This is a genomic window from Nocardioides cremeus, assembly GCF_030518195.1.
Taxonomy (GTDB): Bacteria; Actinomycetota; Actinomycetes; order Propionibacteriales; family Nocardioidaceae; genus Nocardioides; species Nocardioides cremeus.
Genome location: NZ_JAULSC010000005.1, coordinates 56,513 through 114,183, shown reverse-complemented (window position 1 = coordinate 114,183; position 57,671 = coordinate 56,513). Strand labels below are relative to the sequence as shown.

Below are 57,671 nucleotides of genomic sequence, written 5' to 3'. Positions count from 1 at the left end.
GCCTGGCCACCGCCGTCGGCGTGCTGCTGGTGGGGCTGCTGCCGGTCGTCGGCGCGGTCGTCGGCGGTGTCGTCGGCCTGGCCGTCTCGGGGTGGCTGCTGGCCGGCGAGCTGCTGGCCCGCCCGCTCGAGGCGCGCGGGCTCGACCGGGTCGCCCGGCGCGCGGTCCTGCGGGGCCAGCGCGCTCGCGTGCTGGGCTTCGGGGTCGCGACGCAGGCCTGCTTCCTGGTGCCGCTGGGTGCGGTGGCGGTGATGCCCGCCGCCGTCGTCGGGTCGACGATGCTGGCCCGCGACCTGCTGGGCGAAGCTGACGTCATGCGTCCCGCAGGGACGGACCTCCCGCCCGCATGACGTCCTGTGGAGCCGCGGCCGCGCTGTTCTGACAGGATTCGCGGGTGCCTCCCTCCTCCAGCCAGGCCACGGTGACCGGCCAGGCGCTTCGCCGCGCCCTGATCGTGCACAGCGGCGGGGTGCACGTGCTGGCCGCCGCGCGCTCGCTGCACGCCGCCGGCTGGGAGGTCGGGGTGGCCTCCGCGCACGGCGAGATCGCACACTCGCGCGCGGTGCGCCGCGACTTCTCGCTGCCCGCGCCCGAGCGCGACCCCGACGGCTTCGTCGCCGCCGTCGCGGCGCTGGTGGCCGAGCACGGCTACGACGTGGTCTTCGGCGCCGACGACATCGAGGTGCTGCTGCTGTCGGCCCGCCGCGACGAGATCGGCTGCGTCGTGCCGTACGCCGCGCACGCCGACGTCGTTCGTGCCATCGACAAGCTCGCCCTGGTCGAGGCGGCCGGCCGCGTCGGGCTGGCCGTGCCGCAGACCGAGGTCGCGACGGCCGCGGCGCTGGCGGCGGTCGACGGCCCGGTGGTGGTCAAGGCCCGGCTGCACTGGGACCCCGCCGCCGGCGGCAGCGCCCGGCACCTGATGGCGCGCGTCTGCGCGGGGCGTGACGAGGCCCAGCAGGTCGCCGACCAGATGGCCTCGGCCGGCGGGGGACCGCTGCTGCAGGAGGTCGTCGACGGACGGCTCTCCGCGCTGAGCGTCGTGGTCGACCGGCAGGGCCGGCTGCTCGGCGCCGTGCAGCAGTGGAGCCCGCGGCTCTCCGGTCGCCTCACCAGTTGTCGCGCCGTCACCGTGCCCGTCGACCCCGAGCTGCTCGACGGGGTGCGCAGGCTGCTCGACGAGATGGGCTGGTGGGGCCTGGCCAACCTGCAGTTCATGTCGGCGCCCGACGGGCCGCCCCGGCTGATCGACCTCAACGGCCGCTTCTACGGCAGCCTCGCGCTGGCCGTCGGCAGCGGCGTACCCCTGCCGGACCTGTGGGCGCGGGCCGCGCTCGGCGACGACGTGACCCCGAGCGGGCCAGGTCGGACGGGAGTGCGGTTCCAGTCGTTCTTCGCGGACGTGGCGCGAGCCCGGCGCGAGCGGCGGGGCGGACTGGTGCGCGACCTGGCCTCCACCCTGGCCCACGCGCTCGGGGCCGTGCACCCGCACGCCGACCTGCGCGACCCCGGCCCGCTGCTGGCGGTGCTGCGCGATCGGGTGCGCGAGCGGAGGCCGAGCCGGGGGAGCGATGGCTGAGCCGGCGCCCCGCCGCGCCCGCCTGGTGCCGCTGCGCGAGGTCGACCAGCGGCTGCGCGAGGCGTGGGCCGACCTCGCCGGCCGGGCCGTCGAGCCCAACCCCTACCTCGAGCCCGGCCCGGTGCTGGCCGCCGCGCGGCACCTGCCCGACGGCGCCACCGCCGAGCTGCTGGTCGTCGAGCGCGCCGGCCGCCTCGAGCTGGCGCTGCCGGTGCGGCGCGCGCGTGGCTACCGCCGCGTGCCGGTGCCCACCTACCGGGCCTGGGGCCACGACGACTGCTTCCTCGAGACCCCGCTGCTCGACAGCCCCGACCCCGGGGCGACCTGGGGGAGCGCCCTGGCCGGGCTGGCCTCGGGCACGACCGGCTGGCTCTCCTTCGAGCAGCTGCCGGGCGACGGAGCGGTGCGCTCGGCGCTCGAGGCGGCGGGCCGCCGGGGTGCGGCCCCGGTGGTGCTGGGCTCGACCGAGCGTCCGGTGGTGCACCGCCGCGCGGAGGCGACGTACCTCGACGGGCGGCTGAGCTCGTCGCGGCGCCGCAAGCTCGGGCGCACGCGCCGTCGGCTCGAGCGCGAGCTCGACGCCGCGGTGTCGCTCGTCGACCGCAGCGCCGTGGACCCCCAGGCGGCGCTGGCCCGCTTCCTCGAGCTCGAGGCCGGCGGCTGGAAGGGCGAGGCAGGCACCGCCCTGGCGACCTCGTCCGCCCGTGCGGCCGCCTTCACCGAGACCTTCGTGGACGCCTGCGCCGCCGGCCGCGCCCAGCTTTGGGAGCTGCGCGCCGGCGAGAGGGTCGTGGCCGCGCTGTGCGTGCTCGTCGGCGGCAGCGGGGCCTTCCACGTCAAGACGGCCTTCGACGAGGCCTTCTCGTCGAGCTCGCCGGGGCTGCAGCTGGAGGTGGCGGTGCTGGAGGCCTTCCACGACGACCCGGCGCTCGGCTGGATCGACTCGGGCTCGGTCGAGGACGCCTCCAGCCCCTCGACGCTGCTCTACCCCGACCGGCGACGCCTCGACGCGGTGGTCGTCCCGCTGCGCGGCCGGGCGTCCCGGCTGCCGGCCTTGACACTGCGTGGTTCCATGCTGTGGCGGGCGCGGCGCTCGCGAGGTGCCGAGCCCGGCGAGGACTGAGATGGACCCAGCGGCGGTCGAGCAGGTGCTCCTGGCCGTGGCCCGTGACGCCGGGCAGCACGTGCTGCTGTGGCGCGGGGAGGACCTCTCGGGCAACGACGTCGACGTCGTCGTCACGCCTGACGGTGGTGCGCCCGTCGCACGGGCGCTGCGCGAGGCCGGCCTGGTGCCGGCCCCGCAGGAGCCCGGTCGGGTGCTGTGGCGGCGGCTCCCCGACCTCGACGTGGTCGTGGACGTGCTGGCCGCCCATGCCTGGCCGGCCCAGTACCCACCGTTGGGCGACGTACGACGTCGCGCGTCGCGAGGGCGCGCGGGGCTGCTGGTCGCGGCACCGGTCGACCGGGTCCTCGTGCACGCGGCGGAAGCAGTCGCGGGGCGGGCGTGGCCGCGCACCGCCGCGCGGGTCGTGGCAGCCCTCGCGGACGCCGGTCCCGGTGCGAGGGAGGTCCTGGCGCAGGCGGAGCGGCTCGATCCCGCGCTCGGCAGGATCGCCCGCCGGGCGTGGGCCGGATCGGCCGCCTCGCAGGAGCACCTCCCGGCCCGGGAGGTGGCCCGCGCCGTCGTCCGCTCGCCGCGCGCCCGCCGCGCCCTGCGCGCCCGGCTGCTCGGCGAGCCGGTGACCCGGCCGGCGGCGACCCCGGTGGAGCACCCGCGGATGGTCGCCCTCAGCGGCATGGACGGGGCCGGGAAGTCCACGGCGTCGCTGGCGCTGCTCGACCACTTCGAACGGCACGACGAGGCGGCGCTCCTGCACTGGACCAGGGTCGGGGCCGACCTCGGCCTGCTGGTGCACGTGGGACGCCTCGCCCGCCGGCTGCTGCGTCGCGACCGGTCGGTGTCGACCGTCCCCGACGAGTCCGGCGAGACCGCCGGCCCCGGCTCGGGTGCCGCAGCCCAGCTGAGCAGGCGGCGAGGAGGACCCCTGGACGGTGTGTGGGTGCTGGCGGTCGCTCTGTCGAGCGTCCGGGCCGCTCGGCACGCCGGATGGCTGCGGGGCTCGGGCGTGCACGTGGTCTGCGACCGCTGGCTGCTCGACGCGATCGTCGACCTGCGGCTGCGCTACGGCCGGCACCGGGTCGCGGAGTGGCTGCTGCGCCGTGGCTTCCCCCGCCCCGACGTGGCCGTGCTGCTCCGGGTCGAGCCGGCAGCGGCCGCGGCCCGCAAGCCGGGTGACCAGCCGTTGGCGGTGCTCGAGCAGATGGCCCGGCTCTACGACGACCTGGCGTCCGACGCCGGTGTGCTGGTCGTCGACGCGGGCCGCGCCGGCAGCGACGTCGTCGCCGAGGTGCTCCGCACCCAGCCGACCCGGCCCGAATCTCTCGCCGACCCGGCCTGAATCTCTCGCTGACCCGGCGCGAACTTCGCGCTGACCCGGCCCGGATCTCACATCGACCCGGCCCGTCCGTCTGGAGGGAAGTATGGGCCGGGTCGGCGGGAAGTTCAGGCCGGGTGGGCGGGCAGTATGGGCCGGGTCAGCGGGAAGTTGGGGTTTGCTCGGCGGGAAGTATGGGCCGGGTCAGGGGTGGCTGCGCCCGCTCTCGGTGTACGCCGCACCCTCACCGTCGAGGTTGGCGAGGGCGGCTGCGACCCGGCGGGCGGTGAACTCGGCCGCGTGCTCGTGCACCTCGTCCATGGTGCAGAAGCGGGCGCTGCGGATCTCGCGCGCCTGCTCGACGATCCGCTCGGTGATCGAGGCGTCGTGCTCGCCCCCGTCGAAGACCAGGCAGATCGCGTCGTCCCAGCCGCCCCAGGTGGGCAGCCAGTCGGTGAGCAGCAGCCGGCCGGCGGGGATCTCGAGGGCCAGCTCCTCGGTGACCTCGCGGGCCACGGCGACCTGCGGCGACTCGCCGACCTCGACCACGCCGCCGGGCAGGTCCCAGTCCTGCTTGTAGGTCAGCTGGCACATCAGCACCCGCCCGTCGCGGTCGCGCACCAGCATCTGGCTGATGGCGCGCTTGCGGGGCAGGAAGGAGTTGAGCAGCGCCCGGAACGCCCCGGGCTCGCTGAGCGGCGGGTCGGTGGCCAGCCGCGCGAGCACGACGTACCCCTCGGCGGTGCTCTCGCCCGGCACCACCCGCTCGACGCCCTCGCGGCGCAGCCCGGCACGGGTCGCCACCCGCAGGGCGCCCTCGGCGTCGACGGGGATGCGCGACTCGACCCGGGTCACCCCCAGGCCGCCCTCGTGCTCGGCGGTGAGCGACCAGTCGACCAGCACCCGCAGCGCACGGGTGGCGTAGCCGCGACCGCGGTGGGCGTCGTCGAGGCCTCCCTCGAGCCACACCGTGCTCGCGTCCTTGCGCACCACCGCGAGGCTGCCGACGGCCTCGTCGTCGACGAGGACCGAGAACAGCAGCGCGGCCCCGTCGTGCGGCGACATCGGGTGGTCGGCCGGGGCGGTCGGCCGCAGCGTGACCGTGCCGTCGGTGAGGGTGGGGTGCTCGTCGGTCACGCCGCCACCGTAGCCAGCGGCTGCCAGCCCGACCCCGTGCCCGACCCCGTGCCCGACCCCGCGCTCAGGACCGCGCCCGGAACCACACCGTGGCCAGCGGCGGCACCGAGATGTCGGCGTGCGCCGGCTGGCCCGCGTGCTCACCGTCGACCGCGGTCACCGAGCCGTAGTTGCCCACCCCCGAGCCGGTGTAGGTCTCGGCGTCGGTGTTGAGCACCTCGTCCCACTCGCCGGTGGCCGGCAGCGCCAGCCGGTAGCCGTGGTGCGGCACAGCGGAGAAGTTGGAGACGCACACCAGGTCGGGCTCGCCGGGCGCGCGGCGCACGAAGGAGAAGGTGTTGCGCCCCGCGTCGTTGCCGTCGAGCCACATGAACCCCTCGGGCGAGCTGTCGCGCGCCCACAGCGCCGCGGAGTCGGCGTACGTGCGGTTGAGGTCGCGCACCAAGCTGTGCACGCCGCGGTGCTCGGGGTGGTCCAGCAGCCACCAGTCGAGCTCGCGGGCCTCGGCCCACTCCGACTCCTGGCCGATCTCGACGCCCATGAAGAGCAGCTGCTTGCCCGGGTGGGCCCACATGTAGCCCAGGTAGGCGCGCAGGTTGGCCAGCTGCTGCCAGCGGTCACCGGGCATCTTGCGCAGCAGCGAGCCCTTGCCGTGCACGACCTCGTCGTGGCTGATCGGCAGCACGTAGTTCTCGGAGAAGGCGTAGACCAGGGAGAAGGTCATCTCGCCGTGGTGGTAGGAGCGGTGCACGGGGTCGTTGGCCAGGTAGGCCAGCGAGTCGTTCATCCAGCCCATGTTCCACTTGAACCCGAAGCCCAGCCCGTCGTGCTCGGTGGGGCGGGTGACGCCGGGCCACGAGGTCGACTCCTCGGCGATCGTCATCACGCCGGGCACCCGGCGGTAGACGGTGGCGTTCATCTCCTGCAGGAACTGCACGGCCTCGAGGTTCTCGCGCCCGCCGTGGATGTTGGGCGTCCACTCGCCCTCCTCGCGGGAGTAGTCGAGGTAGAGCATCGAGGCGACGCCGTCGACGCGCAGCCCGTCGGCGTGGAACTCCTCGCACCAGTAGATGGCGTTGGCGTAGAGGAAGTTGCGCACCTCGCGACGCCCGAAGTTGAAGATGTGGCTGCCCCACTCCTTGTGCCAGCCGCGCTGGGGGTTGGGGTCCTCGTAGAGCGGCGTGCCGTCGAAGCGGGCCAGGGCCCACTCGTCGGTGGCGAAGTGGCCGGGCACCCAGTCGAGGATGACCCCGACGCCGGCCTGGTGCAGCCGGTCGACCAGCAGCCGGAAGCCGTCGGGGTCGCCGAAGCGGGCGTCGGGGGCGAAGTACGACGTCACGTGGTAGCCCCACGAGCCGCCGAACGGGTGCTGCATCACCGGCATCAGCTCGACGTGGGTGAAGCCGAGGTCGACGACGTAGGCGACCAGGTCCTCGGCCATCTGCTCCCACGACCACATCGACTGGTCGTAGTTCTTCTTCCACGACGCCAGGTGCACCTCGTAGACGCTCATCGGCGCCTGCACCGCGGCCTTCTCGGCGCGCGCGGTCATCCACTCGTCGTCGCCCCAGGTGTAGGAGGACTCGAAGACGCGCGAGGCGGTGCTGGCCGGCTTCTCGGCCCAGGCGGCCATCGGGTCGGCCTTGTCGCGCCACTGGCCGTCGGGGCCCAGCACCGCGAACTTGTACGACGTGCCGTTGCCGGCGTCGGGCACGAACAGCTCCCAGACCCCCGAGGTGCCGAGCTGCCGCATCGGGTGCTCGCGCCCGTCCCAGGAGTTGAAGTCGGCCTTGACCCGCACGCCGCGCGCGGACGGCGCCCACACCGCGAACGAGGTGCCCGACACGGTGCCGCTCGGGGTCTCGTAGTGGTGCACGTGGGCGCCGAGCACGGTCCACAGCTGCTCGTGGCGGCCCTCGTTGATCAGGTGCAGGTCCATCTCGCCCAGCGTGGGCAGGAACCGGTAGGGGTCGTCGGAGTCCCACGGCTCGCCCTCGTAGCTGACCGAGAGCGAGTACGCCGGCACCTCGGCGACCGGCAGCACGCCGACCCACACGCCCTCGTGCTCGTGGTCGAGCGGGGTCTCGCCCCACTCGCCGCACACGGTGACCGAGGAGGCCAGCGGGCGCAGCACGCGCACGGTGACCGCGCCTTCGTGCGGGTGCGGGCCGAGGACGGCGTGCGGGTGGCCGTGCTCGCCGCGCACGAGCTGGTCGAGCTCGGCGCGGTCGACCGGCTTGGGGGTGGCCTGGGCGGGCTGCTGGGGGGTCATGGTGCTCCGATCTCGGCGACGGCCTGGAGCGGGATGTCCACCCAGGTCGGCCGGTTGCGGGTCTCGTAGACGGTCTCGTAGACGGCCTTGTCGGCGACGTAGGCGTCGAGCAGGGTCCGCTGCTCGTCGCCGATGTCGCCGTCGGCGTAGGCGTACAGGAAGTGGTTCTTGCTGCGGTTGGCCCACTCGGCGGCCTTGCGGGCCCGGACGTCGGCCCCCTCGGGGTCGTCCTCGGCCCAGGTGCGTTCGACCACGCGCGGGGCGTAGTCGAAGGAGCGCAGCATCCCGGCGACGTCGCGCCAGGGCGAGTCGGGCAGCAGCCGCTCGGCGAGCGGCTTGGCGGGCTCGCCCTCGAAGTCGACGATCTTCCAGCCCAGCGCGGTGCGCAGGGTCTGGCCCAGGTGCAGGTCGCCGTGGATGCGGGTCACCGGCACCTCGCCGAGCGCGCGGACCCGGGCGAAGAGGGCCTCGAGCGACTCGCGGTGCTCCTCGAGCCCCGGGGCCGCGGACAGCGCGGCCGGCAGCCGACCGGCCATGGTGTCGGCCAGGTCGGCACCGCGCACCGTCGCGGTGGGGAAGTGCTCGGCCATCAGCAGGTGCACCTCGCGCAGGGTGCGCCCGAGCCGGGTCGCCTCGCCGGCGAAGTCGCCGCCGGCCTCCGAGGCGTGCAGCTCGGGCTGGCGGAACAGGTCGCGCACGCTGGAGAGCGCCAGGTCCCAGCCGTCGGAGGCGGTGCGCAGGAACTGCTGCAGCATCGCCAGCTGCATCACCCCGCCACCGGTGTCGTCCGGGTCGTCGGCGTCGTGGTGGTCACCGGTGCGCTGCTCGGGGTCGACCCAGTCGAGCCAGCCGTAGAGCGCGGCCACGTCGGGGGAGCCGACCCGGCTGAGCACCTCGTGGACCTGCACGTCGGGGTTCACCCCCGGGGTCACCTTGCGGAAGACCTTCATCAGGGCGTCCTCGCCGAAGGCGACCGAGGAGTTCGACTGCTCGCCCGAGAACAGCGTCGAGTGCGACTCGAGGTCGAGGTCGTGGCCGGGCAGCCGGTGGAAGGCCAGCGAGCTGGCCTCGTCGACCAGGTTGCCGCCCGGCTCACCGGCCGCGCGGTCGAAGGAGCGCAGCCAGCAGGCCATCGCCTCGCGGTCGTGCAGCGCGTCGTAGCCGTGCACCCGCCCGGCGCCCGGGTCGTCCCAGGTCGCCACCAGCGCGTGCTCGAGGCGCTGCTGCGACTCGGGGTAGAGCGCCAGCGGCACCTGGTAGTGCTCGACCTTGTCGGCGGCCTCGTCGCCCACGTCGTCGTAGGTCACCTCGGCCAGGCACAGCAGCACCACCGGGCCGCCCGGCACCGAGCCGGGCACCAGGCCCACGCGGCGTACGCCGGTGACGGCGAAGGGCCGGCCCTTGCCGCCGAACCAGCGGGTGCGCCCCAGGTAGTCGACGAAGACCTGGGGGTCGGGCGTGCCCGTCGGGGCGTCCATCGGGTCGGTCGTCTGGTCGTTCACAGCAGCTGACCCTCCTCGTGGTGCTCCGGCGTGGTGAGCCGGAACCAGTAGAAGCCGTAGCCGGCGAGCGTGAGCAGGTAGGGCAGCTCGCCGATCTCGGGGAACGGCACGCCGCCGATGATCTCGATCGGGCGCCGGCCCTCGAAGCGGCGCAGGTCGAGCTCGACCGGCTGCGGGAAGCGCGAGAGGTTGTTGACGCAGAGGATGACGTCCTCGTGGCCGTCCTCGTCGGTGTAGGTGCGCACGTAGGAGAGCACCGTGGAGTTCGAGCCGCCGAGGTCGTGGAACTCCCCGAGCCCGAACGCCGGGTGGTGGCGGCGGGCCTGCAGCATCCGGCGCGTCCAGTGCAGCAGCGAGGAGGGGTTCTCCATCTGGGCCTCGACGTTGACCGACTCGTAGCCGTAGATCGCGTCCTGGACCACGGGCAGGTCGAGCCGGCCGGGGTTGGCCGAGGAGAAGCCCGCGTTGCGGTCGGAGGTCCACTGCATCGGGGTGCGCACCCCGTCGCGGTCGCCCAGCCAGATGTTGTCGCCCATCCCGATCTCGTCGCCGTAGTAGAGGACGGGGGAGCCGGGCAGGCTCAGCAGCAGCGCGTTGAACAGCTCGATCTGGTTGGTGTCGTTGTCGAGCAGCGGGGCCAGGCGCCGGCGGATGCCGATGTTGGCCTTCATCCGCGGGTCCTTGGCGTACTCCGACCACATGTAGTCGCGGTCCTCGTCGGTGACCATCTCGAGCGTCAGCTCGTCGTGGTTGCGCAGGAAGATGCCCCACTGGCAGTTGTGCGGGATCGCCGGGGTCTGCTCGAGGATCTCCGAGATCGGGTAGCGCGACTCGCGGCGCACCGCCATGAAGATGCGCGGCATCACCGGGAAGTGGAAGGCCATGTGGCACTCGTCGCCACCGGACTCGAAGTCGCCGAAGTACTCCACGACGTCCTGCGGCCACTGGTTGGCCTCGCAGAGCAGCACCCGCCCGGGGTACTCCTCGTCGACGATGCGGCGCACCTTCCTGAGGAACTCGTGGGTTTCGGGCAGGTTCTCGCCGTCGGTGCCGGGGCGCTCGTAGAGGTAGGGCACCGCGTCGAGCCGGAACCCGTCGAGGCCCATGTCGAGCCAGACCTTCATCGCCTCGATCATCGCCTCGTGCACCGCGGGGTTGTCGAAGTTCAGGTCGGGCTGGTGGTGGAAGAACCGGTGCCAGTAGTACTGCTGGCGCACCGGGTCCCAGGTCCAGTTCGACGGCTCGGTGTCGACGAAGATGATCCGCGCGTCCTGGTAGAGCTCGTCGGTGTCGGACCAGACGTAGAAGTCGCCGTAGGGGCCGTCGGGGTCCGACCGGCTGGCCTGGAACCACGGGTGCTGGTCGCTGGTGTGGTTCATGACGAAGTCGATGATCACGCGGATGCCGCGCTCGTGGGCGGCGTCGAGGAAGTAGTGGAAGTCCTCCATCGTGCCGATGGCCGGGAGCACCCCGGTGTAGTCGGCCACGTCGTACCCGCCGTCGCGCAGCGGGCTGGGGAAGAACGGCGGCACCCACAGGCAGTCGACGCCGAGCCACTCCAGGTAGTCGAGCTTCTCGACCAGGCCCTTGAAGTCGCCGGTGCCGTCGCCGTTGGAGTCGCGGAAGGAGCGGACCAGGACCTCGTAGAAGACCGCCGACTTGAACCAGTCGGGGGTCGCGTGGGCCGCGTGGTCCGCGTCGACGCCGGAGTCGGTGTGGCCGTCGACGACCGGGTCGTCGCCCAGGGGCGGCCCGTCCGCGTGCGTGGCCTGCGCCCCGGAGGAGTGGTCCTTCGCGGTGGGCTGGGCGTCGTTCACGCGGTCCTCCTGACGCTCAGCACGTGAGCGGGTTCGTGGTGGGGGTCGAGGCGCACGTAGTTGTGCTGGCTCCAGCTCCAGGCCTCGCCGGTGATCTCGTCGTGGACGACGTAGGAGTCGCCCCAGTCCATGCCCAGGCTGGGCAGGTCGATGTGCACGGTGGTCTCGCGGGTGGCGTGCGGGTCGAGGTTGACCACGACGATCACGGTGTCGCTGGTGGGGTCGCCGGCGACCGCCTGCTTGCTGAAGACCAGCACGTTCTCGTCGTCGCTGCCGTGGATCACGACCGTGCGCAGCAGCTGGAGGGCACGGTGCTGGCGGCGCAGGTGGTTGAGCCGGGTCAGGTACGGCGCGAGGGTGCGGCCCTCGGCCTCGGCGCCCTCCCAGTCGCGGATCCGGATCTGGTACTTCTCGGAGTCCAGGTACTCCTCGCTGCCCGGCTTGACCGCCACGTGCTCGAACAGCTCGTAGCCGGCGTACACGCCCCAGGTGGGCGAGCCCGTGGCCGCCAGGACCGCGCGGATCTTGAACGCCGCCGGGCCGCCGTACTGCAGGTAGGCGTGCAGGATGTCGGGGGTGTTGACGAAGAAGTTCGGCCGCATCATGTGGTCGGTCTCGGTGGCGAGCTCGGTGAGGTACGCCTCGAGCTCCCACTTGGCGGTGCGCCACGTGAAGTAGGTGTAGCTCTGGTGGTAGCCCACCGCGCCGAGGCCACGCATCATCGCCGGACGGGTGAAGGCCTCGGCCAGGAAGATCACGTCGGGGTCGGTGCGGCGCACCTCCTCGAGCAGCCACTCCCAGAACTCCACCGGCTTGGTGTGCGGGTTGTCGACCCGGAAGATCCGCACGCCGTGCGACATCCACAGCCGCACGATGCGCAGCACCTCGCGGCGGATGCCCTCGGGGTCGTTGTCGAAGTTGATCGGGTAGATGTCCTGGTACTTCTTCGGCGGGTTCTCGGCGTAGGCGATCGAGCCGTCGGCGCGGGTGGTGAAGAAGTCGGGGTGCTCGGTGACCCACGGGTGGTCGGGCGCCGCCTGCAGGGCCAGGTCGAGTGCGACCTCCAGGCCCAGCTCGCCGGCGCGCGCGACGAAGGCGTCGAAGTCGTCGAAGTCGCCCAGGTCGGGGTGGATCGCGTCGTGGCCGCCGTCCTTCGACCCGATCGCCCACGGTGAGCCGGTGTCGTCGGGGCCGGGGGTCAGCGTGTTGTTGGGGCCCTTGCGGTTGACCTCGCCGATCGGGTGGATCGGGGGCAGGTAGATGACGTCGAAGCCCATCTCGGCGACCGCGTCCAGCCGCTTCGCCGCGGTGCGCAGGGTGCCGCTGGTGACCTTGCCGGTCGCCTCGTCGCGGGTCGCGCCCTCCGAGCGCGGGAAGAACTCGTACCAGCTGCCGAAGAGCGCGCGCTCGCGGTCGGCGTACGCCGGGAACGGGCCCTCGACGCTGACCAGCTCACGGATCGGGTGGGCGTGCAGCACCTCGAGCAGGGCAGGGTCCTGCAGCGCCGCCAGGCGGGCCTCGGCGGGCCGCTCGGTGTCCTGCGCGGCGGTGATCGCGGGGCGCAGGACCTCGCGACCGGGGTCGGAGGCCGGCAGGTCGGCCAGGACCCGCTCGAGCAGCAGCCGGCCCTCGGTGAACATCAGCTCCACGTCGACCCCGGCGGGGATCTTCAGCCCCGCGTCGTGCTGCCAGGTGGCCAGCGGGTCCGACCAGGCCTGCACCTCGAACGTCCAGGCGCCCTCGGCGTCGGGGGTCACCCAGGCGCGGTAGCGGTCAGGTGGGTCCGCCAGCTTCTCCATCCGCACCGGGGCGGCACGCCGGCCGTCGGGGCCGGTGAGCACCACCTCGGCCGACAGCTTGTCGTGGCCCTCGCGGAACACGGTGGCGGCGACGGGAAAGGGTTCACCGACGGTCGCCTTCGCCGGCTGGCGACCGAGGTCGACCAGCGGGCTGACGTCCATGACAGGGATGCGTCCGACCATGGGCTCCACCCTTCCGGCCAGCGCCCCCACCTGCAAGCCGCCACCAGGGTGAGAGGCCCGACCCGGTCGTTGGTCGAGCAGTGACGAGCGCCAGCGAGGAGCGTCGCCAAGACCCGGTGAGTGCCGCGCGGGCCGTACGTCGTGTGGTCACTGGGTCTCGGCGACGCTCGAGCCTTCGGCCCTCGCTGCTCGACCAACGGTGGGGACGCTCGTTGGTCGAGCAGTGACGAGCGCCAGCGAGGAGCGTCGCCAAGACCCGGTGAGGACCGCGCTCGCCGTACGCCGTGTGGTTGCGGGGTCTCGGCGTCGCTCGAGCCTTCGGCCCTCGCTGCTCGACCAACGACGGGCCCTCCGCACTCGAAGGTGACCACGTTGACGGCACAGGCCCGTGGTGCCGGCGCTCGTTCCACAGGGGAGGCGACGTACGACAGCCGAGGTCTTGTCCTGGGGAAGCCTCCAGACATGGCCTGGACCTACATCCTCGAGTGCGCTGACGGTTCGTTCTACGTCGGCAGCACGACCGACCTCGAACGCCGTGTCAGCCAGCACGACCGGGGAGAGGGAGCGGACTACACCAAACCCCGTCGACGTCGACCGGTGAGGCTGGTCTGGGCCGTGGAGTTCCGGCGCAGGGACGAGGCCTACGCCTACGAGAAGCGGGTCCAGGGGTGGAGCCGGGCGAAGCGGATCGCCCTGATCGAGGGGCGTTACGGCGACCTGCCCGCACTCGCACGTGGCCGGTGTCGACCGCCTGTGGGTGAGGACGTGCCTTGACCCAAGGGGTCTCGGCGTCGCTCGAGCCTTCGGCCCTCGCTGCTCGACCTACGGTGGTGACGGTCGTTGGTCGAGCAGGGAGGAGCGCCAGCGACGAGCGTCGCCGAGACCCGGTGACGATCGCGCTCGCCGTACGTCGTGTGGTTGCGGGGTCTCGGCAACGCTCGAGCCTTCGGCCCTCGCTGCTCGACCTACGAAAAAATGCGCCGACCCGGCTCGTTCGAACGAGCCGGGTCGGCGGTGGTGCGGGTGGGTCAGCGGGCGTAGACCTGCAGCTCGGAGGCGTGCACGATCGTGCCGCGGTCGGAGGCCGTGGCGCAGTCGGTGTCGTTGAGCGGGTCGTTGTCCTGCTCACCGGCGTAGCCGGGGGTGCCGGTGCACTGGTTCTCCAGGGTCACCAGGCGCACCGCGGCGGCGCGGCTGGCCGGCACCTTGAAGGAGCGCAGCGTCTGGTCGGGCGCCACCGGGCGGGGGCGACCGGCCGGGAACGCGTCGGCCTTCGAGGTGAAGATCCGCTTCCACGACGCCTTGGCCGAGTCGCAGCCGCTGGTGCAGACCTCGATGGCGAAGCGGCGCAGCGCGGTGAAGCGCGAGCCGGAGGCCGGGTCCTCGTCGGTGGCGAGCGGGATCGTCTCGTCGGTCGCCGGGGCGGGGGTCAGCAGCGCGCTGACCTGCACCCGACGGATCGTGTGCGTGCCCTGGGCCAGGTCGACGGAGACGAAGGGCTTCGACTCGTCGACGTTGGTCGCGGTGACCGCGCCCCAGTTGGTGGCCTCCTTGCCGTCGATGAGGTGGGCGGTGTTGAGCGAGCCCTCGGTCGCGTCGATGACCTTCGCGCCGTTGGCGGCCGCGGCCAGGTTCTTCTGCTTGGTCAGGCGCACCGTCTTGCTCTGGCCGGCCTTGACGCGCAGCGTGAACCGCTTGAAGCCGCCCTTGCCGGAGGTGTAAAGCATCCGGTACGTGCCGGGGACCATCTGCACGGTGGCGTCGAGCTTCGTCTTCGGCGAGGTGTCGGCCACGGGGGTCACCCGGGCCTGGTAGTCGCCGACGTAGATCTTGCCGGCGCCGCGCGAGGCCTTGAAGGTGACCTTGCCGTTGCGCTGCTTCGGCGAGGCGAAGCCGCCCTTGACGTGCTCGGAGTCGGCGTCGGGGGTGGAGGCGTCCTTGCCCATGCCGCGCTGCGCGAAGGCCTTCCACATCACCTTGAGGTCCTCGCCGCCGAAGCGCATCCGGTCGGCGGCGAGCATCGCGTCACGGGCGTCGAGCATCGAGGTGGCGCCCTGCTGGAGCAGGAAGGCGTCGAACATCAGCTGCACCCAGCGACGGTTGCCGGGGCAGGCCTGCGGGGCCAGCGGGCTGGCGTCGTCGGTGGCCTGGGCGCAACGCAGCTGCAGGCCCTTGTTCGCGTACGGGAACCGGCGGTCGTGCTTCTTGACCAGCGCCTGGCGCACCGACCACTGGGTGCCGCTCCAGATCTCGCCGTCGGCGTGGACCTGCTGGCCGGTGGTGTCGAAGCCGACGTTGCTGAAGTTCAGCGGGTTGCGGTTGATGGCGTAGTCGCGGATGGCGGTGCGCTTGTTGCCGGTGGCGTAGACGCCGACGGCCCAGATGTTGCCGCCGTTGTCGTAGCCGTGGCTGAACTGGTACTCAGCAGCCACCAGGTCGCCCCACGACTCGCCCATCGCGCCGCCCTGGGCGGAGGTCAGGCCCTCGTCGGGCCCGGCGACCATCCGGTTGCTGATGGCGTGGGTGTACTCGTGGCCCACGATGCCCATGTCGAGCCCGCCGTCGGTGCACGGGGCGTAGAACGCGCCCGCGATCGGCTGGAAGAGGTACTGGTTGGTGATGCCGGGCACGCCGTCCTGCAGCGTGATCTGGTTGGCGTTGTCGCGACCCAGGTACGTCGGCTGGCCACCGCTGAGGGCGCCGGCCTGCACGTTGCCGATCTCCTGGTCGCCCTCGACCCCGCCCCGCCCGAAGTTCTCGAGCTGCAGGTTGTAGTTCGACTCGGTGAAGCCGAGGTAGTAGCTGTAGTCGTGCATCCGGTTGTGGGAGACGAAGAGGTTCTGCGTCGAGAACTCGATGTCGTTGCCGCCGGGGCGCAGCTGCGCCGGGTCGCACCTGGAGTTGTTCCAGGCGTCGGTGAACTCAGCGGTGTACTCCCGGGTGGGGGAGACCGGGGCCTGGAACAGGCCGCCGGGGGTCAGCGGGCTGGCCCACGCCTCGTGGGTGTTGGCGTTGTTGCCGACCGTCGTCGCGGTGGTGGTGCCGGTGGCGTCCAGCGCGTCCCAGGGGTAGGTCGAGGCGACGTTCTTGAACGGCCCGGTGGGCAGCGTGCAGTCGGGTCCCGCGACCCAGCAGCCGATGACCGAGTTCTTGGGCGTCGACTCGTTGTTGACCGAGGTCATCGACGGGTTCGCGGTGAAGTAGCGCCACTGCGGCGAGAACAGCTCGCCGCCGGTCGAGGGCGCCGCCTGGTCGCTGGTCGACAGCAGCAACGAGTACGTGCCGGTCACGGCCGAGGCGGAGTCGAACGGGCAGACCTGGACGCCGTAGATGCCGGCCTTGAGCTTGTCTGAGGAGTACGTCGCCAGCTCGGGGCTGGTGAGCAGGTCCTGGGTGAAGAGCAGCTGCTTGCCGGGCCCGTAGATCTTGACGGTGATGTCGTCGGCCGGGGTGCTCAAGCCCAGCGCGTTGATGGTGCGGGTCTTGTCGTCGGCGAGCTCGAAGTCGTGCACGGGGCCGCACTGGTCGCCCGTGAAGGCGCCGGTGAAGACGTCGTTGACCTGGTCGTGCTCGACCTTGTTCTCGCGGTGCAGCACCTCGCCGCTCACCGCGTCGACCAGCAGCGTGTAGGCGAAGGCGTCGCCGGCGCCGCTGTCGACCACGTTGGCCTCCAGGACCGGGCGCACCGTGCCGTCGGCCTTGGCCAGCGCCCGCAGGCGGACCTGCTGGGGCTGGGCGAAGCCCGGCACCGTGAGCATCGTCCAGTCGTCGGTGACGCTGCTGACGATGTCGTCCACCGTGCCGGCACCCAGCTCGCGGCCCACGTTGCGGGCCGCGGCCAGCCAGCCCTGCAGCGGGCTGAGCTTCGCCGACGAGGCGTCGAGGTCGGCCTCGGCGCGCACCAGCGAGGAGGAGACGTAGGCGATCTCGCCGCGGGCGACGCCCACGGTGACCATGGAGCCCAGGGCGGGGGTCAGGTCGCCGAAGCGCTGGCGCAGCAGCACGGCGTACCCGGGGTGCGGGGCGCCGTCGTAGGCGGCGAGCTCCTGGGCGTTGACCAGCTCGAGGCCGCGCATCTGGGTGGCGCTCAGGCCGAAGACCGCGGCGTTGGCCTCGAGCCAGGCACGGGCGGACTTCTCGGCGTTGGCGGCGCCGGCGCCCGGGAAGGCCGCCTTCGCGAGCACGCCTCCAGCGGGCAGGATCGAGGCAGGGGTGCCGAAGTCGTTCCAGCGCAGGCTGACGGCGCCCAGGTCCTCGGCGACCCGGCGCTGGGCCAGGCTCGGCAGCACGCTGCCGCGCACGTCGAGGTCGGAGAGGCCGGGCACCGAGTCGCCGAGCGTGGTGACGTCGTCGGCGCTGAGCGGCGTGGGGGCGGCGCTGGTGCTGGAGGCGAGGGCGGGGAGCTGCGCGAGGCCGGGGACCAGGGTGGCGGTCACCAGGGCCAGTGCCGCCGTCCTGCGGCGGCGGTTGCGCACGGGGTTCGTGGTCATGGCCCTACAACGCCGGGGAGGGGGGCCGGTTATGCGTGGAACCGCTTCGTCCCAGGGAAAGCCGGCACCGTGATGGTTCCGTGACCTCCCCGAGATCGGTGAAAGGGTTTTGGATCGTTCCACACAGCCGCTAGCGTCAGCGGGTGCGCGCCATCCGACGATTCACCGTCCGTCCTGTCCTCCCCGCCCGCCTGGGCGCCCTGAGCGAGCTCGCGGGCAACCTGCGCTGGTCGTGGCACCCACCGACGCAGGACGTCTTCGCCACCGTCGACGCCGCGCTGTGGGAGTCCACCGGCCACGACCCGGTGCGGCTGCTGGCCTCCGTCGGCGCCGACCGGCTCGAGCAGCTGGCCGCCGACGACGAGTTCGTCGCGCGCCTCGAGGCGGCTCGCGCCGACCTGGCGGCGTACGTCGAGGGGGAGCGGTGGTACCAGCAGCGCACCGCCGCCGGCACCCTCGCCGGCCCGGCCGGCGGCGCCGCCCCGCGCGCCATCGGCTACTTCTCGCCCGAGTTCGGCATCACCGCGGTCCTGCCGCAGTACTCCGGCGGCCTGGGCATCCTGGCCGGCGACCACCTCAAGGCCGCCAGCGACCTGGGCGTGCCGATCGTCGGCGTCGGGCTGCTCTACCGCCACGGCTACTTCCGCCAGTCGCTCTCGCGCGAGGGCTGGCAGCAGGAGACCTACCCCGTCCTGGACCCCGACGAGCTGCCGATCTCGCTGCTGCGCGAGGAGAACGGCGCACCGGCCACGATCGCCATCGCGATGCCGGGCGGGCCCGACCTGGTCGCCCGGATCTGGGTGGCCTCGGTGGGCCGGGTGCCGCTGCTGATGCTCGACACCGAGGTCGAGGGCAACCCCGAGCACTACGTCGACGTCACCGACCGCCTGTACGGCGGCACCTCCGAGCACCGCCTGCGCCAGGAGCTGCTGCTCGGCGTCGGTGGGGTGCGCGCGCTGCGGGTCTTCTCCCGCCTGACCGGCCACCCCGAGCCGGAGGTCTTCCACACCAACGAGGGCCACGCGGGGTTCCTGGGCCTGGAGCGCATCCGCGAGCTGACCGCGGCCGCCGACGGCCCGGGTCTCGACTTCGACACCGCGCTCGAGATCGGACGCGCCTCGACCGTCTTCACCACCCACACCCCGGTGCCCGCGGGCATCGACCGCTTCGACCGCACCCTGGTCGAGCAGTACTTCAGCGAGGGCGGCGCGACCCCGGGCGTCCCGCTGGAGCGGATCCTGGCGCTGGGCGCCGAGGACTACGACGGTGGCGACGGCGGGGTCTTCAACATGGCGGTGATGGGCTTCCGCCTGGCCCAGCGCGCCAACGGCGTCTCCGAGCTTCACGGTCACGTCTCGCGCGGGATGTTCCGCGGCCTGTGGCCGGCCTTCGACGAGGCCGAGGTCCCGATCACCTCCATCACCAACGGCGTGCACGCCCCGACCTGGGTGGCCCGTGAGGTCTTCGGGCTGGCCGAGGGCGCCGACCCCTACTCCGACGACGCCGGCGCGTTCCTGGCCGCCGCCGACGAGGTCGACGCCGGGCGGATCTGGGCGGTCAAGCGCCAGCTGCGCCAGCGCCTGGTCGACGACGCCCGCGCCCGCCTGGCCCGCTCGTGGGTCGAGCGGCGCGCCGCGCCCGCCGAGCTCGGCTGGATCGACTCCGCGCTCGACCCCGACGTGCTGACCATCGGCTTCGCGCGCCGGGTGCCGTCGTACAAGCGGCTCACGCTGATGCTGCGCGACCCTGCGCGTCTCAAGCGGCTGCTGCTCGACCCCGAGCGCCCTGTGCAGCTGGTCATCGCGGGCAAGTCGCACCCCGCCGACGACGGCGGCAAGCGGCTGATCCAGGAGATGGTGCGCTTCGCCGACGACCCCGAGGTGCGGCACCGCATCGTCTTCCTGCCCAACTACGACATCGCGATGGCCCAGCCGCTCTACCCGGGCTGCGACGTGTGGCTCAACAACCCGCTGCGCCCCTACGAGGCGTGCGGCACCTCGGGCATGAAGGCGGCCCTCAACGGCGGGCTGAACCTCTCCATCCTCGACGGCTGGTGGGACGAGTGGTACGACGGCGGCAACGGCTGGGCGATCCCGTCGGCCGACGGGCTCGACGACCCCGACCGTCGCGACGACCTCGAGGCCACCGCGCTCTACGACCTGCTGGAGAACCAGGTCGCGCCGCGCTTCTACGACGTCGACGCCGCCGGCGTGCCGACCGGCTGGGTCGAGATGCTGCGCCACACGCTGCGCTCGCTGGGCCCCAAGGTGCTCGCGACCCGGATGGTGCGCGACTACGTGCGCGAGCTCTACGCCCCGGCGACCGGCCACGCCCGCGAGCTCAACAGCGACTACGCCGGGGCCGTCGAGCTGGCCGCCTGGAAGCGCCGGGTGCTGGCCGCGTGGCCGGCGGTGCGCGTCGAGCACGTCGAGAGCAGCGGGGTCGGCGACTCGCCCGAGGTCGGTGCGGTGCTCTCGACCCGGGCCTTCGTCTCGCTGGGCGAGCTGGACCCCGCCGACGTGACGGTGCAGCTGGTGCACGGCCGCGCCGACGCCGAGGACGCGATCATCGACACCGAGCGGGCCGAGCTGGCGCTGGCCGAGACCTACGGCGGCGGCCGGTTCCGCTTCGACGGCGACGTGGCGCTCAGCCACGCCGGGGCGTTCGGCTACACGGTGCGGGTCCTGCCGCAGCACCCGCTGCTGGCCTCCGACGCCGAGCTCGGGGTCGTCGCGCTGCCGCTCTGACGGTGCTGTGAGGACGCGCGGCGGCTCGCCGGGCCGGCTCAGGTCGTGGTGCTCTGCAGCACCACGACGCTGCGCCGGCCCACGGTGAGCTCGCCGCCGGCCTCGACCACGGTGCCCACCGCGAGCCGGGAGTCGGTGGAGAGCACGACCTCGCCGCGCTGCACCCAGTCGTTCTCGGGCAGCGAGACCCGCTGGGGCAGCCAGCCCGAGCCGAACCAGATCATGAACGACGAGTCGACCTGCTGCTCGCCGCGGGGCCCGGGCGCGCGCAGCGGCTGGCCGGAGACGAACATGCCGACCGTGCGCAGCTCGGGGTCGTGCCAGTCCTCCGGCGACATCTCGCGCCCGCTCGGGTGCAGCCACGCGAGGTCCTTGGGGCCGCCGCGGATGGTGGGCCGGCCCTCGAACCAGTGCCGCTGGCGCAGCGCGGGGTGCTCACGACGCAGGGCGAGGGCCGCCCGGGTCACCTCGTAGACGTCGAGCCACGCGTCGTCGGGGCGCCAGTCGACGTACGAGATCTCGTTGTCCTGGCAGTAGGCGTTGTTGTTGCCGCGCTGGGTGCGCCCGCGCTCGTCGCCGGCGGTGATCATCGGCACCCCGTTGGACAGGCAGAGCGTGGCCATGATGTTGGCGGCCTGGCGCCGGCGCACCGCCAGCGTCGCCGGGTCGTCGGTCTCGCCCTCGACGCCGTGGTTCCACGAGCGGTTGTTGTCGGTGCCGTCGCGGTTGCGCTCGCCGTTGGCCTCGTTGTGCTTGTGCTCGTAGCTGACCAGGTCGCGCAGCGTGAAGCCGTCGTGGGCGGTGACGAAGTTGATCGAGGCGTACGCCGAGCGGCCGTCGTCGGCGTACAGGTCCGAGGAGCCGGCCAGCCGGGTCGCCACCGCGTGCGTGCCGTGGTTGTGGTTGCGCCAGAAGTCGCGGATCTCGTCGCGGTACTGGTCGTTCCACTCCACCCACGGCGGCGGCATGCCGCCGACCAGGTAGCCGTCCATCGAGGCGTCCCACGGCTCGGCGATCAGCTTGACGTGGCGCAGCACCGGATCTTGGCCGATGGCCACCAGCAGGTCGGAGTTCATGTCGACGTCGTAGCCGGTGCGGGTCAGCGCCGACATCAGGTCGAAGCGGAAGCCGTCGACGTGCATCTCGGTGACCCAGTAGCGCAGCGAGTCGAGGATCAGCCGCAGCGCCAGCGGGTTGTTGGAGTCGACGGTGTTGCCGCAGCCGGTGACGTCCCAGTAGGTGTCGTCGAAGGTGCTCTCGCCGGTGAGCGGGTCGACCGTGGGGGCCACGCGCTTGTAGAAGCCGCGGTCGTCGAGGCCGCGGAAGCTCAGCGTCGGGCCGAGCGGGCCCGCCTCGGCGGTGTGGTTGTAGACGACGTCGAGGATCACCTCGAGGCCGGCGCGGTGCAGGGCGCGCACCATCTCCTTGAACTCGCGCACCTGCTGGCCGCGCTCGCCCGAGCTCGAGTACGCCGCGTGCGGGGCGAAGTAGCCGATCGAGTTGTAGCCCCAGTAGTTGGTGGCGCCGCGCTCGGTCAGCGACGGCTCGGAGACGAACTGGTGCACCGGCAGCAGCTCGACGGCCGTCACCCCGAGGTCGCGCAGGTAGTCGGTCACCGCCGGCTGGGCGAGACCGGCGTACGTGCCGCGCAGGTGCTCGGGCACCCGGTCGTGCAGCGCGGTGAGGCCCTTGACGTGCGCCTCGTAGATCACCGTGTCGCGCCAGCGGCGGCGCATCGGGGTGTCGCCCTCCCAGTCGAAGGGGCCCTCGGGGGAGTCGGCGAAGGTCGGGTCGACGACCACGCCGCGCGGCACGTGGCCGGCCGAGTCGTGGTCGTCGCGCACGTCCGTGCGCCCCCACACGTGCGCGAAGGCGGCCTGCCCGGGCACCAGGTCACCGGTGGTGGCCAGCGCGTAGGGGTCCAGCAGCAGCTTGGCGGGGTTGAAGCGCAGCCCCTCGGCGGGATCCCACGGCCCGTCGACGCGATAGCCGTACGCCGTGCCGGGGCGCACCCCGGGCAGCGCGCCGTGCCAGATGCCCAGGGACTGCTCGGTCAGCTGGTGGCGCACCTCGAGCTCGCCGCCGTCGGGGCCCTCCTCGAAGAGGCACAGCCACACCTCGGTGGCGGCGGGGGCGTAGACGGCGAAGTTCGTCGACTCGGCCGACCAGGTCGCCCCGAGGGGCCAGTTGCGCCCCGGCCAGACCTGCGCGGTCTGGCCGAGGTGGGTCCACGTCGAAGGAGTCACACGCACCAGTCTCCCAGGCCGGTGCGCGCCAGTGGCACGATGCCCGGGTGCGCCCAGCGCACGCCGTCGATCTTTACCGACCAGAGAGGTTGTGCCCGTGGCCGATCAAGCCGAGTTCGTGCGTCTCGAGGTGGCCGACGGGGTCGCCACCATCCGCCTGGACCGCCCGAAGATGAACGCCATCTCCATCCAGGTGCAGGAGGAGCTGGTCGCGGTCGTCGCCGAGGTCGTCGAGCGCGACGACGTCAAGGCCGTCGTGCTCACCGGCGGCGAGCGGGTCTTCGCGGCCGGCAACGACGTCAAGGAGATGGCCGAGATGTCGCACACCGACATGGTCAAGCGCTCCGGTCCGCTCCAGGCCGCGGTCACCGCGGTGGCCCGCATCCCCAAGCCGGTCGTCGCCGCGGTCAACGGCTACGCCCTGGGCGGCGGCTGCGAGCTGGCGCTGGCCGCCGACATCCGGGTCGCGGGGGAGCGCACCGTGATGGGCCAGCCCGAGGTGCTGCTGGGCATCATCCCCGGCGCCGGCGGCACCCAGCGGCTCTCGCGCCTGGTGGGCCCGAGCAAGGCCAAGGACATCATCTTCACCGGCCGGTTCGTGAAGGCGGACGAGGCGCTGGCGATCGGGCTCGTCGACAAGGTGGTGCCCGACGAGAGCGTCCTGGAGGAGGCCACCGCCTGGGCGCGCCAGTTCGCCGGGGCGGCGTCGTACGCCGTGCGCGCGGCGAAGGAGAGCATCGACCGGGGCCTCGAGGTCGACCTCGACACGGGCCTGGAGATCGAGCGGATGCAGTTCGCCTCGCTGTTCGCCACGCAGGACCGGACCATCGGTATGTCATCCTTCGTCGAGAACGGACCGGGCAAGGCTCAGTTCATGGGGAGCTGAGCCGGCTCGTCGGTCCCCCCGTCGAAGGAGACGCACGTGGCACTGGGCAAGCTGGGCAAGCGCACCGAGAAGGGCTCCGAGAAGGGCTCCGACGAGAGCACCGAGAAGGGTGCCGAGAAGGGCGCCGGCAAGGAGAGCACCGCCGCTGCGGCGACCGCGAAGCGGGGCCGCTCCTCGATGAGCGTGGCCGCGCTGCGCTCGCGCGTGGGCACCCTGGTCTGGACGGTCTTCGTGCTGCTGGCACTGGTGCTGGCCGTGGGTGCGCTGCTGATCGCGATCGACGCCAACCGCGACAACGGCCTGGTCTCCTTCGTGCTCGACCTCGCCGACGGCGTCGACCTGGGCGTCTTCTCCCGCGAGAACGGCATCCGCGAGTTCGACGGCTCCAACGCCGAGACCAAGAACGCCCTGTTCAACTGGGGCCTGGGCGCGGTCGCCTACCTCGTGGTGGGCCGCCTGCTCGAGCGCGTCATCAAGCCCTGACCGGCTCTGACCAGCCCTGATCGACCTCTGACCGACCCCGTTCGACCGTGACAGCACCGCTGTCATGCATGTGAGATACCCAACCGCGGACGGTGTACCGCCCGACCGCGACTCGCGGGTAACCTCGCCGAGACCACCGAGTGCACAGGAGGGGCCCTGACCGGGCCAGATCCCATGAACATTGTTGTCTGTGTGAAGTACGTGCCCGATGCCACCGCCGACCGACAGTTCGAGTCGGACAACACCGTCGACCGCGTGGGCGTCGACGGCCTGCTGTCCGAGCTCGACGAGTACGCCGTCGAGCAGGCGCTGCAGCTCAAGGAGAAGGCCGGCGACGACACCGAGGTGACCGCGCTGTGCGTCGGCCCCGAGAAGGCTGTCGACGCCGTTCGCAAGGCGCTGCAGATGGGTGCCGACAAGGGCATCCACGTCTCCGACGAGGCCATCGCCGGCTCCGACTACGTCGCCACCTCGCTGGTGCTGGCCAAGGCCATCGAGAAGGCCGGCGCCGAGAAGCCCGTCGACCTCGTCATGTGCGGCATGGCCTCGACCGACGCCTCCGGCTCGGTCATCCCGGCCATGCTCGCCGAGCGCCTCGACCTGCCCCAGGTCACCTTCGCCTCGGTCATCGAGTCGCAGGGCGACCAGGTGCGCATCAAGCGCGACTCCGACACCGCCACCGAGGTGATCGGCGCCAGCATGCCGCTGGTGCTCTCGGTCACCGACCAGACCGGCGAGGCCCGCTACCCCTCCTTCAAGGGGATCATGGCGGCCAAGAAGAAGCCGATGGAGACCTGGTCGCTGTCCGACATCGGCGTCGAGGCCGACCAGGTCGGCCTGTCCGTGGCGTGGTCGCAGGTCGAGGAGACCTCCGCCCGCCCGCCGCGCACCGCCGGCGAGATCGTCACCGACGAGGACGGCTCGGGCGCCGAGGCGCTCACCGGCTTCCTCGCCTCCAAGAAGTTCATCTGAGGAGCGACCGACATGTCTGAAGTCCTGGTTGTCGTCGACCACGTCGACGGCGCGATCCGCAAGCCCACCTTCGAGCTCCTCGCCCTGGCCAAGCGCCTCGGTGAGCCCGCCGCCGTCGTCTTCGGCGGCTCCGACGTGGCCTCGGCCGCGGCCGAGAAGCTCACGTCCTTCGGTGCCGAGAAGATCTACGTGATCGACGACGCCGAGATCAAGGGCTACCTGGTGGCCCCCAAGGCCGAGGCGCTGGCCCAGCTGGTGGAGAAGAGCAGCCCCGCCGCGGTGCTGCTGGTCTCCGGCTACGAGGGCAAGGAGGTAGCGGCCCGCCTGGCGATCAAGACCGGCTCGGGCCTGATCACCGACGCCGTCGACGTCGAGGAGGGTGGCGTGACCACCCAGTCGGTCTTCGCCGGCAACTTCACCGTCAAGGCCAAGGTCACCCACGGCACCCCGATCATCACGGTCAAGCCCAACTCCACCTCCCCGGTGGAGGAGGCCGGCGCCGGCACGGTCGAGGAGTTCGCGGTGACGATCTCCGACTCGGCCAAGAAGGCCCAGATCGTGGCCGCCCAGCCGCGCAAGGCCTCGGGTCGCCCCGAGCTGACCGAGGCCGCGATCGTGGTCTCCGGCGGCCGTGGCACCGGCGGCGACTTCGCCCCGATCGAGGGCCTGGCCGACGCGCTGGGCGCCGCCGTGGGTGCCTCGCGCGCCGCGGTCGACTCGGGCTGGATGCCGCACTCCTTCCAGGTCGGCCAGACCGGCAAGACCGTCTCCCCGCAGCTCTACGTGGCCAACGGCATCTCCGGTGCGATCCAGCACCGCGCCGGCATGCAGACCTCGAAGACGATCGTGGCGGTCAACAAGGACGAGGAGGCCCCGATCTTCGAGCTCGTGGACTTCGGCGTCGTGGGTGACCTCAAGGAGGTCCTGCCCGCCGCCACCGAGAAGATCAACCAGCGCAAGGGCTGAGCCTTCCGCTCACCTCACCGAGGGCCCCGACCACGACGTGGTCGGGGCCCTTCGGCGTCTCCGGCCGCGCGACGTCATACCTCCCGCAGCGACGGACGTCCCGCCTGCATGACGTCCCGCCGGGCGGCGTCAGCGCAGGGCGTCGGCGAGGGCGGGGAGCAGGAGGTCGTAGGCGGCGCCGGTGAGGTGCACGCCGTCGTCGAGGTACGCCGCTGCGCCGAGGGGGGCGAGCAGGGCGAGGGCGTCGACGACGCGGCCACCGGCGGCGGTGGTCAGCCGGGCGCCGATGGCGGCGTACGACGCCACGACGGCGCCGGTGCGGTCGCCGGGCCCGCCGAGCCGCGCCTCGTCGACCCCGGGCGGGGTGAGGTAGACCAGACGACCCCGGCGCGGGGTGCCCAGCTCGACCAGGTGGTCGAGCAGCTCACGCATGTTGACCTCGAAGTCGTAGGGCGGCACCGCCTTCCACGGCGCGGCGTCGTTGGTGCCGACCGAGACGACCACGGCGTCCTCGGGTCGCAGGTGCACCCCGTGCGCCTGGCCCAGCAGCTCGAAGGCGAAGGAGCCGCCGACGGCGGCGTTGACCACCTCGGCGCCGGGCTCGGGAGCCAGCCGGTGCAGGTCGCGGCGGACCCGGTCGAGGTGGCTGTCGCCGAGCAGCACGATGCGCATGTCCGCAGCCTAGGAGGACGCGCAGCGGCCCCTCCCGCCACGTCTACGATCGCGCCATGATCGACGCCCCCACCACCGACCCCGTGCTCGTCCTGGCCGACCGCGCCCGCGCCGCCAGCCACGGTCTCGCGCAGGCCACCCGCGCCACCAAGGACGCCGCGCTGCACGCGATGGCCGACGCGCTGCTCGAGCGGGCCGCGCAGGTGCTCGAGGCCAACGCCGACGACGTACGCCGCGCCGAGCGGGACGGCACGCCGGCCGGGATCGTCGACCGGCTGCGGCTGACCCCCGAGCGGCTCGAGGCGATGGCCCAGGGGCTGCGCGACGTGGCCGGCCTGCCCGACCCGGTGGGGGAGGTGGTGCGCGGCAGCACCCTGGCCAACGGGCTGGAGATGCGCCAGGTGCGGGTGCCGTTCGGGGTGGTGGCGATGGTCTACGAGGCCCGGCCCAACGTCACCGCCGACGCGGCCGGCATCTGCCTGAAGTCGGGCAACGCCGTGCTGCTGCGCGGCTCCTCGAGCGCCGCGGCCAGCAACGCCGCGATCGTCGAGGTGCTGCGCGACTCGGCGGCCGGGGCCGGGCTCGACCCCGACGTGGTGCAGATGGTGCCGGCCGACTCGCGCGAGAGCGTGACCACGCTGATGCGGGCCCGCGGGCGGGTCGACGTGCTGATCCCGCGCGGGGGAGCGGGGTTGATCCGCAGCGTCGTCGAGGGCTCGACCGTGCCGGTCATCGAGACCGGCGTCGGCAACTGCCACGTCTACGTCGACCGCGCCGCCGACCTCGACAAGGCCTTCGCGGTGGTGCTCAACGCCAAGACCCACCGCCCCAGCGTCTGCAACGCCGCCGAGACGCTGCTGGTGCACGCCGACCTCGCCGAGACCTTCCTGCCCCGGGTCGTGGCCGCGCTGCAGGAGGCAGGGGTCACCGTGCACGGCGACCCCACCACCGCCGCGCTGCCGGGCGTGGTGCCGGCCACCGAGGACGACTGGGACACCGAGTACCTGAGCCTCGACATCGCGGTGGGCGTCGTCGACTCGATCGACGCGGCCATCGACCACGTGCGCCGCCACTCCAGCGCGCACAGCGAGGCGATCCTCACCGAGGACCAGTCGGCAGCGCGCCGCTTCGTGGCCGCGGTCGACTCGGCGGCGGTGCTGGTCAATGCCAGCACCCGCTTCACCGACGGGGGAGAGCTCGGCTTCGGCGCCGAGATCGGCATCAGCACCCAGAAGCTGCACGCCCGCGGGCCGATGGGGCTGCCCGAGATGACCTCGACCAAGTACGTCGTCACCGGCGACGGCCACGTGCGCTGAGCCGCTGCGCCCGGTTGCAGCCCGGGTGCGGGCCGGGTGCTGCCCGCCCGGAGACCTGGCAGTAGTCTGTCGCCATGACCGCGGCCCAGATCCTGCAGAGCACCGTCGTCCTGGCCTCCGAGGCCGAGCACGAGGTCGACCACGTGCTGTCCTACGGCATCGGCCTGCTGGTCCTGGTCATCATGCTGGGCCTGCTCGCCGCGCTGCTCGGCTTCGGCAACGGCCGCGAGCACAGCTGAGCCTCGGCTCATGACGCGTCGGCGCCGGGTCGGCGTCATGGGCGGCACCTTCGACCCCATCCACCACGGGCACCTCGTGGCGGCCTCGGAGGTCCAGGCGTGGTTCGACCTCGACGAGGTCGTCTTCGTGCCCACCGGCGACCCCTGGCAGAAGGCCGACCGCGAGGTCACCACGGCCGAGCACCGCTACCTGATGACGGTGATCGCGACCGCGGCCAACCCGCGCTTCAACGTCAGCCGCGTCGACATCGACCGCAGCGGCCGCACGTACACCATCGACACCCTGCGCGACCTGCGCGAGCGGCTGCCGGAGGCCGACCTCTACTTCATCACCGGCGCCGACGCCCTGGCCGAGATCTTCACCTGGCGCGACGCCGACGAGCTCTTCGACCTGGCCCAGTTCGTGGGCTGCACCCGTCCCGGCTACGAGATGGACGAGGAGACGTTGCGGGCGATCCCTGCCGACCGTGTCACGATGGTGGAGATCCCGGCGCTGGCGATCTCCTCCACCGACTGCCGTGCGCGGACCCAGCGCGGGGAGCCGGTGTGGTACCTCGTGCCCGACGGCGTCGTGCAGTACATCGCCAAGCACGAGCTCTACCCCGCCACCGAGACACCATCCACCGACACCGGAGCCTCATGACCGCCACCGACCACGCCATCGAGCTGGTGCACGCCGCCGCGCGCGCCGCCGGCGACAAGCTCGGCCAGGACCTCCTCGCCTACGACGTGAGCGAGCAGCTGGCCATCACCGACGCCTTCCTCCTCGTCTCCGCCTCCAACGACCGCCAGGTCAAGGCGATCGTCGACGAGGTCGAGGACAAGCTGCGCGAGGTCGGCGCCAAGCCGATCCGCCGCGAGGGCGAGCGCGACGGGCGCTGGGTCCTCATCGACTACGGCGAGATCGTCGTGCACGTCCAGCACGAGGAGGAGCGCGAGTTCTACGCCCTCGAGCGGCTCTGGCGCGACTGCCCGGTCATCGAGCTGCCGGCCGACGCCACGGGTCCCAGCACCCCCCGCGACCCGGCGTGAGCCGCACCCTGGTCCTGCTCCGGCACGGCCAGACCGCCTCCAACCGCGAGAAGCGGATCCAGGGCCAGCTCGACGTCGACCTCGACGACACCGGTCGCGACCAGGCTGCGCGCACCGCGCCGGTCGTGGCCGCGCTGCGCCCCGACGTCGTGTGGTGCTCCGACCTGGCCCGCGCCCGCGCCACCGTCGCACCGGTCCTGCGCGAGCTCGGCCGCGAGCCGTCGTGGGCGGCGTACGACGCGCGGCTGCGTGAGTTCCACCTCGGCGAGCGCCAAGGCCTGACCCACGAGGAGTACCGCGCGCTCGACGCCGAGGAGTTCGCGGCGTTCCGCTCCGGCGAGTACGACGTGGTGCCGGGCGCCGAGAAGGCTGCCGAGGTCGGGCTGCGGATGAGCGAGGCCCTCGGCGAGCTGCTGCGCGCGACACCCGAGGGCGGGACCGCGCTGGCCGTCTCCCACGGTGCCGCGATCCGGGTCGCCACCGGCGCCCTGCTGGGCTGGCCGGAGACGCAGTTCGCGACCCTCCAGGGGTTGGCCAACTGCGGCTGGGTGGTCTTCCGGGAGCACGCCGACGACGGCCGTCTGCGCCTCGAGGCCTACAACCGCACCGTCTCCTGACCCCGGATTTCACATCGTCGGGGTCGTCGGCTAATGTTCCGCAGGTCGCTCACCGGCAACGGGGAGGCAGGCAGTTGGGGCTGTGGCGCAGCTGGTAGCGCATCTGCATGGCATGCAGAGGGTCAGGGGTTCGAGTCCCCTCAGCTCCACCGGCACGAGGACCCCCGGGACGACGCGGACGCGTCGGACCGGGGGTCCTCGTCATTTCGTCCCAGGAGGAGCCAGGTGAGCGACCCGCGGCCCGGCCACACCGTGCTGGCCGTGCCGGTGCCCGTGCTCGACGACTGGGTGCGCGAGCGCACCCGTGGCTACGACCCCGCCTGGGTCGCGGCCGACCCCGGCTTCGTGCACGCCCACCTGACCGTGCTGGCGCCGTGGGTGCCGGCACCCGGCCCGCGGGACCTGGCCCGGGTGCGGGCGCTGGTCGGCGCCGTCCCCGCGTTCGAGGCGCGGCTGGGCGACGTGGGGGTGTTCGCCGACGGGCTGGTACACCTGCGCCCCGAGCCGGCTGAACCGTTCGCGACGTTGACCCGCCTCGTGGCGCGGGCCTACCCCGACCACCCGCCGTACGCCGGCAGGTACGGCGTGCCCGAGGAGGTGCAGCCGCACCTGAGCCTCGACGTGGTCGGACCCGGCCCGGCACCCCACGACCGACCGGTCACGCCGGCGTCGGTGGCGCACGACCTGGCGGGGCTGGTGCCGCTGACCTCCCGGGTCGACCGGGTGGACCTGCAGTGGTGGCAGGAGGGTCGCTGCCGCCTGCTGGACTCGTTCACGCTGGGCACGGGGGAGGATGGTGCTCCCGACAGCTCCAGGAGGCCAGCGTGAAGGTCCTCGTCACCGGCGGCGTGCGCTGCGGCAAGTCCACGCACGCGGAGGCGCTGGTCGCCGACCTCGCGGGTGGCGGCCCCGTCCTCTACATCGCCCCCGGGCCGGTGCCCGACCCGCTCGTCGACGAGGACTGGGCGGCGCGGGTCGCCGCCCACCGGGCCCGGCGTCCCGGGTCGTGGACCAGCGTCGAGACCGCGCAGGTGGAGGCCGCCCTGGGCGCCGCCGAGGAGCCGGTGCTCGTCGACTGCCTGGGCACGTGGCTGACCCGGGTCGTCGACGACCACGACGCCTGGGACGCGCCCGCCGACCACGTGCGGGCGCTCGTCGACGACCGGCTGGCCGCGGTGGCCGCGGCCGTGCGTGCGTGCCCCCACGACGTCGTGCTGGTCAGCAACGAGGTCGGTTGGGGGGTGGTGCCCGTGCACCGCTCGGGCCGGCTCTTCCGCGACCTGCTGGGCACCGTCAACCAGCGGGTGGCCGAGGCCTGCAACGAGGTGCACCTGGTCGTGGCCGGGCGCGTGCTGCGGCTCTGACCGGGTGCCGGCGCCCCGGGTGTCGGCGCCGGGGCCTGGGGTCAGCGGGCGGAGGCACCGACCAGGAGGGCGGCCAGGGCGAGCTCGACGGCGGCGCCGAGCACGTCGCCGGTGACACCGCCGAGCCGGCGCACCACCCGGTGCACCAGCGCACCGACCACGAGGAGCGCGAGCCCGGCACCCGCGACGCCGCCCCACCCGGCGACCAGGGCGGCCAGCAGCCCCACGCCGAGCCACACGGCCAGCGCCACCACCGGACGCACCGTGCCGGCGTACGACGCCCCGAGACCGTCGTCGCGGGCTCCGGGCACGCCGCGCACGCAGCACAGCACGAGCGCCGCGCGCGACAGGCAGACCAGCACCGCGGCGGTGACCGCCCCGCGGGCGCTGGTCATCAGCGCGGCGCTCGCTGCGGCCTGCACGCCCAGGGCGAGGACGGTGGTGACGACCCCAGCGGGCCCCGACGTCCCGGTGCGCATCACCGCAAGCGACCGCTCGCGGTCGTAGGAGGCCACCAACCCGTCGGCGACGTCGGAGAGCCCGTCCCAGTGCAGCGCCCGGGTGCCGGCGGCCACCGCCGCCAGGGCGAGCAGTGCAGTGACGAGCGGCGGCAGCCCGAGCCCGACGCCCAGCAGCCCGACCAGCAGGACGGCGCCGCCGAGCGGGAGCACGGCGAGCGGGGCCAGCACCATGGCGGCCCCCGCGACGCGCGGGGTCACCGCGCCCGGGGGCGGGACCCGCACGGCCGTCAGCGTGCCCACGGCCAGCAGCCAGGCGTCGCGCACCGCTCAGCCCTCGTCGGGCAGCAGGTCGTCGAGCTGTGCCACGTCGCGCAGCAGCGCCACGGCGCTGCGCAGGAGCGGGACCGCGGCCACCGCGCCGCTGCCCTCGCCCAGGCGCAGGCCCAGGTCGAGCAGCGGCTCCAGGCCCAGGTGCGCCAGCGCCAGCGACTGGGCGGGCTCGGGGGAGCGGTGCCCGGCGACGCACCAGGCCCCCGTGCCGGGCGCGATCCGCTCGGCGCTCAGTGCGCACGCGACCGCCATCAGTCCGTCGAGCAGCACCGGGACGCCCGCCTCGGCCGCGGCCAGCAGGTAGCCCACGGTGGCGGCCAGGTCGGCGCTGCCGAGCGCGGTCAGGGTCTCGACCGGGTCGTCGGCGCGACGGCCCGCCCGGGCGAGGGCGGCGGCGAGCACGGCGGTCTTGCGGCGCAGTCCCTCGGCGTCGACGCCGGTGCCCCGACCCACCACCTCCTCGGCGTCCAGCCCGAGCCCGGCCGCGACCAGGGCGGCCGCCGGGGTGGTGTTGCCGATGCCCATGTCGCCGCTGAGGAGCAGCTGGGCGCCCGCGGCGACCTCCTCGTGCGCTGCGCGACGTCCGATCTCGAGGGCGCGGGTGGTCTCGACGGGGTGCAGCGCGTCCTCGAGGTGGATCGCGCCGCTGCCGCGACGCACCTTGTGGGCACCGACCTCGGCGGGCAGGTCGGAGAGGTCGGCGTCGACCGCGACGTCGAGCACCCGCACCCCCACGCCGTGGGCGCGGGCCAGGGCGTTGACGCCGGCCCGGCCGGCGACGAAGGTGCGCACCATGGCCGCGGTGATCGCCGGCGGGTAGGCCGACACGCCGTGTCCGGCCACCCCGTGGTCGCCGGCGAAGATCACCAGCCGCACCCCTTCCAGCGGGCGCGGCGGCACCTCGCCCTGCACGCTGCTGACCCAGACCGCCAGCTCGCCGAGGCGACCCAGCGCCCCCGCGGGGACGGCGAGCCCGGCCAGCCGCTCGGCTGCGGCACGGGCCGCGGTGGTGGACGGTGGGGTCGGCACTGGCGCTCCTCGGGTCGGGCGCCCGCAGCCTAGGCCAGCGGGTCTGCGGGGCGGCCCCCGCACCCGCGTGCGGCCCCTTAACCTGACGGTCCTCGAGCTCTGGAGCTGCCGTGCGTCCTCGTCCCCGTCCCACCCGGCGCACGGTCGCGTCCTCCGTCCCGCTCGGCGTGGCGCGGTGGCTAGTCGTGCCGGGGCTGCTGGCGGCCCTGGCTTTGGCCCTGACGGTGGTCGTGCCGCTGCCGGTCGGGCCGTCGGCGGCGTCCCCGGCCCGGGCCGCCGAGGCGGCGTACACCTGGGAGTCGGAGGGCGGGACCCTGCTCGCCGGGTCGTGGTCGGGCGGCACCCTCCAGGCGCGGGCCACGGACTCCGACGACGCGCGCACCCCGCTCTACGCCGCCGATCCCGCCGACCTCGCCTACACCTCGCTGGAGGCCGTGGACTGGTCCCCCGACCGCCGACGGGTGCTGGCACTCGACCACGCGGCCCCCGGCGACCAGGACGCGATGGCGGTGGACGTCGTGACCGGTGAGCGCCGGCCGGTGCGGGTGCCCGACCGCTTCGTCGACGAGATGGTCTGGGCCGGGTCCCAGCACGCGGCCGTGCTGGTGCGCACCGGCGCGGGCAGCGAGCTGTGGGAGGTCGCCGTCGACTCCGGCGTCGCCCGCCTGGTGCACTCGTTCGTGGGAGGGACCGGAGGCCTGACCTCCTCGCCCGACGGCTCGCGCCTGGGTGTCCTGCGCTCCTACTCGCGAGGTGCGGACGCGACCCCGAGGTGGGGCTTCGAGGTGGTGACCGTGGACCGCGCGACTGGCGCGACCACGGTGTTGGCTGAGCTCGACGAGGCACCGCAGGACCTCGCCTGGTCCCCGACGGGTGAACGGCTGCTGCTCTCCACGCAGGACGAGCTGGTGGTGGTCGACCTCGACTCCGCCGGCGGCCCGGCCGCCGAGCCCCGGCCCGTGCCCGGGCCGCCCGGTTCCCTCGTGTGGGCCCCCAGCGGCGAGCGGGTGCTGGTGCGGACCTACGGGGGCCGGCGGGTGGTCGAGGTCGACACGGGACGCAGCGAGCCCGGTCCGCTGCTCACCGGCTCGTACGAGATCGTGGACTGGCAGCCGGACCCGCGCTGCACGATCACCGGCACCGACGGCGACGACGACCTGGCCGGCACTCCGGGGGACGACGTGATCTGCGCTGGCGCCGGCGACGACCGTGTGCGTGCCAGCGCGGGTCGCGACCTCGTCCTGGCCGGACCCGGTCAGGACCGGCTGGACCACGCCGACGACCCCGCGCCGGTGCGGGCCCACCTCGACCGGTGGCTGGTGCGCGGGCACGGTGACACGGAGGTCTACGGGGTCGAGGAGCTGCGCGGCACCGACTTCGACGACCTGGTGCTCGGCTCGCGGGGCGACGAGGTGCTGGTCGGTGGCGGCGGGGACGACGAGATCGACGGCAGCCTCGGTGACGACGAGCTGCGCGGAGGACCGGGGCGAGACGTAGCGACGTTCGCGCACCGCGACCTGGAGAGCAGGGGCAGCTGGCGGCGGGTCGCGGCCGACCTGCGCACCGGGCTGGCCCGGGGCGACTCCGGCCACGACCGGCTCAGCGGCATCGAGGACCTGACGGCGTGGGACGGCGGCACCCTGGTCGGCGACGACGGGCCCAACCGGCTCAGCACCCACTTCGGGGGCATCCTGGCGCCCCGGGGCGGTGACGACGTGCTGGCCGGCGGCGGGCGCGTCGACTACGCGGGCGCGCCGCGCGGCGTCGTCGTCGACCAGGCGGCCGGGGTGGTGACCGGCTGGGGCCGCGACCGGTTGGTCGGCTTCGGCAACCACGGTGCGCCGCGCGGGTTCACCGGCTCCAGCCACGACGACGTGTTCCACCTCGTGCGGGGAGGCGCCAAGGGACGTGGCGGCGACGACCTGATCACGGTGTCCCAGGAGGCGGCCTACGCGCTGGGCGGCAAGGGCTACGACAGGGTCGACCTGTCGGCCATGTCCGAGGGGGTGCAGGTCGCCGTGCACGACCCGCCCGACCGCTTCCCCGGCGGTGTGGAGGTGACGGGGGTGGAGGAGGTCACGCTCACCGCCCACGACGATGTCAGCCTGGGCGGCCCCCGCGTGGTGCGGGCCGGCGCGGGCGACGACGTGATCACCACCACCCCGGCCACCGAGAAGATACTGGCCGGTCCAGGCGACGACGTGGTGGGCCGCAGCCGCGGTGACGACGTCGTGCGCGGTGGTGGCGGCAACGACCTGCTGGGCTTCTCGGCCTTCACCCGCCTCGTGCACGGCGGCGCCGGCCAGGACGCGCTGGTCGCCACGGGGTCGCGGGCCCGGGTGCGGGTCGACCTCGGGACGGGGCGCGCCCGCGTCCTGGACCGCTGGGTGCGCAAGCGCGTGGTGCGCCTCCGGGCTGTCGAGGGGGTGGTCGGCACGACCCACGACGACCTGCTCGTCGGAGACGGGGGCCCCAACCTCCTGGTGCCCGGCCCCGGTCGCGACGAGGTGCGCGGCCGCGGCGGGCGGGACTAGCTGTGGGGCGTCGACGAGAGCAGGGACCTGCTGCACGGCGGTGCGGGGCGCGACGAGTGCCTCGCCGACACCCGCGACCGGCTGGTGTCCTGCGAGCGCGAGAGCGTGGAGGGCGGGGACCTCGCCCGTGACTGGCGCCGGCGCTGGGAGGCCCTCAGGGCTCCAGGACGCACCCGGGGTTGAGGATGCCTCGCGGGTCCAGCGCCGCCTTGACCGCCCGCGACATCGCCATCGCCCCGGGGTCGAGCTCGCGGGCCAGCCAGTCGCGCTTGAGCCGGCCCACGCCGTGCTCGCCGGTGATGGTGCCGCCGAGGTCGAGGGCGAGTGCGGTGATCGCCTCGAACGCGCGGCCCGCGGCCGCCACCGAGGCCGGGTCGCTCGCGTCGTGGACGATCGTCGGGTGCATGTTGCCGTCGCCGGCGTGCCCGAAGACCCCGATGGTCAGCGCCTGCGCCGCCGCGACCCGCTCGATCCCCTCCAGCAGCTCGACGACCCGGCCGCGGGGCACGCACACGTCGTCGAGGATCCAGTCGCCGAGCCGCTCGAGCGCTGGCAGTGCCTGACGGCGCGCCTCCAGCAGGGCCTCGCCCTCGACCGCGTCGTCGGCGAGCACGACGTCCTCGGCGCCGGCGTCGCGGCAGAGCGCCGCCATGGCCTCGAGCGCGCGCGCCGCGTCGGCGGTGTCGCTCTGCGCCAGCAGCATCGCCGCCGGCGTACCGTCCGCGCCGAGACCCATCCCAGTCAGCCGGTCGACCGCGTCGAGCGTGGTGCGGTCCATGACCTCGAGCATCGACAGGTCGAGCCCGGCCCTGGTCACGGCGGCCACCGCGGCCGCGGCCGCACCGAGCGAGGGGAACGTGGCGACCAGCGTGCTGGCCGGGCCGGGCGCCGGCAGCAGGCGCACCGTGATCTCCGTGATGACGCCCAGGGTGCCCTCGGACCCCACCAGCAGGGAGGTGAGGTCGTAGCCGGCGACGCCCTTGGCCGTCCGCCGGCCGGTGCGGGTCACGGTGCCGTCGGCCAGCACCACCTCGAGGGCGAGCACGAAGTCGCCGGTCACGCCGTACTTGACGCAGCACATGCCACCCGCGTTCGTCGCGACGTTGCCGCCGACGGTCGAGAACGCGACGCTGCCCGGGTCGGGCGGGTAGAAGAGGCCGACCTCGGCCGCGGCCGCGCGCAGGTCGCCGGTGACCACCCCGGGCTGCACCACGGCCAGCCGCTCGACCGGGTCGACCTCAAGCACCCGGGCCAGCCGCCGGGTGGAGAGCACCACCGAGCCGTCGGGTGCGGCGGCGGCCCCGGACAGGCCGCTGCCGGCGCCACGCACCACCACCGGCACCCGGTGCTCGTGGGCGATCGCGAGCGCGGCCGCCACGTCGGCGGTGCTCCGGGGGCTGAGCACGGCGAGCGGCCCGGCCCCGCCGGCCACCCCGAGTGCCGCCTCGTCGCGTGCGAAGGACGCGACGACCTCGGGGTCGGTGGTGACCAGGTCGGGGCCGAGCCGGTCGAAGGGGGTGCTCACGCGGGCCGTCGCCGCGTCAGTCGACGCGCATCTCGCCGAGCTCGGACCAGCCGGTGCCCTCGACCTCGGTGCTGACGATGCGCGGCGTCTCGACGAGGTACGCCGGCAGCTCGCGCGTCGCCTTCTGGAAGTGCTCGGACTGCACGTGGGACGCACCCGCGTCACCGTCGGCGAAGGCCTCGGTGAGGAAGTACTCGTCGCTGTCGTCGAGCGCCCGGGCCCAGTCGAACCACAGGCAGCCCGGCTCGGCGCGGGTCGACTCGGTGAACTCGCGCGAGATCTCGGGCCAGGCGTCGGCGTGCTCGGGCTTGATGCGGAAGCGGGCGGTGATGAAGATCAACAGTCTCTCCTCGTGGGACGTGGACGTGGGTGCGCGGGCCCGGCGACCGCGGCCGGACCTGCCGCGACGAGCCTAGGCGGCCCGGGGATGGCGACCAGCTAGTCGGCACTCGTCTCGCCGGAGTCGTCGTTCGAGCCCAGGAGGGCGCGGGTGAGTCGCGAGGAGTCGGCGAGCAGCTCCTCGGTGGCGGCCGCCAGGTGCTCGTCCGAGGGCTCACGGCCGGCCATGGCGGCGAGCAGCACGGCCCGGCGCACGAGCTCCTTGGCGTACGACGCGGTGGTCCCGGCGGACTCCCGGGCGGCGCGGGAGATGGCCACCGACGAGAAGGCGAGCTCTGCAGCGTAGAGACGGATGAGGGTGCGCCGGTCGGCCTCCTCGGGGAGCGGGATCTCGACCGCGAGGTCGACCCGTCCGGGACGCTGGGTGAGGGCCTTCTCGAGGGCCTCGGCACGGTTGGTGGTCAGCAGGAACACCACGTCAGCGTCCTGGTCGAGCCCGTCCATGGCGTCGAGCAGGGTGAACAGCAAGGGGGACGCGCCTCCACCGAAGTGGTGGTCGCGGTCCTCCGCGATCAGGTCGCAGTCCTCGATGACGACGACGGCGGGCTGGTGCGCTCGGGCGATCTGGGCGGCCGTGCCCACGTGCGCCATCTCGGTGCCGCTCATGAGCACCACGGTCGTGTCCGATGCCGCACTCACCAGGTGGCGGACCGTGTGGGTCTTGCCCGTGCCCGGTGGGCCGTAGAGCAGCACGCCGCGCTTGAGGTGCTGCCCCTTGTCCCGCAGCAGCTCACGGTGCTGCGCGAGCCCGACGACATGGGCACGGACCTGTTCCAGCGTGCCAGTCGGAAGCACCACGTTGCTGGCGGGCAGGTCCGGCCGGCGGTGGAAGGTCAACCCCGACATGGACCGCTCGTAGGGGTTGGTGCTGAAGCTGATGACCTGACGCCAGAGAACGCTGCGACGCATCGACTCCTCGCGCAGCTCGGCGAGCATGGCGGTGACCACCTCGGGGTCGGTGGCGAGCACCTCGAGACGTGCCTGGGATCCGTACTCGGGGTTGCCGACCCGCTGCACCACCACCATGGGCGCACCCTCGTGGTGGAAGAGGTGCAGGCCGAAGGCGACCGTCGCCCGCTCCGTGTCTGGTCCGGTCGCCACGTTGAGGCGGTCGACCTGGCCACTGCGGAAGCGGCCCCACTCTGCGTTGGCCATCAGGTCGCTCAGGGAGCTGTGGTGACGCTGGTCCCCACCTCCCACACCCAGCAGCCGGGCGGCTGGATCGCGGGCGACGATCGCCTCCAGTGCGATGTCCGTGTCGGCCCAGCGGTGGATCATGATGGGCTCGACCACGACGGCGAGCTCGTCGGCCGCGACGCCCAGGTGGGCGTCCAGGATGGGCAGCAGGTCGTCTCCCCGCCGCGCGGCGTTCGGCTCGTCCTGGACGAGCTGCTTCACCAGCCGGGTCAGCGCACTGCGCAGCTCGTCGTCGCTCTGTCCGTGGGTCCCGAGATCCATGTCGGTGAACCTAGTGGCTGGACCGACCGCTCACCCATGAATCTGCTGCCGGCACCCGACCCGGACGGTCGTCCTTCAGGCACCTCGATGTCCACGGGGCTGCTCGATGGTGGAACGGGTCCAGGGGTGCGCGGGGTCCCGCCAGGAGGGCGGTGACGGCCCCGAGAGGGCCACTTGCAGGTCGTCCCACCCTTGCGCTCGAACATACGTTCGAGTAAAGTGTCGTTATGGCACTCGCTCCCGCACCTGGTCTCGACCTGGCCGACCTCTCCGAGGTCGAGCTGGTCGAGGCGCTGCGGGCGGCCGAGGAGGAGAAGTGCCGGCTCGAGGCGTTGCAGGTCGAGCTGACGGCCCGTCTCGACGAGGTCGTACGCCACCGCCACGCCGCAGCGGGTGTCCGCGCGGAGAAGCAGGGCGCGGGTGTGGCCTCGCAGGTCGCGCTGGCCCGGCGCGAGTCGCCGAACCGGGGCGCACGCCACCTCGGCCTGGCGAGGATCCTGGTGGCCGAGCTGCCGCACACGCTGGCCGCGATGCGAGCCGGGTGGTGCACCGAGTGGCGCGCAACCCTCGTGGCCCGCGAGACCGCCTGCCTGTCACTGGAGGACCGCCGCCGGGTCGATGCCGAGCTGATGGCCGACCCCGCCACCACCGAGGGCTGGGGCGACCGCAGGCTGGTCGCGGCTGCGCGGGCTCGGGCCTACGAGCTCGACCCGCACGCCGCCCTCAAGCGGTCCCGCAGGGCCGAGGGGGAACGGTATGTCTCGCTGCGACCCGCGCCCGACACGATGACCTGGCTGACCGCGCTGCTCCCGGTCGCCCAGGGCGTCACTGTCTACGCCGCCCTGTCCCGGACCGCGGATGAGGCCCGGGCCGCCGGAGACGAGCGCAGCCGCGGCCAGGTGATGGCCGACGCCCTCGTCACCTCCCTCACCACACCGGCCTCCGCCAGCACAGGGTCCGCCGAGCCGGCGCCAGTTCCTGTGCCCGTTTCCAGCCAGGTGCCGGTGGCGGTCAACCTGACCGTCTCCGACGCCACGCTGCTGGACGGTGGGCACGCACCGGGCTGGATCGCCGGCTACGGCCCGGTACCCGCCGGTGTGGCTCGCGGCCTGGTCGCCACCGCTCTGGCGGAGGCGCAGGCGACGCTGCGGCGGCTCTACACCACCAGCACCGGAGCCCTGGTCGCGATGGACGCCCGCTCCCGCACCTTCCCTGCGTCGCTGGGGCTGTTCATCGACCTGCGCGACCAGTCGTGCCGCACACCCTGGTGCGACGCCCCGATCCGGCACCGCGACCACGTCGTCCCCGACCACGCCGGTGGTGCAACCAGCGCGATCAACGGGCAGGGGCTGTGCGAGGCCTGCAACCAGGCCAAGGAAGCGCCCGGCTTCACCGCCACCGCCACCGCCCACGACGGCGTCGTCACCACGACGACGCCCACCGGCCACCAGGTCCGCTCCCGCGCCCCAGCCCTGCCACCCGGCGACCCACCAGCCCAGGAACCCCGGCGGCTGAGTCCCGAGGTCCAGATCTACCGCCCCCACCTCCGAGTCGTCCTCGCCGACGACTACCGGGCGGCCTGAGGCGCGCCCGCTGAGTGGGAGACGGGAAGCTCAGCCGACCTCCTCCAACTCCGACCAGTCGACGGTGGCGGTGCGGCGCTGGTACTCAGCGACCAGGCCCGGCCAGTTGGTGGTGATCCGCGGCCCGTCGGTGTACCAGCTGGTGCACCCCGCCCACACGCTCTCGCCCAGCCGCGACTGCATCTCGGCGTCGAAGGCCTCCCACACCTCGGGGCGCGGGGCCACCGCGCGGGCGCGGCCTTCAGCGAGGCGGCGGGCGACCTGCGCGACGTACCCCGCCTGCGCCTCCATCATCGCGATGATCGAGCTGCCGCCGAGGTTGGTGTTGGGGCCGTAGATGCTGAACAGGTTGGGGAAGCCGGGCACGCCCATGCCCAGGTGGGCGCGGGCACCGTCGGCCCACACGTCGCCCAGCCGGGTGCCGTCGGGGGCGACCACGTCGAGCCCGCGCAGGAAGTCGGTGGCCGCGAAGCCGGTGCCCCAGATCAGCACGTCGGCCTCGTGCAGGGTGCCGTCGCCGGCGCGCACCCCGGTGGGCTCGACGCCGGTCACCGGCCCGGTGACCACGTCGACGTGGTCGCGGGCCAGGGTGCGGTACCAGTCGTTGGAGAAGAGCAGCCGCTTGCAGCCCAACGGGTAGTCCGGCACCAGCCGCGAGCGCAGGCCGGCGTCCTTGACGGTGAGCCGCAGGTGCGCGCGCCAGGCCGCCTCGAGCGCCTTCGTCAGCGGCTTCGAGAGCCGGCTCTCGCCGGCCAGGGCCCCGTTGAGCTGCTCGGTGAGCCAGAAGACCGTGCGCCGCTCGGCGGCCAGGGTGCCGGGCAGGCGCCGGAAGAGCGCGTGGTGGCGCGCCGAGTAGGCCTGGTCGGGCTTGGGCACCACGTAGGGCGCCGAGCGCTGGAAGACGGTGAGGGAGGCGACCTCGTCGGCGATGCCGGGCACGAACTGGATCGCGCTGGCGCCGGTGCCGACCACCGCGACTCGCTTGCCGCGCAGGTCGACGTCGTGGCGCCACTGCGCCGAGTGGAAGGCCGGCCCGGCGAAGCCCTCGCGACCCGGCAGGTCGGGCACCACCGGCTCGGAGAGCTGGCCGGTGGCCAGCACCAGCACGTCGGCGGCGTACGTCGGCCCGGCCGCGCCGTCCACCTCGGTCGAGACCTGCCACGCCTCGCCGTCGTGGCGCGCGCCGGTCACGGTGGTGCCGGTGACCACGCCGTCGAGCAGGCCGTGCTCGGCCGCGGTGCGCCGGATGTAGTCGAGGATCTCGGGCTGCGGCGAGTAGCGGCGGCCCCAGGCCAGGTTCGGCGACCACGACCAGGAGTAGAGCGGGGAGGGCACGTCGCACGCCGCGTTGGGGTAGGTGTTCTCGCGCCACACGCCGCCGACCTCGTCGGCGCGCTCGAGCACGGTGATGTCGCTGATGCCCTGCTCGTGCAGCGCGTGCACGACTCCCAGACCCCCGAAGCCGGCGCCGACCACGACGACGCGGGGCGACCGGACGGCGGGGCCGGGGGAGGACGAGGCGGGTGAGGCGGACGTGCCGGGGGAGGTCATGTCCCGGACGCTAGGCCCGGCGGGCGGCACCGGGGGAGGCCCGCTCGCCAAGAGAGTTGACAATGGCGGACATGTCCCGGCCGCTCCCTCCCGTGCAGGCGCCCGACGCCGACGTGCCGCGCTCGGCCGACGGGGTGCGCCACCTGCTGCGCTGGGCCGGTGCCCGCGGCCACGACCCGGCCGCGCTGCTGGTCGGCACCGGGCTGCGGCTGGACGACCTCGGGCCGGGCGGGGTGCGCGAGGTGACCGCCGCGCAGGAGCTGCGAGTTGTGCGCGCGCTGCGCCAGCGGGCCCCCGACGCGGGCGCCGCCGTCGGGGCGGCGTACGACGTCGGCACCTTCGGGGCGCTGGGCTTCGCGCTGATGACCAGCCGCACGCTGCTCGACGTGGTGACGGTGGCGCTGCGCTTCTTCGACCTCAGCTACGCCTTCGTGGTGCCGCGCGTCGAGGTCGTCGGCGACGACGTGGTCGCCGAGCTCGACGGCAGCGCGCTGCCCGACGACGTGCGGGCCTTCCTGGTGGCGCGTGACGCGACCGCCGTGCGCACCGTGCTCGACTCGCTGCTGCCCGGCGGCGTCGGCGCGCACCTCGAGCTGGGGCCCCGGCGGGCGGTGCTGCGCTTCGCCGCCACCGAGCTCGACCGGCCGCTGGCCAGCGGCGACGAGCGCCGACGCGCGCTCGCGGAGGCGGTGTGCCGCGACCTGGCCGCCGACCGGCGCAGCGCCTCCGGGCTGCCGCAGCAGGTGCGGGTGCTGATCACCCAGCGCCTGGCCGACGGCGCCCCGATGCCGGTCGTGGCCGCGGCCCTGGGCCGCACCGACCGGACCCTGCGCCGCCAGCTCGTGGCCGCCGGCACGTCGTACCGCGCCCTGCTCGACGAGGTACGCCGCTCGCTCGCCGCCGACCTGCTGCGCGCCGGCCTGCCGGTCGCCGACGTCGCCGCCCGACTGGGGTACGCCGAGCCCGCGGCGCTGGTGCACGCCCACCGCAGCTGGACCGGCGGGCCGCCCAGCGCCGCGCGTCGCGGCGCGGCACCCGGCGTTCACCGGGCCGACGGCGACGCGTCACCGCACCGTCGCGCGGGGCTCCCGCAGCGTCCCTAGGTTCGCTGGCGCACAGGACCCCTCGCCCCAGGAGCCACCCGCCATGACCTGCACCCCCGCTCGCCCCGTCGCCTCCCAGGGCATCACCGCCCCGGCCGGCCGCACGCTGCTGCCGCTCACCCCCACCGGCACCCGCCACGGCGGCCGCAGCTTCATGACCTGCCAGTACCGCTGCGGCAACGCCTGCGACCACCCCGAGCCCAACCGCACCGGCCACGGCCACGTGCAGGACGAGATCGCCAAGGCAGTGGCCCGCCGCTCGGTGCTCAAGGGCGCCGCCGCCGGCTCCGGCGTGATGGTGCTCGGCGGCACCCTGGCCGCCGCCGCCGTGGCGCCCGCCGCCGCCGACCCCACCGGCCCCACCACCGCCCGCCCGGTCTCGGGCGACCTCGCGACCGCCGCGTTCACGCCGGTGCGACCCAACCGCCGCGACGCGGTCGTGACCCCCTCCGGCTTCGACCACGACGTGGTCATCCGCTGGGGCGACGGGGTCGTGGCCGGCGCACCCGCGTTCGACGTGCGCCGCCAGAGCCCCGAGGCCGCCAAGCAGCAGTTCGGCTACAACTGCGACTACGTCGGGGTGCTCCCGCTGCGCGACGCCAAGCGTGACCGCAAGGACCGCTCGCTGCTCGTGGTCAACCACGAGTACACCGACGAGGCGCTGATGTTCCCGGCCGGGGTCTACAGCGACACCGAGATCACCGCCATCGCGATGGCCAACCACGGCATGTCGGTCGTGGAGATCCGCCGCGGCTCCCGCGCCGGGTCGTGGCGCCGCGTGAAGAGCCTCAAGAAGACCCGCCACAACCGCCGGGTCCACATCGACACCGCCTTCGTCCTCGACGGCCCCGCCGCCGGCGACGAGCGGCTGCGCACCAGCGCCGACCCCAGCGGCACCACCGTGCTCGGCACCCTCAACAACTGCGCCGGCGGCACCACCCCGTGGGGCACGGTGCTCTCGGGCGAGGAGAACTTCAACCAGTACTTCGACCTGCCCTCCGGCGAGCAGCTCGACCAGCGCTACACCGACGCCTACGCCCGCTACGGCATCACCGGCTCGGGCCGCGGCTGGAGCGCCGTCGACCCGCGCTTCGACCTGGCCGCCGAGCCGCACGAGCCGCACCGCTTCGGCTGGGTCGTCGAGCTCGACCCCTACGAGCCCGACGAGGCGCCGGTCAAGCACACGATGCTGGGCCGCTTCAAGCACGAGGGCGCCAACGTCGCGCTGACCCGCGACGGTCGAGCCGTGGCCTACATGGGCGACGACGAGCGCGGCGACTACCTCTACAAGTTCGTCTCGCGCGACTCGATGCGCACCGGCCCCTCCGCCAGGGCGCGTCGCCACAACAAGACGCTGCTCACCGCCGGCACCCTCTACGTCGCCAAGCTGGTCGGTGACGGCACCGAGGACGGCCAGTACGACGGCACCGGCGAGTGGCTGCCCCTCTGCGACGAGACCACGTCGTTCGTGCCCGGCATGAGCGTCGCCGACGTGCTGCTCTTCACCCGGCTGGCCGCCGACAAGCTGGCCCCGACCCGGATGGACCGGCCCGAGGACGTCGAGCCCAACCCGGTCAACGGCAAGGTCTACGCCGCGCTGACCAACAACTCCCAGCGCGGCTCGACGTTCCAGCCCGACGAGGCGAACCCGCTGACCTCCTCGATGGTGCGCTCCTCGATCGGGGCGCCGCTCACCCCGGCCGCCGGCAACCGCAACGGCTACGTGCTGGAGATGACCCCGGCCGGCTCCGACCACGGCGCGGGCACCTTCACCTGGGACCTGATGCTGGTCTGTGGCGACCCCGAGGCCCCGGAGACCTACTTCGCCGGCTTCGACAAGTCCCAGGTCAGCCCGATCTCGTGCCCCGACAACGTCGCCTTCGACGACCGCGGGAACCTGTGGATCTCCACCGACGGCAACGCCCTGGGCTCCAACGACGGTGTCTTCCGGGTGCCGGTCACCGGTGCCGAGCGTGGCAGGGTCACCCAGTTCCTCACCGTCCCGCGCGGTGCCGAGGCCTGCGGGCCGCTCGTCGCCGACGACAACCGCTCGCTGTGGGTGGCCGTGCAGCACCCCGGCGAGGTCGACGGCGCCACCTTCGAGGACCAGGCCTCCACCTGGCCGCACAGCGACGACTTCCCGCGGCCCTCGGTCGTCGTCGCCTTCCGGGACCGCTGACCCCCCGGCAGCACCTCAGCGGTCCACCCCGCCGCCCGGCTGGTTCCACCTGCCGGGCGGCGGGCGCTAGACTGCCCCCATGCAGCACGCCCTGCTCCTTGCCTAGCCGCGTCGACGACGACTCGACGCGGCTGCCCCTCGCCACGAGGGGTTTTTTTGTGCCCCGGACCAGCGGCGGCCACACGCCGGCCACCAGACGTGAGAGAGACCCAGATGAGCGAGCGACCCACCGACCGCAGCGACGACGGCGCCCCCGAGGCGGCGACGTACGACGTCGTCGCGGTGCAGGACAAGTGGCGCAAGGTCTGGGACGACCTCGACCCCTTCCGCGCCGGCTCCGCGGCGCCCGGCGCCGAGAAGCGCTACGCGCTGACGATGTTCCCCTACCCCTCGGGCGACCTGCACATGGGCCACGCCGAGGTCATGGCGCTGCACGACGTCGTCGCGCGCTACTGGTGGCAGCGCGGGCACGACGTGCTCAACCCGATCGGCTGGGACTCCTTCGGCCTGCCGGCCGAGAACGCCGCCATCAAGCGCGACGAGAACCCGGCCGTCTTCACCTACGCCAACATCGAGACCCAGGCCGAGTCGTTCAAGCGCTACGCGATCAGCTTCGACTGGTCGCGCCGGCTCAACACCTCCGACCCGGAGTACTACCGCTGGACCCAGTGGCTGTTCCTGAAGTTCCGCGAGCGGGGCCTGGCCTACCGCAAGTTCTCGCCGGTCAACTGGTGCCCCAACGACCAGACCGTGCTGGCCAACGAGCAGGTCGTCAACGGGGCCTGCGAGCGCTGCGGCGCCGTGGTCACCAAGCGCGAGCTGTCGCAGTGGTACTTCAAGATCACCGACTACGCCCAGCGCCTGCTCGACGACATGGAGCCGCTGGAGTCCACCTGGCCCTCCAAGGTGCTGGCGATGCAGCGCAACTGGATCGGGCGCTCCGAGGGTGCGCACGTCGACTTCGACATCACCCTGGCCTCGGGGGAGACCCGCACCGTCACGGTCTTCACCACCCGCCCCGACACCCTGCACGGCGCGACCTTCATGGTGGTGGCCGCCGACGCCAAGCTGGCTGCCGAGATTGTCGCGCCCGAGCGCGCCGAGGCGCTGACGGCCTACGTCGACGAGGTGCGCCGCTCCTCCGACATCGACCGCCTGGCCACCGACCGGCCCAAGACCGGCGTCGACCTGGGCGTCACCGCGACCAACCCGGTGACCGGCGAGCAGATCGCGGTGTGGGCGGCCGACTACGTGCTGGCCGACTACGGCACCGGCGCGATCATGGCGGTACCCGCCCACGACCAGCGCGACCTCGACTTCGCCAAGCAGTTCGGGCTGCCGGTGCGCCGCGTCGTCGACACCGGCGAGCCGAACCCGGAGGAGACCTACGAGGCCACCACCGGCGACGGCACCTACGTCAACAGCGGCCCGCTCGACGGGCTGGGCGACAAGGCCGCCGGCATCGCGCGCATCATCGAGCAGCTGGAGGAGCGCGGCACCGGCACCGGCACCGTCAACTTCCGCCTGCGCGACTGGCTGCTGAGCCGCCAGCGCTACTGGGGCGCGCCGATCCCGATCATCCACTGCGAGGCGTGCGGCGAGGTGCCGGTCCCCGAGGACCAGCTGCCCGTCGAGCTGCCCGACCTCAAGGGCTCCGACCTCAAGCCCAAGGGCGTCTCGCCGCTGGCCGCGGCCGAGGACTGGGTCAACGTGTCCTGCCCGACCTGCGGGGGCGCCGCCAAGCGCGACTCCGACACGATGGACACCTTCGTCGACTCGTCGTGGTACTTCTTCCGCTACTGCTCCCCGCAGTTCACCGACGGCCCCTTCGACCCGCAGGCGGTGCGCGACTGGATGCCGGCCGCCCAGTACGTCGGCGGCGTCGAGCACGCGATCCTGCACCTGCTCTACAGCCGCTTCTTCACCAAGGTGCTGCACGACATGGGCATGATCGACTTCACCGAGCCCTTCAGCGCGCTGCTCAACCAGGGCGAGGTCATCAACGAGGGCCGCGGCATGTCGAAGTCGCTGGGCAACGGCGTCGACCTGGGCGAGATGATCGACGCGTACGGCGTCGACGCGATCCGCCTGACCATGGTCTTCGCCGGGCCGCCCGAGGCCGACATCGACTGGGCCGACATGTCGCCCGGCGGGTCGCTGAAGTTCCTGCAGCGCGCCTGGCGCCTCTCCGGCGACGTCACCAGCGAGCCGGGCACCGCCCCGTCTGACGGCGACACCGCCCTGCGCCAGGCCACCCACCGCACCGTGGCCGAGGCCACCGAGCTGGTCGAGACCCAGCGCTTCAACGTGCTGGTCGCGCGCACCATGGAGCTGGTCAACACCACCCGCAAGGCCATCGACTCGGGCCCGGGCAGCGCCGACCCGGCGGTGCGCGAGGCCGTGGAGGCGGTGGCGATCCTGCTGTCGCTGGTCGCGCCGTACGTCGCCGAGGAGATGTGGGAGCGCCTGGGCCACGAGCCCACCGTCGCCCGCGCCGGCTGGCCCGTGGTCGACGAGTCGCTGCTGGTGCAGGAGACCGTCACAGCGGTGGTGCAGGTCAAGGGCAAGGTCAAGGCGCGCCTCGAGGTCTCCCCGGAGATCTCCGAGGCCGACCTCGAGCAGCTGGCGATGGCCGACGCCGACGTGCAGCGCGCCCTCGACGGGGCAGTCGTGCGCAAGGTCGTCGTGCGCGCGCCCAAGCTGGTCAACATCGTCGTCTGACAGGGTGACGGCGTGAGCAAGCCCGCAGCCGGCGAGGGGCCGGTCGTCGTCGTCACCGACTCCACCGCCAGCCTGCCTCCCGAGGCGGTGGCCGAGCACGGACTGGTCGTCGTGCCGCTGCAGGTGGTGATCGGCGCCCAGGTGCTCGACGAGGGCTCCGAGGGCGCGACGCCCGACCGGGTCGCGCAGGCGCTGCGCGAGTACACCCCCGTCTCGACGTCGCGGCCCTCGCCGGCGGTGATGCTCGAGGCCTACGAGCGGGCGCACGCCGAGGGCGCGAGCGCCGTCGTGTCGGTGCACCTGTCGGGCGAGATGAGCGGCACCTACGAGTCCGCCCAGCTCGCGGCCCGCGAGGCGCCGCTGCCCGTCGTCTGCGTCGACACCCGCCAGGTCGGCATCGGCACCGGGTACGCCGCCCTGGCCGCCGCGCGCGTCGCGGCCGCCGGCGGCTCGGCACAGGAGGCCGCCGACGCCGCGCGGGCGCGCGCCGAGGCCACGGCCTCGCTGTTCTACGTCGACACCCTCGAGTACCTGCGTCGCGGTGGGCGCATCGGCGCGGCCGCGGCGCTGCTCGGTGGGGCGCTGGCGGTCAAGCCGCTGCTGCGCATCGACGAGGGCCGGGTCGACTCGCTGGAGCGGGTGCGCACCTCCGCCCGCGCACTGGCCCGGCTCGAGGAGCTGGCCGTCGAGGCGGCCGGCGAGGCGCAGGTCGACGTGTACGTCGCGCACCTGGCCAACCCCGAGCGCGCCGAGGTGCTGGCCGACCACCTGCGCGAGCGGCTCGCCGACCAGCTCGGCGGCCGGGAGCTGTGGTGCGGCGAGCTCGGCGCGGTGCTGGGCGCCCACGTCGGCCCCGGCATGATCGCGGTCTGCGTCGCCCCCCTCCACCCCTGACCGCCCGGGGGTCTCGGCGTCGCTCGAGCCTTCGGTCCTCGCTGCTCGACCAACGGTGCGGCCCTGTCGTTGGTCGAGCAGTGACGAGCGCCAGCGAGGAGCGTCGCCGAGACCGGGTGAGGTGCCTACGTGCCGTACGTCGGGTGGTGGCGGGGGTCTCGGCGTCGCTCGAGCCTTCGGCCCTCGCTGCTCGACCAACGGTGGGGCCTTTCGTTGGTCGAGCAGTGACGAGCGCCAGCGAGGAGCGTTGCCGAGACCCGGTGAGTGACGCGCTCGCCGTACGCCGGGTGGTTGCGGGGGTCTCGGCGTCGCTCGAGCCTTCGGTCCTCGCTGCTCGACCAACGGTGCGGCCCTGTCGTTGGTCGAGCAGTGACGAGCGCCAGCGAGGAGCGTCGCCGAGACCGGGTGAGGTGCCTACGTGCCGTACGTCGGGTGGTTGCGGGGGTCTCGGCGTCGCTCGAGCCTTCGGCCCTCGCTGCTCGACCAACGGTGGGGCCTTTCGTTGGTCGAGCAGTGACGAGCGCCAGCGAGGAGCGTCGCCGAGACCCGGTGAGTGACGTGCTCGCCGTACGCCGGGTGGTGGCGGGGTCTCGGCGTCGCTCGAGCCTTCGGCCCTCGCTGCTCGACCAACGGCGGTGCGCTCCGTTGGTCGAGCAGTGACGAGCGCCAGCGAGGAGCGTCGTCGAGACCGGGTGAGCGACGTGCTTGCCGTACGCCGGGTGGTGGCGGGGTCTCGGCGTCGCTCGAGCCTTCGGCCCTCGCTGCTCGACCAACGGCTCGGCTTGCGACCCGGCTGGTGTGAACCGGCCGGCTCGGCGCTCGGTGTGCCACATGGTGTCCACAGGGCGGGTCCGGCAGGGCGTCGTGCACAGGCCGGCGTCCGGTGGTCGATGCGGCGGGGGTCGGCTTCCTAGGTTGCCCGCATGCGCAGTCGACGACCCAGCCCCGAGCACCAGGAGGCCGTGGCCCGCCGCCTGGCCCAGCTCAGCGCCGAGCTGGAGGCGGTGCGGCCGCCACCGCCACCACCATCGCCCCCGCCGCAGCAGGAGGAGGAGCCCGACCCCGACGCCGACGACGACTGGTGGGCGCCGCACACCCGCATCCGGCCGCTCGCCGGGCCGCCGACGCCTGCACTGCCGGCGCCCCCGCCCCTGCCGCCACTGCCAGCACCGGCGGCGCCGCCCGTCTCTGGCCCGGTCCCGGGGATGGTCCCGGTGCCCGGCCGTCACGCCGCCCGCCGTGCGCGGCCGCGACCCGAGCTGGTGGGCGCCGCCCACGACCTGGTGCCGGCGACCCTGCGGGGGCGGGCGCTGCTGTCCTCGGCGCACCTGGGCGTCGTGGCGCTGCTGGTCGCCGCCGGGCTGGCTGTGACGTCGTGGTGGGTGGTGCGCTCCGACCCCGAGCCGAGCGGCCCACGGCTCGAGACCGTCGCCGAGGTGGAGACGCCGCTGGTCGACCTGGTGCCGCCCGAGCCCGCACCGGCAGCAGCCGGGGTCGTCGGGGCGGCCGGTGCCGACGAGCCGGGCACCGAGGTGACCGTCGACGTGGCCGGCAAGGTCCGCCGGCCGGGCATCGCCGTGCTGCCCGCGGGCTCCCGGGTCGTCGACGCGCTCGAGGCCGCGGGCGGTGCCCGCCCGGGGGTCGACCTGGCCGGGCTCAACCTGGCGCGGCTCCTGGTCGATGGCGAGCAGGTGCTGGTCGGGGTGCCCGGGGCGGTCGCGGCACCGGCAGCCGGCGTCCCGCCCGCGCCGCCGGGGTCTCCGGGGGCTGCCCTGGTCGACCTCAACACCGCCGACCAGGCCCTGCTCGAGACGCTGCCCCAGGTGGGGCCGGTGACCGCCGGGGCCATCCTGGCCTGGCGCACCGAGCACGGCGCCTTCACCGCGGTCGAGGAGCTGCTCGAGGTCGACGGCATCGGGGAGGCGACCCTCGCCCAACTGGCACCGCTCGTGACGGTGTGAGGCCCGCGCGGGCCGAGGCCGCTGCGCCCACGGAGCCCGTCGAGCCCACCGAGCCTGAGCGGGCCTCCGCCGACCTGCGGATGACGCTGGTGGGCGTGGCCGCCTGGAGCGGGGGACTGCTCGGGGCCCTGGCCCCCGTCGCCGCGCTGGCGACCATCGGCCTCGGCGGCGGGCTGGGGGTGGCGCTGCTGCGTGCCCGTGGTCGACAGGGCGCGGCCCTGACCGGCGCGCTGCTGCTGCTGGTGCTGCTTGCGGTCGGGCTGAGCACGTCGTTGCGCCACGACCAGGTGTCGGGCGGGCCGCTCGCCGACCTCGCCGGGCAGCGAGCGGTGGTGCGGGTCGTGGCCACGGTCACCGCCGACCCCCGCCCACTCCAGGGCGCGTACGCCGACGGCGTGTGGCTGCGGGTGACCGTGCGCGAGGTCGAGGGCCGGGGCAGCGCCCACACCCTGCGCGCACCGGTGCTCGTGCTGGCCCCATCGGAGTGGGCCGACGTGGCCCTGGGCTCCACCGTGGTGGCCGAGGGCCGCCTGGGCCCCGCCGACGGCGACGACCTGGCGGCGGTCCTCGACGCCACCGGCGCCCCGCAGGTGCGCGACCCGCCCGACCTGTGGTGGCGCGGTGCCGGTGCGGTCCGCGAGTCGCTGCGCGACTCGGTCGCACACCGACCCGCCCCCGAGCGGGTGCTGGTGCCGGCCCTGGTCGACGGCGACGACGTGGGCCTCGACCCAGCGGTGGCCGACGACTTCCGGGCCACCGGCCTGACCCACCTGCTCGCCGTCAGCGGCACCAACCTGACCCTGGTGGTCGGCAGCCTGCTGTGGCTCGCACGGGGCGCCGGCGTGCGCGGGCGCTGGCTGCTGCTGGTGGGTGCGGCGGGCATCGTCGGGTTCGTGCTGCTGGCCCGCACCGAGCCCAGCGTGCTGCGCGCGGCGGTGATGGGCTCGGTGGCGCTGGTGGCCCTGGGCACCGACGGGGCCCGCCGCGGGCCCCGCACCCTGGGCGTCGCGGTGACCGGTCTGCTGCTGGTCCAGCCCGGGCTCGCGGTCTCGGCGGGCTTCGCACTGTCGGTGCTGGCCACCGCCGGCATCATGCTGCTGGCGCCGGGCTGGCGCGACGCGATGGCTCGGTGGATGCCGCGCTGGCTGGCGGAGGCGGTCGCCGTGCCCGCGGCCGCCCAGCTGGCCTGCACCCCCGTCGTGGCCGGCATCTCGGGCCAGGTCAGCCTGGTCGCGGTCGCCGCCAACCTGCTGGCCGCGCCCGTCGTGGGCCCGGCCACCGTGGTCGGGCTGGCCGGGGGACTGGTGGGCCTGGTCGCGCCACCCGTGGGCCGGCTGCTGGGCACCGTGGCCACCTGGTGCGTGGGCTGGATCGTGGCGGTGGCCGAGCGCGGGGCCGCCCTGCCCGCGGCGGCGGTCGACTGGGGCACCGGCGTCGTCCCCCTGACGGTGCTCACCGCGCTCAGCCTGCTCCTGGCGGTGCTGGCGCCGCGGCTGCTGGAGCGTCCGCTGCCGACGATCGCGATGTGCCTGGTGACCGGCGTGGCCGTGGTGGGGCGGCTGCCGTCGACGACCTTCGCGCCGGCCGGCTGGGTGCTGGTCGTCTGCGACGTCGGCCAGGGCGACGCGCTGGTGCTGCGGGCCGGCGAGGCCAGCGCCGTGGTCGTCGACGTCGGCCCCGACCCGGTCGCGGTCGACACCTGCCTCTCCGACCTCGGCGTCCAGCACGTCCCGCTCGTGGTGCTCACCCACTTCCACGCCGACCACGTCGAGGGGCTGGCCGGGGTGCTGGAGGGCCGGCAGGTCGACCGCGTCGTCACCAGCCCGCTGCTCGACCCGCCCGAGGCGGTGGCGGCCGTCAGCGGGCTGGTCGCCGCCGCGGGCGCCGAGGCCGGCGTGGCGCCGTACGCCGCCGCCGAGCGCGTGGGGGAGGTGACCCTGCAGTCGCTGGCGCCGGTCGACAGTGCACCACGCGAGGGCCCGGGCGACGGCAGCACCGCCAACGACCAGAGCGTGGTGCTGCTCGCCGAGGTCGGTGGGGTGCGGGTGCTGCTGCCCGGCGACCTCGAGCCGCCCGGGCAGGCGGCGCTGGCGCGGGCGCTGCCCGACCTGGCCGTCGACGTGCTCAAGGTGCCCCACCACGGCAGCCGGCACCAGGACCTCGACCTGCTCACCGGGCTGGGCGCCGAGCTGGCGCTGGTGCCGGTGGGCGCCGACAACGACTACGGGCACCCCGACCCCGGGCTGCTAGCGGCGCTCGAGGGCGCCGGGGCGCGGGTGCTGCGCACCGACACCGACGGCCCGCTCGCGGTGGTGCTGCACGACGGCGAGCCGGTCGGGGTGGCCGGCGGCTGAGCCGCTGACGCCCCGGGCGGCGGTGTCGGCGTGCTGTGGCAGGCTTGCGCGCACCATGCCAGCCGCCCGCTCCGCCCCCCGTGCCCCCTCCGCCGTCGACGTGCTGGGCCGCGTCACGCTCGTGACGGGCAAGGAGGAGTTCTTCGGCGAGCGCACCGTCGCCGCTGTGCGCGGCGCGGTGCGCGGCCACGACGCCGAGGCCGAGCTCTCCGAGGCCGCGGCGGCCGAGCTGAGCCTGGCCACGCTCGGTGAGCTGTCGGCACCGTCGCTGTTCTCCAGCACCCGCTGCGTGGTGGTGCGCAAGCTCGAGGACCTGCCCGAGGAGTCGGTGGCCGGCCTGCTGGGCTACTGCGCGGCCCCGGCCGAGGACGTCGCGCTGGTGCTCGTGCACAGCGGCGGCCAGAAGGGCAGCGGGGTGCTCACCAAGCTGCGCAAGCTGGGCCCGGTCACCGAGGTGAAGTCCGCCGAGCTCAAGGCCTCCGAGTACCCCTCGTTCGTGATCAACGAGGCCCGCGGCATGGGTGCGCGGATGGACCAGCAGGCCGCCACCACCCTGGTCCAGGCCGTGGGGCAGGACCTGCGCTCGCTGTCGGCCGCGGCCCACCAGCTGACCAACGACTTCCCCGGCGAGACGCTCACCGAGGAGAAGGTCAAGCGCTACTTCGGCGGCCGGGCCGAGGCCAAGTCCTTCGCGGTCGCCGACGCGGCCTTCTCGGGGCGGCGCCTCGAGGCCCTCGAGGAGCTGCGCTGGGCCATCGACGGCGGCACCCCCGCTGTGCTCATCACCTCCGCCTTCGCCGGCGGGGTGCGCGGGCTGGCCCGCTTCAAGGGCGCCCGCTCGCGCAACGAGGCCGACCTGGCCCGCGAGATCGGGGTGCCGCCGTGGAAGGTGCGCTCGGTGCGCGACCAGGCCAAGGGCTGGTCCAGCGCGGCGCTGGGGGAGGCGGTGCGTGCGGTGGCCCGCGCCGACGCCGACATCAAGGGCGCCGCGAGCGACGCGTCGTACACCCTGGAGCGGCTCGTGCTCACCGTCACCGAGCTGCGCGAGCGCTGAGCCTGTAAATGCCGACGACCCGCCCGACGAGGTCGGGCGGGTCGGCTCAGGACCAGACGGTCTCCGCGCTGGGCGGAGACGCGGAATCAGAGAGCAGCGGCCTTCTTGGCGATCGCGGACTTGCGGTTCGCGGCCTGGTTCTTGTGGATGACGCCCTTGGAGGCGGCCTTGTCGAGCTTCTTGGCGGCGTCGCGACCGGCCACGAGCGCGGCCTCCTTGTCGCCGGCCTCGGCGGCGGTGCGGAACTTGCGCACAGCGGACTTGAGGTTCGTCTTGACCGCCTTGTTGCGCTCGTGACGCTTCTCGTTCTGCTTGTTGCGCTTGATCTGGGACTTGATGTTCGCCACGGGCAATGCCTTTGCTGGTGTTGAGAACGAATGGTCTGGTGCTGAGTCGGGGCGCGGAGGGGCACACGGGCGCCACACACGCGACATCGGAGATTATCAGCGGCGCACGAGCCCGCCCAAATCCTCCGACCGCGTCGAGGTGCCGACGCGGGGCGCCGGAGCCGGCCACCACCCGCGCCGCTCGCCGAGCCACGCCCAGCATGCCTCACCCTGGCGGCGCTGTGCCAGCCGCAGGTAGGGCGACCAGGCGGGGGAGCGGCCCCCCGCCGAGGCCAGGAAGTACGCCGCCGTCGCGGCCAGCACCGTGTCGACGTGCTCGGCCGGAGCCGCGGCGAGCAGCGGGGTACGCCGCAGCACCGCCTCGACGTCCACGCCGTCGGAGCACGGGCCCACCAGGCCCCACAGGCTGTCGAGCCACGGGGCGCCCAGCGCCGGCCACGCCCACCCGCACAGCAGCACCCGGCCGTCGTCGCCCAGCAGCAGGTTGTCGTCGGTGACGTCGCCGTGCACCAGGGAGCCGCCGGCCACGGCAGCGGGCAGGTCGCGGGCCAGCGCCTCCGCCTCGCGCACGTGGCCCGGGTCGAGGTCGGGCCGTGCCGCGGGGACCTCGGCCCAGCGGCCCGGCCAGTCGGCGAGGTCCTCCGCGACGTCGGTCAGGTCGACGCCGGCCGCGGCGGGGGAGACGGCCAGGTCGGCCAGGGCGTCGAGCACCGTGGTGAGGTCGTCGTCGTGCCAGGGGCGCCTCGGCGCGCGGGCGGCCACCGCCTCGAAGCCGACCACGACCCAGTCGTCGGCGCGGTGGCGCCGCCCGGGCTCGGTGCCGTGGCTCCACGACAAGCGCGGCGCGGGCAGCAACTCCGCGTCGAGCGCGGCCAGCGAGGCCGCCTCGGCTGCGTAGGTCAGGGCGGAGGAGCGCTGGGCGGTCACCGAGGCCGCCTTCACGTAGTGCCGCGAGCCGTCGGCGCCGTGCAGCACCGAGGCGAAGCCGGGCGTGTAGCCGCCGGTCACCGAGCGGGCCTCGAGCACCGCGGTGCCGCAGCGCTGCTCGACGAGCCGGCGCACGTGGGGCGGCAGGTGCACCCACTCCAGGCGGCGCGCGGTCAGTCCGTGGGGCAGGTCCTCCAGCGGCGGGTGCACCGGCCCATCGTGCGCCAGCGGGCGCGCTCGAGGCGGCGCGACACCCCGGGACGCGCCAGGAGGGTCGGGCGACCTCACCCGCCGGGGCCTTCCGCCGCCGGGCGTGCCCGCGGGAGCGTGGGGCCATGACGACCGTCGCAGAGCTGATCATCGAGGCCATCGCCGACCACGGCACCACCGAGGTCTGGGGCGTCGTGGGCGACGCCCTCAACCCGGTCACCGACGCCATCCGCCGCGAGGAGCGGCTGCGCTGGATGGGGGTGCGCCACGAGGAGGTGGCGGCGTTCGCCGCCGGGGCCCAGGCCCAGCTCACGGGGCGGCTGGGGGTCTGCATGGGCACCGTCGGGCCGGGCGCGATCCACCTGCTCAACGGCCTGTACGACGCCAAGAAGTCGCACGCGCCGGTGCTGGCGATCTGCGGGCAGGTGCCCCGGGCCGAGATCGGCAGCGACTTCTTCCAGGAGGTCGACAACGACGTCCTCTTCGCCGACGTGTCGGTCTTCACCGCCACCGTCACCGACCCCTCCCAGCTGCCGACCCTGCTCGAGCAGGCCGGCAACGCCGCGCTGCAGCAGGGCGGGGTCGCGGTGCTGACGGTGCCCGGCGACGTCGGCGAGCTCGAGGTCGCCAAGGGCACCGCCGTGCCGCGCTTCGTCGCCGAGCTCGCCACCGCCGCCCCGACGCCCGACTCGGTGCGCGCCGCCGCCGACGCGATCGCGGCGGCCGAGCGGGTCACGCTGCTGGTCGGCCAGGGCGCGTCCGGCGCCCGCGACGAGGTGCTCGAGCTGGCCGAGCGGCTGGCCGCGCCGATGGTGGTGGCGCTGAAGGGCAAGGAGGCCTTCGACCACGACAACCCCTACGAGGTGGGCCAGTCGGGCCTGCTGGGCAACCCCGCGACCACGCTGGCCCTCGAGACCTGCGACCTGCTGCTGATGGTCGGCACCGACTTCCCCTACAAGGAGTTCTACCCCTCGGGGCCCACGGTGGTGCAGATCGACCGCGACGGCACCCACATCGGGCGGCGGCACCCGGTCGACCACGCCGTGGTCGGCGATGCCGGGCTCGCGGTGGGCGCGCTGCTGCCGCACCTGGAGCGCCGCGAGGACCGCGGCCACCTCGACCGCGCGCGCTCGGCGTACGAGACCTGGCAGGACCTGCAGCAGCACTACGTCGACCCGGCCTACGAGAAGAAGCCCGCCGGCTTCCTGCGCCGCAAGGTCGACAACCCCGACCGCAGGATCCGTCCCGAGCTGCTCGCCGGGCTCGTCGACCGCCACGCCGCCTCCGACGCGATCTTCACCGCCGACACCGGGATGGCCACCACCTGGCTGTCGCGCTTCGTGCGCATCGACCGCGACCGGCGCCTGCTCGGCTCCTTCAACCTGGGCTCGATGGCCAACGCGATGCCGCAGGCGCTGGGCGCGCAGGCGCTCGACCACGACCGCCAGGTCGTCGCGCTGTGCGGCGACGGCGGGCTGACGATGCTGATGGGCGACCTGATCACCGCGGTCAGCCACGACCTGCCGGTCAAGCTGGTGGTCTTCGACAACGGCCGCCTGGGCATGGTCAAGCTCGAGATGGAGCAGGTGGCGATGGCCGAGTTCGGCACGGTCCTGCACAACCCCGACCTGGCGGCAGTGGCCGAGGCGGTCGGGATGCGCGGCATCCGGGTCGAGGACCCGCACGACCTCGACGACGCCGTACGCCGCGCGCTCGCGCACGACGGCCCGGTGCTGCTCGACGTGGTCACCAACCCCGACGAGATCGCCGTGCCCTCCAAGCCGACCCTCGAGCAGGGCTGGGGCTTCGCGATCGCCAAGGCCAAGGAGATGGTGGTCAGCCCCGAGTGAGGCCGGCCCCCGGGACGCGGGGCTTCGACCGCGCCCGTGGGAGGATGGCCGCGTCCGTGCCCCGTCGTCCGAGAGATCCCTGAGACCCCGTGCCTGCCGTTCCCCCGAAGTCCTGGCCCGTCCCCGGGCAGACCGACCCGTCGACGCTGCGCAACTTCTGCATCATCGCCCACATCGACCACGGCAAGTCGACGCTGGCCGACCGGATGCTGCAGCTGACCGGCGTCGTCGACGCGCGCGCGGCGCGGGCGCAGTACCTGGACCGGATGGACATCGAGCGTGAGCGCGGCATCACGATCAAGAGCCAGGCCGTGCGGATGCCGTGGGGCGTCGAGGACGGCAACGACGAGGGCGCCGAGGCCGGCACCTACGTGCTGAACATGATCGACACGCCCGGCCACGTCGACTTCACCTACGAGGTCTCCCGCTCGCTCGAGGCCTGCGAGA

Annotated in this window: 44 protein-coding genes and 1 tRNA gene (2 of these 45 running past the window's edge); 29 read left to right on the top strand and 16 right to left on the bottom strand. The window is 73.8% G+C overall.

Features of this window, described 5'->3' with window-relative positions; genetic code table 11:
• The 4 genes in view from QWJ41_RS07515 to QWJ41_RS07500 are tightly spaced (at most 44 nt apart) and all read left to right on the top strand, a layout consistent with a single transcriptional unit that may run on beyond the window.
• Positions 1-350, top strand: partial view of an EI24 domain-containing protein gene (locus tag QWJ41_RS07515; protein ID WP_302706954.1) — the 3' end only. It extends 424 nt beyond the left edge of the window; 350 of the gene's 774 nt are visible here — the last part of the coding sequence; its start codon lies beyond the left edge, outside the window; its stop codon occupies positions 348-350.
• Positions 351-394: 44 nt separating this feature from the next.
• Positions 395-1,579 (top strand): ATP-grasp domain-containing protein, encoded by a 1,185-nt coding sequence (locus tag QWJ41_RS07510; protein ID WP_302706953.1) that lies wholly within the window; start codon positions 395-397, stop codon positions 1,577-1,579.
• Entirely contained in the window at positions 1,572-2,702 is a 1,131-nt protein-coding gene (locus QWJ41_RS07505) for a GNAT family N-acetyltransferase (protein WP_302706951.1), read from the top strand. The genes QWJ41_RS07510 and QWJ41_RS07505 overlap by 8 nt, the downstream gene beginning before the upstream one ends.
• 1 nt (position 2,703) lies before the next feature.
• Positions 2,704-4,038: a hypothetical protein gene (locus QWJ41_RS07500; RefSeq protein ID WP_302706949.1), complete on the top strand. Its 1,335-nt coding sequence runs from the start codon at positions 2,704-2,706 to the stop codon at positions 4,036-4,038.
• A gap of 180 nt (positions 4,039-4,218) precedes the next feature.
• On the opposite strand, the gene QWJ41_RS07495 is transcribed toward QWJ41_RS07500, so the two are convergent.
• From QWJ41_RS07495 to QWJ41_RS07475, 5 genes are all read right to left on the bottom strand, one after another.
• The gene (locus QWJ41_RS07495) at positions 4,219-5,151 is read right to left on the bottom strand and encodes an NUDIX hydrolase (protein ID WP_302706947.1); all 933 of its coding nucleotides are present in this window, start codon (positions 5,149-5,151) and stop codon (positions 4,219-4,221) included.
• A 64-nt stretch (positions 5,152-5,215) separates the two neighbouring features.
• Positions 5,216-7,423, bottom strand: coding sequence for a 1,4-alpha-glucan branching protein GlgB (gene glgB / locus QWJ41_RS07490; RefSeq protein WP_302706945.1), 2,208 nt, complete (start codon positions 7,421-7,423; stop codon positions 5,216-5,218).
• Positions 7,420-8,925: a maltokinase N-terminal cap-like domain-containing protein gene (locus QWJ41_RS07485; RefSeq protein ID WP_302706944.1), complete on the bottom strand. Its 1,506-nt coding sequence runs from the start codon at positions 8,923-8,925 to the stop codon at positions 7,420-7,422. The genes glgB and QWJ41_RS07485 overlap by 4 nt, the downstream gene beginning before the upstream one ends.
• Positions 8,922-10,742, bottom strand: a complete 1,821-nt coding sequence (gene treS / locus QWJ41_RS07480) for a maltose alpha-D-glucosyltransferase (RefSeq protein ID WP_302706942.1) — start codon at positions 10,740-10,742, stop codon at positions 8,922-8,924. The genes QWJ41_RS07485 and treS overlap by 4 nt, the downstream gene beginning before the upstream one ends.
• Positions 10,739-12,724, bottom strand: a complete 1,986-nt coding sequence (locus QWJ41_RS07475; protein ID WP_302706940.1) for an alpha-1,4-glucan--maltose-1-phosphate maltosyltransferase — start codon at positions 12,722-12,724, stop codon at positions 10,739-10,741. Before QWJ41_RS07475 ends, treS begins: the two co-directional genes overlap by 4 nt.
• Positions 12,725-13,186: 462 nt before the next feature.
• Between QWJ41_RS07475 and QWJ41_RS07470 the strand changes: the two genes are divergently transcribed.
• Positions 13,187-13,498, top strand: coding sequence for a GIY-YIG nuclease family protein (locus tag QWJ41_RS07470; RefSeq protein ID WP_302706938.1), 312 nt, complete (start codon positions 13,187-13,189; stop codon positions 13,496-13,498).
• 254 nt (positions 13,499-13,752) lie between these two features.
• Here the strand turns inward: QWJ41_RS07470 and QWJ41_RS07465 are convergent, their stop codons facing one another.
• Positions 13,753-17,214 (bottom strand): M36 family metallopeptidase, encoded by a 3,462-nt coding sequence (locus tag QWJ41_RS07465; RefSeq protein WP_302706937.1) that lies wholly within the window; start codon positions 17,212-17,214, stop codon positions 13,753-13,755.
• Positions 17,215-17,357: 143 nt separating this feature from the next.
• On the opposite strand from QWJ41_RS07465, the gene glgP reads away from it, so the two are divergent.
• The gene (gene glgP / locus QWJ41_RS07460) at positions 17,358-19,961 is read left to right on the top strand and encodes an alpha-glucan family phosphorylase (protein ID WP_302706935.1); all 2,604 of its coding nucleotides are present in this window, start codon (positions 17,358-17,360) and stop codon (positions 19,959-19,961) included.
• Positions 19,962-19,999: 38 nt separating this feature from the next.
• Here the strand turns inward: glgP and glgX are convergent, their stop codons facing one another.
• The gene (gene glgX, locus QWJ41_RS07455; RefSeq protein ID WP_302706934.1) at positions 20,000-22,207 is read right to left on the bottom strand and encodes a glycogen debranching protein GlgX; all 2,208 of its coding nucleotides are present in this window, start codon (positions 22,205-22,207) and stop codon (positions 20,000-20,002) included.
• Between the two features lie 97 nt (positions 22,208-22,304).
• Between glgX and QWJ41_RS07450 the strand changes: the two genes are divergently transcribed.
• From QWJ41_RS07450 to QWJ41_RS07435, 4 genes are all read left to right on the top strand, one after another.
• Entirely contained in the window at positions 22,305-23,093 is a 789-nt protein-coding gene (locus QWJ41_RS07450; protein ID WP_302706932.1) for an enoyl-CoA hydratase/isomerase family protein, read from the top strand.
• Between the two features lie 36 nt (positions 23,094-23,129).
• Positions 23,130-23,576 (top strand): hypothetical protein, encoded by a 447-nt coding sequence (locus QWJ41_RS07445; RefSeq protein ID WP_302706930.1) that lies wholly within the window; start codon positions 23,130-23,132, stop codon positions 23,574-23,576.
• 192 nt (positions 23,577-23,768) lie between these two features.
• Positions 23,769-24,548, top strand: a complete 780-nt coding sequence (locus tag QWJ41_RS07440; protein WP_439117312.1) for an electron transfer flavoprotein subunit beta/FixA family protein — start codon at positions 23,769-23,771, stop codon at positions 24,546-24,548.
• A 12-nt stretch (positions 24,549-24,560) separates the two neighbouring features.
• On the top strand, positions 24,561-25,514 hold the full coding sequence (locus QWJ41_RS07435) for an electron transfer flavoprotein subunit alpha/FixB family protein (protein ID WP_302706927.1): 954 nt from the start codon (positions 24,561-24,563) through the stop codon (positions 25,512-25,514).
• 129 nt (positions 25,515-25,643) lie between these two features.
• Here the strand turns inward: QWJ41_RS07435 and QWJ41_RS07430 are convergent, their stop codons facing one another.
• Positions 25,644-26,186, bottom strand: coding sequence for an SGNH/GDSL hydrolase family protein (locus QWJ41_RS07430; protein ID WP_302706926.1), 543 nt, complete (start codon positions 26,184-26,186; stop codon positions 25,644-25,646).
• 56 nt (positions 26,187-26,242) lie between these two features.
• On the opposite strand from QWJ41_RS07430, the gene QWJ41_RS07425 reads away from it, so the two are divergent.
• The 8 genes from QWJ41_RS07425 (at position 26,243) to QWJ41_RS07390 (ending at position 30,754) form a co-directional block, all read left to right on the top strand.
• Positions 26,243-27,502 carry a glutamate-5-semialdehyde dehydrogenase gene (locus tag QWJ41_RS07425; RefSeq protein WP_302706925.1) on the top strand — a complete coding sequence of 420 codons (1,260 nt, stop codon included), beginning with the start codon at positions 26,243-26,245 and terminating at the stop codon, positions 27,500-27,502.
• Positions 27,503-27,576: 74 nt separating this feature from the next.
• Positions 27,577-27,741 carry a hypothetical protein gene (locus tag QWJ41_RS07420; RefSeq protein ID WP_302706923.1) on the top strand — a complete coding sequence of 55 codons (165 nt, stop codon included), beginning with the start codon at positions 27,577-27,579 and terminating at the stop codon, positions 27,739-27,741.
• Between the two features lie 10 nt (positions 27,742-27,751).
• A complete protein-coding gene (gene nadD / locus QWJ41_RS07415; RefSeq protein WP_302706921.1) occupies positions 27,752-28,384 on the top strand; it encodes a nicotinate-nucleotide adenylyltransferase in 633 nt (210 codons plus the stop codon).
• On the top strand, positions 28,381-28,773 hold the full coding sequence (gene rsfS / locus QWJ41_RS07410) for a ribosome silencing factor (protein ID WP_302706920.1): 393 nt from the start codon (positions 28,381-28,383) through the stop codon (positions 28,771-28,773). The genes nadD and rsfS overlap by 4 nt, the downstream gene beginning before the upstream one ends.
• Positions 28,770-29,390 (top strand): histidine phosphatase family protein, encoded by a 621-nt coding sequence (locus QWJ41_RS07405; RefSeq protein WP_302706919.1) that lies wholly within the window; start codon positions 28,770-28,772, stop codon positions 29,388-29,390. Before rsfS ends, QWJ41_RS07405 begins: the two co-directional genes overlap by 4 nt.
• Before the next feature lie 76 nt (positions 29,391-29,466).
• Positions 29,467-29,539: transfer RNA gene (locus tag QWJ41_RS07400), tRNA-Ala, on the top strand.
• A gap of 76 nt (positions 29,540-29,615) precedes the next feature.
• Positions 29,616-30,218: a 2'-5' RNA ligase family protein gene (locus tag QWJ41_RS07395; RefSeq protein ID WP_302706917.1), complete on the top strand. Its 603-nt coding sequence runs from the start codon at positions 29,616-29,618 to the stop codon at positions 30,216-30,218.
• Complete coding sequence (locus QWJ41_RS07390; RefSeq protein ID WP_302706915.1) at positions 30,215-30,754, top strand: bifunctional adenosylcobinamide kinase/adenosylcobinamide-phosphate guanylyltransferase; 540 nt, start codon at positions 30,215-30,217, stop codon at positions 30,752-30,754. The genes QWJ41_RS07395 and QWJ41_RS07390 overlap by 4 nt, the downstream gene beginning before the upstream one ends.
• A 41-nt stretch (positions 30,755-30,795) precedes the next feature.
• On the opposite strand, the gene QWJ41_RS07385 is transcribed toward QWJ41_RS07390, so the two are convergent.
• Positions 30,796-31,539: an adenosylcobinamide-GDP ribazoletransferase gene (locus QWJ41_RS07385; RefSeq protein WP_302706913.1), complete on the bottom strand. Its 744-nt coding sequence runs from the start codon at positions 31,537-31,539 to the stop codon at positions 30,796-30,798.
• 3 nt (positions 31,540-31,542) lie between these two features.
• Positions 31,543-32,574 (bottom strand): nicotinate-nucleotide--dimethylbenzimidazole phosphoribosyltransferase, encoded by a 1,032-nt coding sequence (gene cobT / locus QWJ41_RS07380; RefSeq protein WP_302706911.1) that lies wholly within the window; start codon positions 32,572-32,574, stop codon positions 31,543-31,545.
• Positions 32,575-32,684: 110 nt separating this feature from the next.
• Between cobT and QWJ41_RS07375 the strand changes: the two genes are divergently transcribed.
• Entirely contained in the window at positions 32,685-35,108 is a 2,424-nt protein-coding gene (locus QWJ41_RS07375; protein WP_302706909.1) for a hypothetical protein, read from the top strand.
• Between the two features lie 154 nt (positions 35,109-35,262).
• Here the strand turns inward: QWJ41_RS07375 and QWJ41_RS07370 are convergent, their stop codons facing one another.
• The 3 genes from QWJ41_RS07370 to QWJ41_RS07360 form a co-directional block, all read right to left on the bottom strand.
• Positions 35,263-36,633, bottom strand: a complete 1,371-nt coding sequence (locus QWJ41_RS07370) for an FAD-binding oxidoreductase (protein WP_302706907.1) — start codon at positions 36,631-36,633, stop codon at positions 35,263-35,265.
• A 16-nt stretch (positions 36,634-36,649) separates the two neighbouring features.
• Positions 36,650-36,973, bottom strand: a complete 324-nt coding sequence (locus QWJ41_RS07365) for a putative quinol monooxygenase (protein ID WP_302706905.1) — start codon at positions 36,971-36,973, stop codon at positions 36,650-36,652.
• 98 nt (positions 36,974-37,071) lie between these two features.
• Positions 37,072-38,490, bottom strand: coding sequence for an AAA family ATPase (locus QWJ41_RS07360; RefSeq protein ID WP_302706903.1), 1,419 nt, complete (start codon positions 38,488-38,490; stop codon positions 37,072-37,074).
• A 227-nt stretch (positions 38,491-38,717) separates the two neighbouring features.
• On the opposite strand from QWJ41_RS07360, the gene QWJ41_RS07355 reads away from it, so the two are divergent.
• Entirely contained in the window at positions 38,718-40,073 is a 1,356-nt protein-coding gene (locus tag QWJ41_RS07355) for an HNH endonuclease (RefSeq protein WP_302706902.1), read from the top strand.
• 30 nt (positions 40,074-40,103) lie between these two features.
• Here QWJ41_RS07355 and QWJ41_RS07350 read toward each other — a convergent pair whose 3' ends face one another.
• The gene (locus QWJ41_RS07350) at positions 40,104-41,624 is read right to left on the bottom strand and encodes a flavin-containing monooxygenase (protein ID WP_302706900.1); all 1,521 of its coding nucleotides are present in this window, start codon (positions 41,622-41,624) and stop codon (positions 40,104-40,106) included.
• Positions 41,625-41,695: 71 nt separating this feature from the next.
• On the opposite strand from QWJ41_RS07350, the gene QWJ41_RS07345 reads away from it, so the two are divergent.
• The 7 genes from QWJ41_RS07345 (at position 41,696) to holA (ending at position 53,890) form a co-directional block, all read left to right on the top strand.
• On the top strand, positions 41,696-42,727 hold the full coding sequence (locus tag QWJ41_RS07345) for an AraC family transcriptional regulator (protein ID WP_302706899.1): 1,032 nt from the start codon (positions 41,696-41,698) through the stop codon (positions 42,725-42,727).
• A 43-nt stretch (positions 42,728-42,770) separates the two neighbouring features.
• Positions 42,771-44,906, top strand: a complete 2,136-nt coding sequence (locus QWJ41_RS07340) for a PhoX family protein (RefSeq protein ID WP_302706898.1) — start codon at positions 42,771-42,773, stop codon at positions 44,904-44,906.
• A gap of 213 nt (positions 44,907-45,119) precedes the next feature.
• The gene (gene leuS, locus QWJ41_RS07335; RefSeq protein ID WP_302706896.1) at positions 45,120-47,627 is read left to right on the top strand and encodes a leucine--tRNA ligase; all 2,508 of its coding nucleotides are present in this window, start codon (positions 45,120-45,122) and stop codon (positions 47,625-47,627) included.
• Between the two features lie 12 nt (positions 47,628-47,639).
• Positions 47,640-48,521, top strand: coding sequence for a DegV family protein (locus QWJ41_RS07330; RefSeq protein WP_302706894.1), 882 nt, complete (start codon positions 47,640-47,642; stop codon positions 48,519-48,521).
• 923 nt (positions 48,522-49,444) lie between these two features.
• Positions 49,445-50,482 (top strand): ComEA family DNA-binding protein, encoded by a 1,038-nt coding sequence (locus tag QWJ41_RS07325; protein ID WP_302706892.1) that lies wholly within the window; start codon positions 49,445-49,447, stop codon positions 50,480-50,482.
• Positions 50,479-52,836: a ComEC/Rec2 family competence protein gene (locus tag QWJ41_RS07320; RefSeq protein WP_302706891.1), complete on the top strand. Its 2,358-nt coding sequence runs from the start codon at positions 50,479-50,481 to the stop codon at positions 52,834-52,836. The genes QWJ41_RS07325 and QWJ41_RS07320 overlap by 4 nt, the downstream gene beginning before the upstream one ends.
• A gap of 55 nt (positions 52,837-52,891) precedes the next feature.
• Positions 52,892-53,890: a DNA polymerase III subunit delta gene (holA, locus tag QWJ41_RS07315; RefSeq protein WP_302706889.1), complete on the top strand. Its 999-nt coding sequence runs from the start codon at positions 52,892-52,894 to the stop codon at positions 53,888-53,890.
• 86 nt (positions 53,891-53,976) lie between these two features.
• On the opposite strand, the gene rpsT is transcribed toward holA, so the two are convergent.
• Together rpsT and QWJ41_RS07305 are read right to left on the bottom strand one after the other, a co-directional pair.
• Entirely contained in the window at positions 53,977-54,237 is a 261-nt protein-coding gene (rpsT, locus tag QWJ41_RS07310) for a 30S ribosomal protein S20 (protein WP_302706887.1), read from the bottom strand.
• A 96-nt stretch (positions 54,238-54,333) separates the two neighbouring features.
• On the bottom strand, positions 54,334-55,374 hold the full coding sequence (locus tag QWJ41_RS07305; protein ID WP_302706885.1) for a phosphotransferase: 1,041 nt from the start codon (positions 55,372-55,374) through the stop codon (positions 54,334-54,336).
• Positions 55,375-55,499: 125 nt separating this feature from the next.
• On the opposite strand from QWJ41_RS07305, the gene QWJ41_RS07300 reads away from it, so the two are divergent.
• Together QWJ41_RS07300 and lepA are read left to right on the top strand one after the other, a co-directional pair.
• On the top strand, positions 55,500-57,224 hold the full coding sequence (locus QWJ41_RS07300; RefSeq protein ID WP_302706883.1) for a thiamine pyrophosphate-dependent enzyme: 1,725 nt from the start codon (positions 55,500-55,502) through the stop codon (positions 57,222-57,224).
• Positions 57,225-57,313: 89 nt separating this feature from the next.
• Positions 57,314-57,671 carry the beginning of a translation elongation factor 4 gene (lepA, locus tag QWJ41_RS07295; RefSeq protein WP_302706882.1) on the top strand. It continues 1,523 nt past the right edge of the window, so only the first 358 of its 1,881 coding nucleotides appear in the window; its start codon is at positions 57,314-57,316; its stop codon lies off the right edge, out of view.

Coding starts and splice junctions, on each gene's coding strand:
- QWJ41_RS07505 (WP_302706951.1), top strand. CDS start 1,572: ATGGCTGAGCCGGCGCCCCGCCGCGCCCGCCTGGTGCCGCTGCGCGAG.
- QWJ41_RS07500 (WP_302706949.1), top strand. CDS start 2,704: ATGGACCCAGCGGCGGTCGAGCAGGTGCTCCTGGCCGTGGCCCGTGAC.
- glgB (WP_302706945.1), bottom strand. CDS start 7,423: ATGACCCCCCAGCAGCCCGCCCAGGCCACCCCCAAGCCGGTCGACCGC.
- QWJ41_RS07475 (WP_302706940.1), bottom strand. CDS start 12,724: ATGGTCGGACGCATCCCTGTCATGGACGTCAGCCCGCTGGTCGACCTC.
- QWJ41_RS07470 (WP_302706938.1), top strand. CDS start 13,187: ATGGCCTGGACCTACATCCTCGAGTGCGCTGACGGTTCGTTCTACGTC.
- QWJ41_RS07465 (WP_302706937.1), bottom strand. CDS start 17,214: ATGACCACGAACCCCGTGCGCAACCGCCGCCGCAGGACGGCGGCACTG.
- QWJ41_RS07435 (WP_302706927.1), top strand. CDS start 24,561: ATGTCTGAAGTCCTGGTTGTCGTCGACCACGTCGACGGCGCGATCCGC.
- QWJ41_RS07430 (WP_302706926.1), bottom strand. CDS start 26,186: ATGCGCATCGTGCTGCTCGGCGACAGCCACCTCGACCGGGTCCGCCGC.
- QWJ41_RS07425 (WP_302706925.1), top strand. CDS start 26,243: ATGATCGACGCCCCCACCACCGACCCCGTGCTCGTCCTGGCCGACCGC.
- QWJ41_RS07420 (WP_302706923.1), top strand. CDS start 27,577: ATGACCGCGGCCCAGATCCTGCAGAGCACCGTCGTCCTGGCCTCCGAG.
- nadD (WP_302706921.1), top strand. CDS start 27,752: ATGACGCGTCGGCGCCGGGTCGGCGTCATGGGCGGCACCTTCGACCCC.
- rsfS (WP_302706920.1), top strand. CDS start 28,381: ATGACCGCCACCGACCACGCCATCGAGCTGGTGCACGCCGCCGCGCGC.
- QWJ41_RS07360 (WP_302706903.1), bottom strand. CDS start 38,490: ATGGATCTCGGGACCCACGGACAGAGCGACGACGAGCTGCGCAGTGCG.
- QWJ41_RS07355 (WP_302706902.1), top strand. CDS start 38,718: ATGGCACTCGCTCCCGCACCTGGTCTCGACCTGGCCGACCTCTCCGAG.
- QWJ41_RS07350 (WP_302706900.1), bottom strand. CDS start 41,624: ATGACCTCCCCCGGCACGTCCGCCTCACCCGCCTCGTCCTCCCCCGGC.
- QWJ41_RS07345 (WP_302706899.1), top strand. CDS start 41,696: ATGTCCCGGCCGCTCCCTCCCGTGCAGGCGCCCGACGCCGACGTGCCG.
- QWJ41_RS07340 (WP_302706898.1), top strand. CDS start 42,771: ATGACCTGCACCCCCGCTCGCCCCGTCGCCTCCCAGGGCATCACCGCC.
- leuS (WP_302706896.1), top strand. CDS start 45,120: ATGAGCGAGCGACCCACCGACCGCAGCGACGACGGCGCCCCCGAGGCG.
- QWJ41_RS07325 (WP_302706892.1), top strand. CDS start 49,445: ATGCGCAGTCGACGACCCAGCCCCGAGCACCAGGAGGCCGTGGCCCGC.
- holA (WP_302706889.1), top strand. CDS start 52,892: ATGCCAGCCGCCCGCTCCGCCCCCCGTGCCCCCTCCGCCGTCGACGTG.
- QWJ41_RS07300 (WP_302706883.1), top strand. CDS start 55,500: ATGACGACCGTCGCAGAGCTGATCATCGAGGCCATCGCCGACCACGGC.